The following is a 56,338-nucleotide window of genomic DNA, read 5'->3' on the forward strand; positions in this document are numbered from 1 at the left end:
TTGAATGAGAATGGCATTGGAGCTGACGTGAGTACAGAAGACATTTATCAGCAGCTCTTGAACAATAATCAGAACTTCGCTCTTTCTTACGCCCAATCTCTCAAGGTGCTAAAAGCAGCAACGGAAAAGAACAGGGAGCTGCACTATTTCTTTGATCTCCATCGCGATACAGCACCAAGAGATCGGACCACTGCTACAATCAAGGGCAAAAGCTACGCCAGAGTGATGTTTGTCATCGGAAAAATGAACAAGAATCATGAGAAAAATGAAGCGTTTGCGACCGAGCTGCACAAGCTGATGGAGAAAATGTACCCGGATCTCTCGCGTGGCGTGATGGAAAAAGGAGCAAAAACTGGTCATGCCGAGTATAACCAGTCCATATCTCCGGGAAGCCTGTTAATGGAAATAGGTGGAACGGAAAACACGTTGCAGGAAAGCCTGAACACGGCAGAAGCATTGGCAGATGTCTTCGCCGCGTATTATCTGCAAGCGGAAAAAGTGGGAAAACCGGTAGCGGAAGAGCCGGCGAAGAGGTGACGGGTATGAGTGTGACAGTAAGGCTGACAGGACTTCTGGTGGTTCTACTTATCGGCGTAGTTATCGGCTTGCAAACGGCTGAGCGTGGCATATCCAAAGTAAGCGGGATACCAGAAGAGGCGGCGCAGACCTTTTATATTAAAAAAGTAGAGCAGGGACAAATGGAGATTGCCGTCATGGGCAAGCAGGTGCAAACGGCTGACCCTAACAAAATGGTAAACTACGTCAGTCGGATGGGCTTGACTCTTGGCGGCAGTATCAAGGACGGCGCGAAAACGTTTGTCGATTGGATAGGCGGATTTTTTGAACCGTAGAGATTGTTTACGCGCAAAAAGATGGGATGTAAAAAGCCTCAGTGACAAAAGACCCGTTCCGACGGGTTTTTTGTGTGTGAGCCATTCCCTCTCCAAAAATTGGATAATATTGAACGGCGTAGGCATGGCTTGACCCCATTACGCTATGAAAGGCATTTTTCCTATGCAAAGCGTTAATGGAAACAAGCGAGAATATTGTCGGCAAAAATATAATTTTTTGAATTTATTGTGTTGCCAAAAAATTGAATAAATGTAATAATGTCTACTGATAGATCTTTTTTTACTTCATATTTCGGTGTGAGAGGTGAGCCACGTGTCACATCCTGTCCTTCAAATTGAAAACCTGCAGACACATTTTTTTACGGACCGCGGCCAAATTCCAGCCGTTGACGGTGTATCGATTACGGTAAACAAAGGGGAAGTAGTTGGTATTGTAGGGGAGTCCGGCTGTGGAAAAAGTGTTACCTCCCTCTCAGTAATGAAATTGGTGCCAAACCCTCCTGGGAAAATTGTCGGAGGGGCAATCAAGTTCAAAGGGGAAGACCTCGTTTCCGTAGATGAAAAGCGGATGCGAGCCATACGCGGTAACGAAATCGCGATGATTTTTCAGGAGCCGATGACTTCGCTCAATCCCGTTTTTACGATCGGCGATCAAATCGGTGAATCCGTCCGATTACATACGAAGGCTGGCAAAAAGGAAGCGAAGCAGCGAGCCATTGAAATGCTGAGAAAGGTTGGGATTCCAAGAGCAGAGGCAATCGTGGATGAATATCCTCATCAGCTCTCTGGAGGGATGCGTCAGCGTGTCATGATCGCCATGGCGATGGCCTGTAATCCTGAGCTGTTGATTGCGGACGAGCCTACAACTGCACTGGATGTGACGATTCAGGCGCAAATTCTTGACTTGATGCGACAGCTCAATCGGGAAGCGGATACCGCCATATTATTGATTACGCATGATCTTGGTGTCGTTGCGGAAATGTGCCACCGTGTTGTGGTTATGTATGCAGGTAATGTGATTGAAGAAGGTGACGTTCGGAGTATTTTGAAAAGTCCGAAACATCCGTACACAATCGGTCTGCTTCACTCGCTTCCGAGACTGGAAGAATCACAGGAACGCCTGTATTCCATTCCGGGAAATGTGCCTATTCCGGGCTCGCTTACCGTTGGTTGCCGATTTGCGCCCAGGTGTGAACAGGTGACAGACAAATGCCGCCAAGAGATGCCTGAGCTGAAGGTCGTCGGGGAAAATCATCGATCCCGATGCTGGCTGGGCGAATAACCCGAGAGGAGCATGCAGGTGACTGAAGAACTTCTTGTTGTCAAAAACTTAAAAAAATACTATCCCATCACAGGCGGTGTTCTTGGGGGAGAAGTAGGTTTGGTAAAGGCGGTTGACGATGTGTCGTTTACCGTACGGCGGGGAGAAACATTGGGGCTGGTTGGCGAAAGCGGTTGCGGAAAATCAACGACAGGACGCTCCTTGCTGAGATTGATCGAACCGACAGAAGGGGAGATTACCTTTGACGGTGTCAATGTCATGTCTCTCTCGGCGGATGATATGCGCAAAATGCGTCGAGACATGCAGATCGTTTTCCAAGATCCGTTCGCCTCTCTTAACCCTCGTCACAATGTTGAGAAAATTCTGGAAGAGCCACTTATCGTACATAATATCGGAACAGCCGCGGAGCGCAAAAAAAGGGTGCAGGAAATGCTAGAGGTCGTTGGGCTAAGCAGCTATCATGCCAGGCGCTATCCTCACCAATTCAGCGGAGGCCAGAGGCAGCGTATCGGAATTGCACGTGCCCTCATGTTAAATCCAAAGCTGATTGTGGCTGACGAACCAGTCTCAGCCCTAGATGTCTCGATCCAGTCACAGGTGCTGAACCTGATGCAGGATCTGCAGCGCGATTTGGGTCTTACCTACCTGTTCATCGCTCATGATTTGAGTGTAGTGCGTCACATTAGCGATCGTGTCGGTGTGATGTATTTAGGGCGAATCGTTGAGCTTAGCACAAGCGGCCAGCTCTACAGCAATCCGCTCCACCCTTATACACAGGCATTGCTGTCAGCCGTGCCCACTCCAGACCCGGACGCTGCAAGAGAGAGGGTCATCCTCCAAGGCGATGTTCCGAGTCCAGCCAATCCTCCAAGTGGATGTACCTTTCATACGCGTTGTCCGCATGTGACCGACGAATGCCGAAATGTTCGCCCTGTTTTCCAAGACGTGGGAGACGGACATTTTGTTGCCTGTCATTTATACAAGTCATAGCTTGCGTTCATCGTCGTTTGTGTAGAAGCGCTTTAAAGGGGGGATGCGCGAGAGATTCTACTCTATCTACCATATGGTACTTGCTGTCATTTTAGAAGAGGGGGTTATTTCATGAAGAAGAGAGTACTCTCCGGAGCTATGACCAGTCTGTTGGCATTGTCCATGCTGCTTGCTGGTTGCGGTGGAGCTCAAACAACAACACAGGCACCGGCAGAACAACCAAAGACAGAAGCGCCGGCAACGACGCCAGCTGCGGAACCGGCAAAAGCTGGTCCTAAGCAGCTGATCATTGGCCGCGGCGGCGATACGGTTGGACTTGACCCGATTGCACAGACGGATGGCGAATCCTTCAAGGTAACGGAAAACGTATTCGATACACTAGTTGGTTATGCCGAGGAAACGACTGAAGTCGTACCATCCCTTGCTGAGAAATGGGAAATCGCTCCAGACGGTTTGACGTATACCTTCCATTTGCGTAGCGGAGTCAAATTCCACGATGGAACGGATTTCAATGCGGAAGCAGTAAAATGGAACTTTGAGCGTTGGAGCGACAAGAGCCATCCACAACATAACAAGGAAGGCTTTGAGTACTACAACGATATGTTCGGCGGATACAAGGGCGACGAGACTCATGTAATCAAATCCGTTGAAGCTGTGGACGCACAAACCGTGAAATTTACGTTGAACCGTCCACTGGCACCATTTATCCAAAACCTGGGCATGTCTTGCTTCGCGATTGCTTCTCCAAAAGCAGTACAAGAAGCGGGTCCAGAGAAATTCAATGAAAAGCCAGTTGGAACTGGCCCATTCAAGTTCGTAGAGTGGAAGCGTAACGACACCATTACATTGGAAAAGAACCCCGATTACTGGAATGCTGGCTTCCCGAAACTGGATAAGCTCGTATTCAAAGTGATTCCTGAGAACACGGCTCGTTTGACAGCTCTTACTTCCGGCGAAATCGACATGATGGACGGTCTGAACCCGGATGATGCTCAAACCGTAAAAGACAACAGTGAGCTCCAACTGATTTTGCGTCCTTCCATGAACCTCGGCTTTGTCGGCTTCAACGTTGAGAAGAAGCCACTCGACAATCCAAAGGTACGTGAGGCACTTGCCTACGCGATTAACAAACCGGCAATCATCGAAGCATTCTTCGCAGGTCTGGGTCAACCAGCAGTGAACCCAATGCCGCCTTCTATTTGGGGTCACAACAACGAAATCAAAGATCGTGAATTCAGCATCGACAAGGCAAAACAATTGCTGAGTGATGCAGGCTTCCCTAATGGCTTCAAAATCAAGTTCTGGGCTATGCCTGTAGCTCGCCCATACATGCCAGACGGTGTGAAAATTGCCGAAGCGATCCAGCAAGACTTGAAAAAAATCGGCGTAGAAGCCGAAATCGTTACGATGGAATGGGCTACTTACCTTGAAAAAACCAAAAAAGGTGAGCAAGAAATGTTCATGCTTGGCTGGACTGGTGACAACGGAGACCCAGACAACTTCCTCGCAACCTTGCTCGATAAAAACAATATCGGCGGTAACAACCGTACACGCTGGGCAAACGAAGATGCGCACAAGCTGCTGATGGCTGCTCAATCTGCAACCACAAAAGAAGAGCGCGAAAAACTGTACTATCAAGTTCAGGAAATCATCTTCAAAGATGTGCCAATGGTACCTCTGGCTCACTCCACACCAGCTCTGGCTGCCAGAGCAAACATCATCGACTACAAGCCGCATCCAAAAGGATCGGAGAGCTTGGAAAAAGTTGATCTGAAGTAAAAGCTGAGAAGTAGGGCCAGCACATTTATAGGGTAAGAGGAGAAACACCCTCTTCTTACCCTTTCTTTTTCACCCCAGCACTTATTTTTTTGCAAGGAAAGCGAGGAGATGGCATTGCTATCTTACAGCATCCGAAGAGTTCTTATGCTCATCCCCGTTCTACTGGGCATGTCCATCGTCGTATTTTCCATCATCCGTGCTATTCCAGGCGATCCGGCCCTGACGATTTTGGGAGAAAAAGCAAGTCCCAAGGCTATTGAAGACTTACGAGAAGTACTAGGCTTGAACAATCCATGGTACATCCAATATTTTGACTATCTGAAGCAAATTATCACTGGCGATTTGGGAGTGTCACTGCACTCGGGTGCAAGTATTACACAGGAAATCGGTCCTTATTTGGCGGCAACCACAGAACTGACGATTGTCAGTATGTTATTCGCTGTAATAATTGGAGTGAATGCGGGGATATTGTCCGCTTGGAAACAAAACTCCTGGTTTGACTACTGTGCGATGTTGATCGCCTTGATCGGTGTATCCATGCCAATTTTCTGGCTGGGTCTGATGGAGCAATGGTTTTTTGCCCAAGAACTCAAATGGCTGCCATCAGTTGGTCGTGACAATTCGCGTAATCCCATAGAGGCAATTACGCAGTTTTATATACTGGATACGATAATCGCAGGGCAATGGGATCAGCTGTGGGAAGTAATCAAGCACTTGATTTTACCTGGAATTGCTCTTGGTACAATCCCGATGGCGATCATTGCGAGGATTACCCGTTCCAGCATGCTCGAAGTGATGCGTGCTGACTATGTACGTACGGCACGTGCAAAAGGCTTGGCCCAGTTTTGGGTGGTGTACAAGCATGCCTTGAAAAATGCCATGATTCCTGTGCTGACTGTGATCGGCTTGCAGACGGGCTTACTGCTTGGCGGGGCCGTGTTGACGGAAACGATCTTCGGATGGCCTGGCGTTGGACGATACATTTTTACGGCGATCGGGAATCGTGATTATCCCGTGATTCAATCTGGTATTCTCGTAATCGCTACCATCTTTGTTTTGATCAATCTGTTAGTGGACCTGTTGTATGCCTATGTAGATCCGCGCATCAAATACCGCTAAGGAGGTGGAGGAGACATGGCAGAAACTCAAGTACAGACCTTGCCTTTACAAGTAAAAGATGAACAAGTAATCTCTCCTTGGCGGGAAGCATGGAGAACGCTGCGAAAAAACAAATTAGCGATGGTTGGACTTGCGATCATCATCTTTTTCGTCGCAATTGCTCTATTTGCACCGATGATAGCTCCCTATCCGTACGATCAAGGCGAGCTGGTGATGAAAAACAAGCCACCTTCAGAAGAGCATTGGTTTGGTACCGACTACAATGGGCGTGATGTACTGAGCCGTGTTGTATACGGGGCGAGAATTTCGCTGTGGGTGGGAACCTTTTCGGTCATTGGATCAGTAGTAGCAGGGACGATCCTTGGGCTTTTGGCGGGTTATTATGGCAGATGGATCGACATGATCATTTCACGAGTTTTTGACATTATGCTGGCGTTCCCGAGTATTCTCTTGGCTATTGCGATCGTTGCCATCCTGGGCCCTTCCCTGCAAAATGCGCTGCTGGCCATTGCGATTATTAACATCCCAACTTTTGGGCGGTTAGTTCGATCGCGCGTACTCAGTTTGAAAGAAGAAGAGTTCGTAATGGCAGCACGTGCGATCGGGATGAAAGATTCGCGCATCCTAATGCAGCACATTTTGCCGAATAGCTTGGCTCCGATCATCGTTACCGGTACGATGGGGATTGCGACAGCGATTATTGAGGCGGCTGCGCTTGGATTTTTGGGCTTAGGTGCACAAGCTCCCGAACCGGAGTGGGGAAAAATGCTCTCTGATTCACGTCAATACATTCAAAAAGCACCATGGACCGTTATTTTTCCAGGTCTCTCGATTATGTTGACGGTGCTCGGTTTTAACCTGATCGGAGATGGCTTGCGCGATGCGCTCGACCCGCGAATGAAAAACTAAAGAGGAACGTAAAAAGACAGAAGAGCATCGGCTCTCCCGTCTTTTTTGCGTTTATTGCATGAAATCGCGACACAGCTGGTTAAAGGCAGGTGCGGCGCGAGTAATGACTTGATGTTGAACATGAGGGATGTACAGCAGCTCGGCCTGAGCCAGCTGCTTTTTTAACAGCAGAGCGTACGGCTGCATCTGTCTGTCTTCTTTGCCGTATACGAGTAAAGCGGGCATGTGTAGCTCGTCCAACCGATCCGTACAGCGATAGCGATGACCAGCTGCATAAAGAGAGGCAAGACTTCGGGCATCTGTTCGACTGGCATGCTCGACCCATTTGGCCTGCATAGCAGGATCAGTTACATGAGAGGATGCAATAGAGCGGGCAAGAAGTGGAATACCGTGTAGCCAGGACATCGTTTGTGCCATGAAAAACCGACCGTGCAAATAGAGATCCTTTACTTCAGAAAACGCACTGACCAAAATGACTCCTTTTACTTTCTCAGGATAACGGAGACAGTATTCCAAGGCGATAGATGCTCCCTGGGAATAGCCCAGAATGTAAGGTTGCGTAATATTCAGCTCCTGAATGAGCTGATGCAAATAGTCAGCAAGCTCGCCAATGGAAAAACGCCCTCCAAATAAAGAGCTCGATCCATGTCCGGGCAAGTCTGGCACGATGAGCTGGTAAGCATCAGAGAGAGCATCCTGATAGCTAAAATTCATAGAGCCGATGCAGGGGGCATGAATACATAAAACAGGGGTGCCTTTGCCTGAGAGAGTACATGTAAGCTGACCATTTTTTAGCTGTACCATAACTTGTTCCACAGATCATATTCACCTCTTTCATATGTTATCCATTACATGGCAAAATTTTTAAGAGAACTCTTCTTTTTTTTATGAGGAAATGTTATTCTCGCAATAGAATATTAGGCGAAAGCAGGGTGAAGTAAGGTGACAATGGTATACCAAGAGCGCATTTCAAAGCTGCATGATTTTTTGACGAAGCAAGAGCTGGACGCGGTGCTCATCACCTCTCCCAAGCATGTATATTATTTGACAGGCTTTTTTACAGATCCACATGAGCGCTTTTTGGGCTTGGTCATTCCTGCTCAGGGCGAGCCATCCTTGATCGTACCTGCACTTGATCGTCAGGCAGCGTCGGAGGCTTCATCCGTCCAAAACATCTACACACATACAGATACGCAAAATCCGTACGAAGTATTGAAACAAAAACTTCCAAGCGGTTTGACTAAGCTCGGAATCGAAAAAAGTCATATGACAGTCGAGCGATTTGAAGCGATGGGGCAAGTGGTCTCTGCTACTAGCTTTGTAGACGTGGAAGAGCCGCTTCGCGAAATGCGTTTGATCAAATCCTCTGACGAAGTGGCACGTCTGAAGCACGCTGTTGTGCTGATTGAAAAGGCATTGACAGAGACACTGAAAACCGTGAAGATCGGCATGACCGAAATGGAAATCGTAGCTGATCTGGAATACCAAATGAAGCGTGTAGGAGCAGAGGGTCCTTCCTTCTCCACGATGGTTTTGGCTGGGGAAAAATCTGCTTTGCCACATGGAAATCCAGGAACGCGTGAGGTTCAAGCAGGGGATCTGCTTCTGTTTGATATCGGCGTAGAAGCAGACGGGTACGTCTCTGATATTACCCGTACTTTCGCAGTTGGTGAAATTAGCGAACAGCTTCGCGAAATTTACGAAACAGTATTGGCAGCAAACGAAGCAGCGATTGCCGAAGTTCGTCCGGGCGTAACCTTTGCGCATATCGACAAAACCGCACGCAATGTCATCGCGGCAAAAGGCTATGGGGAGTACTTCATTCACCGTCTGGGACATGGACTAGGCATGGATGTCCATGAGTATCCTTCTGTACATGAGCAAAATGAGGAGGTACTTCGCCCAGGGATGGTTTTCACTATCGAGCCAGGAATTTATTTGCCAGGCGTAGGCGGCGTCCGTATCGAGGATGATGTGGTCGTAACCGAGACAGGGGTAGAAGTATTGTCGAGCTTCCCGAAAAAATTGACTGTAATCGGTTAAATTGCGCGAAATAAACAACTTCATAAGCATTTCATGGTGCTGACTGGGCGTATCTCAAACGTCCCCTCAGCTTAATAGGGAAGACCGGTGAAAAACCGGCGCGGTCCCGCCACTGTAACGAGGAGTACCTAGCCAAGACCCACTGTTCCGATAGAGAGGAATGGGAAGGAGGCTAGAGTGCGACGATTCGTAAGCCAGGAGACCTGCCATGAAATCATATACAATCGACCCACGAGGATGGGGCAGATGTGGAATTTAGGCATAAGTCTAGAACCAGGCACCAAAAAGCCAGATCTATTACTATGTCCACGTTTGTCATGCACCTCCCGATTGAAAACAGGGGGGTGCTTTTTTGTGCGGAAAAGGGGGCAGGAGAAAAGAATTGCAAAAGCAGTAACGTACGCGTATAGTGATAAAAGCGAATAAAACGTAATGATTACGATTTGCACAAATTGATCATCATCTCGAATCCATGAAGAGGGGTTATGTAAACATGAAAAGAGTTTTACAAGGATTTTGGATTGGGGCAGTAATGGCACTGGTACTCATTGTGTCGGCTTGCGGTTCTGCTGCAACAAGCACGACTGGGTCGCAAACGGGAACAGAGCAGGCTGCTAAAACGGAAACGACGATTGAGCAGCCTGTAGACAATAAGCCTGTCACGATCACGACAAACGGCATTGAAATGACCTATCCAGAAGCGCCAAAGCGTGCGGTCACCTTAAACCAACACGTGACGGAAATCATGCTTGCACTTGGCCTTGCAGATAAAATGGTAGGAACAGCATATTTGGACGATCAGATTTTGCCTGAGCTCAAGGAAGCGTACGACAAGGTACCAGTGTTGGCCGATAAATATCCGAACAAAGAAGTGCTGATGGCAGCAAACCCCGACTTTGTCTACTCAGGCTGGAAGAGTGGTTTTGGTGATAAAGGAGTAGGTTCTATGGAGGATTTGGACAAGGCAGGAATCAAATCGTACCTGCAAGAGTCATCCAATAAGCCAGGCCCAACTGTAGTAGATGTCTTTGCAGATATTCAAAACATCGGGAAGATTTTCCGAGTTGAGGATAAAGCCAATGAATTGATTGGAAAAATGAAGCAGGAAATGGATCAAACCGTGAGTAAAATCGGCTCTGTGGACAAGCCGCTGCAGGTTTTTGTGTATGACAGCGGGGAAGATAACCCCTTTACAGCAGCGAACAATTACATGACATCCCTAATTAAAATGGCAGGCGGTAAAAACGTATTTGATGATATTCAAAAGGGTTGGGCAGAAGTCAGCTGGGAAGAGGTTGTCAATCGCAAGCCTGACGTGATTGTAGTAGTGGACTACGGGGACAAAACGGTAGATCAGAAAAAGAACCTTTTGCTGACGAAGCGAGAGCTGGCAGATATTCCAGCCATTCAGAATAAGAGATTGATCGTCTTGCCACTTTCCGCAGCGTCAGAGGGTGTTCGCGCACCAATTGCACTGAAAATCCTAGCAGAAGGGCTCTACCCGGATAAATTTAAATAAAAAAGTCTACTAGAGGAGGGAATGACTCTGCATCGGATCAAAATGCCTCTCATTATCATCAGCCTGCTAGTCGGGCTGGTGCTTTCCATCACGATCGCTGTCACCTTGGGCTCTGTAGATATCAAGCCCGCGACGGTATGGAAAATTGCCTTGTCGCAAATTCCAGGAATGGGTCAGTGGATTCCCGTTGATTGGTCAAAGGGTGAGGAGACGATCATCTGGGATATTCGTTTTCCAAGAGTGCTGCTAGGGGCAATTGTAGGAGCAGGCCTTTCGGTAGTAGGTGTAGCTATTCAGTCTCTTGTACGAAACTCACTAGCAGACCCGTACATACTGGGAGTTTCTTCGGGTGCTTCGGTTGGTGCCACACTGGTTATTCTCTTCGGAGCCTTCAGCATGTTTGGGCAATTCGCCCTGTCACTTGGTGCCTTTGCAGGTGCGCTTTTGTCTATCCTGTTGATCTTTTCACTATCGCGGATTGGTGGACAAAACTCGACGGTACGTTTGCTTATGTCGGGGATCGCGATCTCGGCAATTTTGTCAGCAGTTACCAGCCTAATCATCTTTTCCGCGCCGAATGAGCATGGTATTCGGTCCGTTCTGTTCTGGATGAGTGGTAGCCTGGCGGGAGGAAAATGGGAATACCTCACAATTCCCACGTTAGTCGTGCTGATTTGCCTGTTTGTATTGATGGCGCAATATCGTTCGCTCAATGCGATGCTGATGGGGGAAGAGTCTGCAGGAACGCTCGGTGTCAATACAGTCCAATTCCGCAAGCAGCTCTTGATGATCACAGCTTTGCTGACTGGGGTGATCGTCGCGATCAGTGGAGCCATCGGATTCGTGGGGCTGATGATGCCGCATATCGTGCGAGTCGTTGTCGGGTCGGATCATCGCCGTGTCCTGCCTGTCAGTGCCCTATTTGGAGCGATCTTTCTGATTTGGGCTGACTCCATTGCGCGGCTAGCCTTTGCTCCAGAAGAGCTGCCGATTGGGATCATTACGGCTCTATGTGGCGGACCGTTTTTTATCTGGTTGATGCTGCGCAATTCATATTCCTTTGGAGGTAGCGGACGATGAAGCTGGTTGCGGATAACATATCAGTCAATCTGGAGAAGAAAACGATCTTGTCCAACGTGGGGCTTGAGGTCGCAGCTGGTGAGTTTGTCGGACTGATCGGGCCAAATGGCAGTGGGAAATCCACGCTGCTAAAAAGCATCTATCGTACAATGAAGCCTCAAGCAGGCTGGATTTCGCTGGACGGAGACGATGTGTATAAGCTGTCTGCCAAGGAAAATGCCCAGCGCATGGCTGTTGTCCGTCAGGAGTCCTCGATCGAATTTGATTTTACAGTGATGGAAATTGTCTTAATGGGGCGCGCACCTCACAAGCGGCTGTTTCAGCAGGACACAGAAGCAGACCACGACATTTGCGAGGAAGCGCTTGTGCGTGTAGGCATGGAAGCCTATGCAAATCGCAGCTTTTTTAGCTTGTCAGGGGGAGAAAAGCAGCGTGTACTGATTGCCCGTGCGCTCGTGCAGCAGGCCAAATTTCTCGTTCTGGACGAACCGACTAATCATTTGGATGTTCGCTATCAGCTGCAGGTAATGGATTTAGTAAAGGCGCTTGGGATCACAGTCTTGTCTGCTTTGCATGATCTTAATATCGCTGCGATGTACTGTGATCGTTTGTATGTGATTAAAAATGGGGAGATCTTTGCAAGTGGAACTCCTGAGCAAATTTTGAATCCGCCGTTAATCCGTGATGTATTCGGTGTGGAGACCGAAGTGACAACGCATCCGATTACGGGAAAAAAGCATGTGTACTTTTTTTCGGAAGCTTTTAGAATCAAGCAATCACCGCAGGAGGTGTCCAAAGCATTATGAGTGTGTATAGCTGCACGGTATGTAAGTTTCGCTATGATGAATGGCTGGGTGATACGAAAAATGGCGTCCCTCCTGGGGTGCCTTTTCCACATTTGGCGGGGTCTGTTTGCACGACCTGTGGTATGGAAGGTGAGGGGCGTCATCAGCCACTTTCTGAAACGAAGTACGCCGGGCTTGAGGCAACCTACTATGATCAGTTTGCGGGCAAGGCCGGGATTGCCTTTTATCGCGACTGGCTTCTTCAGGAAAACGAAAAAAGCCCAGTCTCGGTGCTAGAGCTCGGGGTAGGAACAGGACGAATTGCCATCGAGCTCGCTCGAAATGAGCTGCCAGCATGCGGAGTGGACTGGAGCCCGGAAATGCTTGAGCTGGCGGAGAAAAAGAAGCGGCGGATGTTGAAGAAAAAAGAAGACCTGCTGCAGCTGATTGAACAAGATATGTACGAGCTCAATTTGGGGCGGACGTTTTCCCACATTTTGCTGCCGGAGGGGATTTTTCAGCAAGCTATCTGTAGGGAAAAGCAGCGACAATTGCTTGGAATAATCAGGGAGCACACAACGGAGGATGGCATTGTAGCGATTGATTTGCTTTTGCCGCCATTGAAAGACAAATGGTCGCTTTTGCAGCGTAAATATGTATTTCCAGATCGAATGGTTTACCAGCGGGTAGAAGGAGAAACTTCTCTTGCCGAGCAGCAGTTTCGCTACACGCTCACCTATGAGACGTTTTTGGAACAAGTCGAACAGCCTCGTTATCGTGTTGAACGACAGCTGGCATTACTCTTGCCAGGAGAGCTTTCGCTTCTATTGGAATCAGAAGGCTTTCAGGTAATCAATAGCTTTGAAAATGTTCCACGCAGCCAACAAATAGATCGGGATTTGCCAACAGACGGCTATGACATGGATCGCTGGCAGTATGGAGGCTATCCTTTTGCTGAGCTGGCTGGCACATCAGGGACGGCGACACGCTGGACTATTTTTGCCCAAAAAATAAATCACTAGATCTTGTAACAAAATCATGTCTGCCGCATCTAACCAGTATAGAAAGCAAGTGAAGGAGGACGCTTCCTTTGGAGAAACTGCAGCCTACGCTAGATGCTGCATTCGAGCAAATCATGCGGGAATACGGGACGCGTGTGCTGCGGCTTGTTACTTTTCTAGTGAAGGATAAAAATCTGGCAGAAGATATCACCCAGGATGTATTCGTGAAGGTGTACCGGCATCTTCCGAGGTTTCGTCAACAGAGCAGTATCCATACGTGGGTGTATCGCATTGCGGTGAATGAATGCAAAGGTTTTTTACGCTCCTGGACATTCCGCAACCTCCTGTATAGCGCATGGATCAAAAAGGACGGAGAGGTGTCGACGGAGCACCTTGTGCTGGACCAAGTCGCACGAGATCAATTAGTCGCTCATGTTCTGGAGCTTTCCCCACCATATCGCAGGGTAATCGCCTTGCACTATTATGCCGATTTGTCGATTGCCGAAGTAGCCGAGGTTCTTTCGGTATCAGAAGGTACGGTCAGGACGAGGCTGACTCGGGCGCGACAGCAGCTCAAAAAGCGAATGGGAGAGGGGAGGGACTGGGAGTGGACGAGACCAAATGGCTCGAGCAGTTAAAGGAGCGGGCGAATCAAACGGAGATGCGGGACGTACAGTTTACATCCGCTATGGAAGAGAGAGTTCGCCAAAAAATCAGGAAAAAAGCAGGCTGGAGACCGCTTTTGGTACCTGCTGTAGCCGTTATCCTCTGTCTGATCATGTGGCAAGCCTTGCCCAAAGAGGTGGGAAATGACCAAGCTGCGAAGCCAGGGACAGTGATGAATCCCGTACCCAGCTTGCTGCCAGGCGGCGTATTGGAGACCCCGGTGCTGTGGAAGCCATCGACACCTACAAAGTCCACTTATCAAAACCAGTCCTTCACTTATTTGGGAGAGAAGCCTGTTCGGGTCATTACCGACGAAAAAGGCTTTTATGAAGGGCAGGCGCAGCGAGTCATCTGGTTGTTGGATGAGACCACAGCGTCTACGATAGAGATTGTTGCTTATAGCAGTGAAGGAAGTAGTGTACCAGTAGGCACCTTTCAAGTCATGGATCCACTATTTGATGCAAAGGGACATTTTCCAATGCTGGTTGCTCTACCTGATCCGGGTATTTGGAAGCTGCAGGCTTTATCAGAAGGAAAGCATTTGGGTCAAGTGTTCGTACAAGTGCAGGAGGGAATCTCACCTGCGAATCGAACCTTGGTGGAGCCACTCATCTACGAATTTCTCAATGCAGAGGGAAAAAAACTGGGATGGCTGGGCCTTGACAGAAAAGTAGAGGTGGAATTGCTAGGTGTGGACGCACCAAATGCCGAGAATAGAACGGTGTATGCCTGGGTAAAGATTCTTGGAGAAGCGCATTCCTCCTCTGGGATCAGCTCGCCCATGGTATTTTCAATTGCTTATAATGGGAACAAGTATCGCGTAACGGGTTTTCAGATTCCAGGTAATGGAAGTGAATATCAAAGCAGTATGAAAAAGCTGTTTCCCCCGAAAATATTGGAGAAACTTCGCAACAGATAGAAACGAATGATGGCTGATCAATGAAAAACGGACCTTTCGTAGAGGGTCCGTTTTTTGATGCACGAAGGCGAGTGATTTAGCCAAAAATTTGGGCGGCTATGCCAAAATAGGTTCCATTGCGATCGGGTAAGCGATTCGTATTTGCAACCATGACAGGAGGCTCAGAGACTTTCGTAAAACCATTCTGCAGCAAAAAGTCGAGGAAAGACTCTTGTCCATTCGGAACATCGATGCGAATCTTCCCTGTATGCCCTATGGTTAATTGGCAAAGTAGGCGTATTGCCGTGGTGGAATCTGGAGCCACGAGAGGACCGACGATGAGATTGACTGGACCTTGGACTGCCATGCCATATCCTACGGTTTTACCGCTAACGTCTTTGGCAACGAGACATGAAGCGGCTTGCTCCATCCGTGCTTGAACAAAGTGGGAGCGTCTGCTGCCTACAGCAAGTCGATCGAGCTCAATGACGTCCGCAACATCTGCGACCTCTATAGGGAGGACGGCAGGATAGCTTTCGTCCTGTCCGCAGGAGCCAGCAGAGGGAGAAAAACGATCGCTCAAGCATTTGTGAATCGACTCAGCTGTCGTAAATCCCAAGCTTTCATACAAAGGTTTCCCGGCTGGGGTAGAAACGAGCATGATGGTCGTGTCACTGGGGACAGATGACATGCAAGCCTGCATGAGCTCTCGTCCTAAACCATACCCTCTGCATGAGTCATGTACAATCACCATCCCGATCGTTGCCAGTTGTTCTTCATAGACGAGAATGGCTGAGCAGGAAATGAGCTGATCGGCTTCGTTTCTGTGTCCAAAAACGTTGCCAGTAGACAAAATGGTACGAAGCTCAGCCTCATCATAGTCCCATCCAACAGAGTCCGAGAGTGCGATCAGAGCAGGGATATCATTTTCCGTTAAAGCATGTAGCCGAAACGAGGTGCTATTCAAGTGAAACGAGCCTCCTTTAGTGCTTGGATGAGCAGGGCGCGGGTATTGGACAAACGAGTTTCTGCCCCATGAGCCTGTAGCGGTTCACCCCATGTAAAGCCATCCCCATCGAATCGGGGAATGACATGCATATGAAAATGGGCAAGCTCATTAAAGATGCCGCCATTTTGGCAAATGGTAATGCCTGCTGGCTTGTACACATTTTTGAGTGCTTCCGATAGCAGTGAAGCTGCTTTTGTTATCTGTTCCATCATGAGTGGATCTAGGTCTGTCCATTCCTCATAATGGTGTTTCGGTAGAATGAGCGTATGTCCTTCATTAAAAGGCTCGATATCTAGCAGGCAGGTGACCCACTCATTTTCAAAAACGATGTGAACAGGCTGGGCAGCATGGGCTAAACGACATCCTAGACAATGAGACTGCTTCTGAAAATCCTGCTCCATATCGAAACCTCCCTATGTCCTCACTCTAGCATAGGGAATAATTGGTGGCGAGAAAAAATCATGTCAAACGCCCAATTCTCTTTTGTTGCTCCGGTTTCCCCCGTTTGTTATAATTACCGTTAGTGTATTTTTTGCGAGACGCAATCTGAAACGTTTGTATGGATTCGCGTGGGAGGGAACGAACAACACATGGATCGCCGTGAAAGACAAAAAAGGATTCGAAATTTTTCCATCATCGCCCACATTGACCATGGCAAGTCAACGCTGGCAGACCGGATTTTGGAATTGACCGGAGCGCTGACTGCACGTGAGATGGAAGCCCAGTTTCTGGATACTATGGAGCTGGAAAAAGAGCGCGGGATTACAATTAAACTGAATGCCGTGCGTTTGAACTATAAAGCAGATGATGGAGAGGAGTATATTCTCCACCTCATCGACACCCCTGGTCACGTCGACTTTACGTATGAAGTATCACGCAGTTTGGCTGCCTGTGAAGGAGCTATTCTGGTTGTGGATGCGGCACAAGGGATCGAAGCACAAACGTTGGCCAACGTTTATTTGGCGCTGGACAGCAATCTGGAGATTATCCCGGTCATCAACAAGATCGATTTGCCGAGCGCAGAGCCTGAGCGCGTCAAGCAAGAGGTTGAGGATGTTATCGGACTGGATGCCAGTGATGCAGTACTGACCTCCGCGAAAGCAGGAATCGGAATCAAGGAAGTGCTGGAAGCGGTTGTACAAAAGGTTCCAGCACCAGAAGGCGATCCAGATGCACCGCTGCAAGCGCTTATTTTTGACTCGTATTTTGATGCTTACCGCGGCGTTATCGCTTCCATTCGTGTCATTAATGGAACGCTGAAAAAAGGCATGAAAATCAAAATGATGGCGACCGGCAAGTCGTTTGAAGTTACCGAAATCGGTACTTCGATGCCACGCCAAACACAAGTGGAAGAATTGACAGTTGGGGATGTAGGCTATGTAGCTGCCTCGATCAAAACAGTAGGGGATACGAGTGTCGGTGATACGATCACGGATGCAAGCCGTCCTGCTGCTGAACCGCTCCCGGGCTACCGCAAGATCAACCCGATGGTTTTCTGCGGATTGTATCCGATTGAGACCAATGAATACAATGATCTGCGTGAAGCGCTGGAAAAGCTGCAGCTAAACGATGCGTCCCTGCAGTTTGAGCCGGAAACCTCTCAAGCTTTGGGCTTCGGTTTCCGTTGTGGATTCCTCGGCCTTTTGCACATGGAGATCATCCAGGAACGGATCGAGCGCGAATTCAATATCAACCTGATTACAACAGCGCCAAGCGTTATTTACCGCATCACGCGGACGAACGGTGAAGTGTTTGAGATCGACAACCCGTCCAAAATGCCAGAAGCACAAAAGATCGAAACGATCGAGGAGCCGTATGTTCTCTCTACCATTATGGTGCCAAAAGAATATGTAGGTGACGTCATGCAGCTCTGTCAGGGCAAGCGTGGTGACTTCCTCGACATGCAGTATCTGGGAGAGAATCGTGTACAGCTGAAATACGACATGCCGCTCTCAGAGATTGTTTATGACTTTTTTGACCTGCTGAAATCGGGTACGCGAGGCTATGCTTCCTTTGACTACGAGCTGGCTGGTTACAAACCATCCAAGCTGGTAAAAATGGACATTCTCCTGAACAGCGAAATGGTGGATGCCCTGTCCTTTATCGTTCACAAGGATACCGCGTATGCGCGTGGTAAGGTCATTTGCGAAAAGCTGAAGGAACTGATTCCTCGCCAGCAATTTGAAGTGCCAATCCAAGCAACGATCGGGCAAAAGGTTGTCGCTCGCGAAACGATCAGCGCTCTGCGTAAAAACGTGCTTGCTAAATGTTACGGTGGGGATATCTCACGTAAACGCAAGCTGCTTGAAAAGCAAAAAGAAGGTAAGAAGCGCATGAAGTCCGTTGGTTCCGTAGAGGTACCACAAGAAGCATTTATGGCTGTATTGCGCATGGATGATAAGAAGTAATAAATCTAAACGAACGCTGCTCCCTCACCCGATTAGTAAAATGGTGGGGGAGTTTTTTCATTCGTTCATGAGCTCTCCGAAAAGCCAGTTGGTTTAGCGTTTGGAGTAAAAGTCATTTTCGCTTGCTCACTGGGACTACTAGGGGATTGTGCATTCACTACAGCTGCCATAGTAAGCATCAAAATAACGAAAGATTTCGTCATGATAAGCTGCTTTTTCAATAATATACACCTTAATGTGTAATCCCACCTATTGAGGAAGAAAGCGAGAAGGGAGTATTGTTCATCGAAAATACTGTCGTAGACTGACAATACGTCAGGAATCTAACAGGCAGGATGCTCCATGTCCGACCACTTTCCGCTCCAGGAACAACCTTTGTCCGAGAGAAAAAAATACCCCACCATAAAGGTGGGGTATAGCGGCACGTTAGCCACGTAGGTAATAGGTGATGGTCATTTTTACACCATGACTATCCGCAACATCAAATGTAACTGTAGTGCTGCCACTACTCACTTTAACTACAGACAAAATACCACTAACAATGGTTACTGTTGCTACTTCAGGATTGCTACTAGTCGGGTTTGAATAGGTTACTGCGCCTCCATATCCGTCTGTAAAGATTGCATTTAAATTAAGTCCCAATCCAGTTGGACTCATCTCGTGAGATGTACCATTTTCATAAGCATAATAAATGGTGATGTTTGCTTTTGGTTCGCTATTCTCGTCTTATCCCTATTTCTCTTTATGGTTTTATAACGAGCCTACACCGTGCGGGCGACTTTCATCGCACACGGCGTTCCATCAGCGGGTAATAAGATGAAGACTTACAATGGGCTTATTCAGAATATCAAATGGTTCTCACAAAATTCTCACAAACTTAGGGTTGTACACATCTCTCTAGCTGGAATTCAGAAAGCTATATTTATCCTACCGTAACACAAAAGCAACATGGCTTATTCGAGTTGTAGGGGCTCGCTGTTTTGCTAAATGGCAAACGGAATCTCCATTGCTTGCAGAGCATCTTTCAGATAGCTGACCTCTGACCAAGTCACTGCGTAGTAAAACGATTTTTCCATTTTGAATACGTCCTTTTTCAAGAAGTATAACGTGGGAAGATGGGACAAAAAAAGACCCACCCTTAGAACATTCACCAAGGGTGGGAGTTGCAAGCGTTACCCTAGCTATGGCTCACTCTTCAGGGATTCAATCCAATCAGCATGACAGGTATCGCATAATAGCTCATCGCGATCCTGCTTACCTTGGAAAAACGTGATTTGGCGGACGCTGTCGGTTTCATTTTCACAGTAATAACAGCGATATTTCCCCAATTCGTTCCCTCCTTGAAGATTTTTTCAAGAGTAACGATAGTTATCCTCTCCATCTAAGGTGTTATCTAACACACTAGGATTTTTTCAAATGATTCAAGCTGGAACGAAGGAGATGCAGGGAAAAGCCACTGATCAATGGTTTTTTGACTAGGGTTTGTTAGCTAAAATATACGGATCTCTTAAGATATATGTCCGTTACATAAGTAAGAATCGATTCATTTACTAAAAGGTAAGGATATTCCTTATATTTACAATATAGGGAGGTGTTTTACATGCCGATTATTAAACCCTTTATCACCTCAGTGAGATTTAATTCAACGATGGGAACCGGGACAGGCACTGGTGCAACATTTGCTATTGCAGCAACCGCTTTTAACAATGATGCAGGAACAGCAGCCACTGCATTTCCCAGCACGTTTGCTTATTACAATCTCTACATTAACGGAGTTCTACAACAAGGAAATACCTCGACAGTCACAACAACTACTATCACTATTCCAGACGGAGATGCTGAAAATGGAGGTACACCTGTAACTGTAGAATTTGTTGTCAACTAAAGAGAATCAAAAGAGTAAACCCCGAGCCGATAATTTATCCAGGGGTTTACTTGCTTACTATATCAATAATTCAATTCTTTTCACATGATAAGTATTTCTATGGTTATCTCCAAGAAAGGAGATTTAGAATGAGATACTATTTGGCCAAACAACAAAATAGGATGAATAACGTAAGTGCGAGAAGCCCGGGTTATCTTATAATCCCTCCGTTAGGTTGTCCAGACGTTTATCCGGGACAGCCATGTCCTACTTGTCCTCCTTGCCCCTGTACTCCTGGTTTACTACAAACGGAGATATTCCAATATACGGCAATTTCTGACGGCATGAAAAACGTATATACAAATAGCGATGCTGTTATTCAATTTAGTACGTCTGGTATACTCGATCCCAACTCTGTATCGATTGTTAACCTATTTATTAATGGGATTCTTCAGACATCCAATTTATATAAGCTACAACCAGGTGTATTGATTCTAAGTGATGTTCCGGTGCAGGGGGTTCCTCTCATTTTGCAGTTCATCAAAATAACCAGTTCATAACGAATCCCCATTTTCTCTTGCTTTATACAAGTCGAAAAGGGCAGCTTTATAAGCTGCCCCTAAACATAAAAAATTAATCACAATCACAACCGACAATAACTAAAAGGACGAAAAGAACTAAAACCAACGCAAAGTTATCACCAAAAAATCCACCCACACCCATTCGTATCACCCCTGAAATGAGATTGAGGAAAACCTCAAAACAAGGTATTCAGTAAAACCAGCAAGGTACGGGCGTTCGTTTACAAATGCAAAATTTGGGTTTACGGTTTCATTCAGGTGAGTGTTAAATTCGTTCTAAATTCATTAATCGGCAAACGATGGCTTGGATTTTTTCATAAATAAAATTCCGCTCATGCCAAGTTACGTCAATAGAATGGGCATTAGAAGCCAATTCCTCTCTCATTGACTCCAATACGATGATATCCGTAATTGAATCTAACTTGAGGTGAAAATCCTTCATCGCCATATCCCCTTTGATGAATTTACTAACAAGATATGTAGAGAGGGAAAGATGCGAATGGACTTATGACCGGCTAAACTTATTCAATCTCTATGTATTGTTACCAATGAAATAATTGAATCGATCCAAAGCCGCAACGTCCTCTTAGTCTCATCTTTTCCCATATAGGTAACTCCCTATCTATTAGGATTAAGTGACCATTAGAAAAGGTATAACCCTGCAGAAGCTTTTCCGCAGGGTTATCCATCGATGCAGCTGAAAGAAACCAGCCGAGTCATTTAAAAAGGTCTTCTAATCACTTTGATTCTCCGTGCTCCATTGCGAAGAAGCCTTTGAGCCTGTGCCCGGTTGATTCTTACAAGTACTGAAGTATCGGTCGAATTTTCAACGTCAAAGACTGAGAAAAACCGACCGTTAGCAAACAATACACCTTTAAATTCAACGTCCAATCCAGGTCTTGGTTGGGGACGTGTATTTTGAATAGTTGTTCGCATTACACCTGCATTAAGGAGTCTTCGTGCTTGCTCGCGGGTTAAACGGACCGCAAATACTGGGTCAACTTCAACACCGGGCACTTTTGCCTCGACCTCAACGATCAGGAAAAAACGGTTGCCGATCCTTGCAATACTATTTGCTCCAATAAAAATTGGCGGGTTCATTGCCATGTCTTACCACCTCCTTGTATCAAAATATGCTGGAGGTGTTAATTTGGACAAGGGCATCACCACAACTTTTGATTTTTGGTATATTGACCAGATGTATAACAGACTATGAGTCTTCTTTACTTATTGGAAGTATTGCTAAACAAAAAAAGCCCTATGTGGGCCCAAATACTCAAATGTTGATACCCTCTATTTCCGTATGTTTCTCCATAAAACAAAGCAAATAAACGCAAGCAAGATTACTAAACCAATCAGAGCAGCTGTAATGGTGATCCCCCCATGAATAACACTACTGCAAAAGGTTATAGTCCATCAGGTACTGGGTTTTATTACTTATTCCAGCAATCCCAATTCTTCGTAAACCTTGTTTGAAACAACGCCATTCTGTGGTAAATTGCGATCGCGTTGAAATTTTTTTAAAGCTGCTGTTGTGCTCCTACGAAATTTACCGTCGCATACGCCATTATAATATCCAGCACTTTTTAATCGGGACTGAATAAGCTGTACGTCTCCACCTACATCACCTTCTGCCAAAGCTCTTGGATTACGACCTGAATCTCCTAATACATGACCATAAATCGTTACTTTTGTTCCAAGTGGAATGATCTCGTATAACTCAAGAACGTCCTTGTTGAGCATTCGAATACATCCATGGCTTTTATGCTTGCCGATGGAATCTGGTCTGTTTGTCCCGTGTATGCCGTAAATTCCCCAAGGAACGTTTAAACCAAGCCACCTTGGTCCGAAAGATGTGCCCCAATCTTTTCCTTTATATACGACTTGGTATTCCCCAATTGGAGTTGGAGTGGAGGGATTTCCGACTGCAACAGTATAAGTCTTAATTTTTTGCCCTTGCTTTCGAACGATTAGTTGGTGTTTTTGAGGATAAACCTCAATGGAAATCGTTCCGTGGTCTACTACAATCGGTAAAGATGGTTCGGCATAAGCCGATTTCAGAGTGTATCCTCCAGTTATGATCATAACTAGTAAAGCGATTACTGCAGGTCGAAATAAAGGGGGAACATTATCTATCTTCATCAGCATTATTACCTTGTAGTTTAGTTTTGGTTATAGCGAATCCGTACAATCAGTTTTTAGTTTGGAGCCACTTATCAAATTTTATTCAGTAAGTGGAGAGGGAGGTAGTAACGGCATTATTTGCATTAATTGTTACTTAAAATAAAAAGCTTCATTATATAACAAGGGCGGATACAACTCCTTTTCATTGAATGATTCCAGCTACTGACTAGCCAACGCTTTGGGAGGGGAGAACTCTTGTTTGATGCGATATAATCAAATACAATAGGATGAAGGCTGTTAGATGCATGAGTAGGCCTGACCTTGTGTCAGGTTTTTTCCATTCTGTTATTCGATTAAAAAGGAGGGAAAGGGACATGATGCCTCAATCGGTTTACATCCACATTCCCTTTTGCACAAATAAATGCTACTACTGTGACTTTAACTCGTTCGTGACGAACAATCCTCAGCTTATCTGGGATTACCTCGAATCGCTGACGAGAGAGATGGAGCTGACCTTTAGCCAGCAGCCTGTCACGCAGGTTAAAACGATTTTTGTAGGTGGAGGGACTCCAACATTTTTGGACCATGAACAGATGAAAGCATTTCTGGCGAACGTACAGGATCAGCTCGGCAAGTACTGGACTTCGGATTTAGAATTTACGATGGAAGCCAACCCGGGTACAACCGATGTGGAAAAGCTCAGAATCATGCGGGAGATGGGGGTCAACAGACTCAGCTTTGGGGTGCAGTCGTTTGATAATGCGCTCTTGAAGCGTCTGGGGCGCATCCATGATCGCGATGATGTGTATCGCAGCATCGACAATGCCAAGAAAGTAGGCTTTGACAATTTCAGTATCGATTTAATGTTTGGCTTGCCTGACCAGACAGTAGAGATATTCCGCGAGACGCTGGACAAGGCATTTGAACTTGGCACGACCCATTTTTCTGCCTATAGCTTGAAGGTAGAGGAAAACACGCTGTTCCATACCCTCTATCAAAAAGACCAGCTTCCTTTGCCTTCCGAAGATGCTGAGCTTCTCATGTACATGGTTTTGATTGAAGAAATGGAGAAGCACGGCTACCAGCAGTACGAAATCAGCAATTTTGCCAAATCGGGCTTTGAAAGCAAACATAATAAAACATATTGGCTCAATGATGAATACTATGGCTTGGGGGCAGGTGCCCACGGCTACGTTGGTGGAGAAAGACATGTGAATGCTGGTCCGCTGGCCATCTATTTGCAAAAGTGCAAGGAAGGCTTGCCACGTGTTGATCAGTTCCCTGTTCCTCGTGAGGATGCGATGGAGGAGCAAATGATTTTAGGCTTGCGTCTACGTGAAGGAGTAGACCTTGAACGTTTTGCAAAACGCTTCGGTTCAACCGTAGAGGATATTTTTGGGCAGATTGTCAAAGAAGAGATTGCCAAAGGAATGCTGCAAGAACAAGACGGCTTCCTGAAACTGACAAAACAAGGACTGCCCCTTGGAAATGAGGTATTTGCCCGTTTCTTACGCTAATATTTGCATAAAACTGGCGAAAATTGTTCCATTTTGACCCTCTAACTCACTCAAGTCCGTTGACAAATCCTTCTACTATTGATACCTTAGTAAGTAGATTTAGCACTCGCTAGCATGGAGTGCTAACAAAGTACTTTGCTACGCAAAGTGCCACACCACAGGGAGGCGAGCGACATCCATGTTATCAGACCGTCAACAATTAATTCTTAATGCGATTGTCGATAATTACATTCATTCAGCCGAACCTGTTGGCTCCCGCACCATCTCGAAACGAGAGGACATCGGATTTTCTTCGGCAACGATACGTAATGAGATGTCCGATTTGGAAGAGCTGGGATACTTAGAGCAACCTCATACGTCGGCGGGACGAGTTCCTTCTACAAAAGGATATCGCTTTTACGTCGACAATCTGATTCAGCCGCATCTTTTGGATGACGGCGAATTGGGTAAACTGAAACAGTTGTTTGCCGAACGTATTCTCCATTCTGAACAAGTGGTAGAATATACCGCTCAAATTCTTTCTCAGTTAACCAATTACACAGCGGTTGTACTGGGGCCAGAAATCTTTGAGCATCGGTTAAAACATATACAAATCGTTCCTCTCAACGAACAGCAAGCAGTAGCGATTGTAGTGACACATACAGGACGCGTGGAAAACAAGCTGATAGATTTGCCAGAGGGAATTGGCTCTGGAGAAATAGAGCGTCTGGTCAACCTTTTGAACAGCAGACTTGCCGACGTGCCACTATGGCAGCTCAGGCAGCGTCTCTATCAGGAAATATCAGGGGAGATGCGACGCCACGCAGAACAGTATGAGGAAATGCTTCGTGTCCTCGATCAGTCGCTGACACAAGAAGAGGATCGAGTGTACCTTCGCGGTGCGACCAAAATCATGAATCAGCCTGAATTCCGGGATGTAGACAAGGTCAAGGACATTTTGGAGCTTTTGGAGCAAAACGATCAATTACTTCATTTGTTCGGGATGCCAGCGGATGGGCTTACGGTACGCATCGGTCAGGAAAACCAGCTAGACGCGATCAAGCAATGCAGTATTATCACGACATCCTATTCACTAGGTGGGAAGCCAGTAGGGATGGTGGGGATACTTGGGCCAACGCGGATGGAATACGGCAGAGTCATTACTGTGCTCAACTATCTGGCAGAAGGCTTATCGCGCATGCTGACCTCGCAGTTTGAGAAATAAATGGATGGAAAGGCTGCCGGTACAAGGTGCCGGAGGTGAGCCGCAGGAGGTATCGACTTGAGCGACGAAAAATTGACGAAAGATTTGTCTGCCGATGAGGAGCAAGCGACTGCAGCAAGTGAGCAGCAGGAAACGGTCAACGTAAACTGGGAGCAAGAAGCAGCCCAGTGGAAGGCACAGGCAGAGGAGCACCAAAACCGGATGCTTCGTGCTTTGGCCGACATGGATAACCTCAGAAGACGTGTGCGCAAGGAACAGGAAGATCTGGCTAAATACGCTTCCCAAAAAATCGTAGAAGAGCTCTTGCCGGTTCTCGATAACTTTGAGCGGGCACTTGCAGCTGACAAGGAATCGATGACTGTTGAATCACTGTTAACAGGGGTTGACATGGTTTACCGTCAGATGGTGCAGGCTTTCCAAAAAGAAGGCTTGAATGCGATTGAAGCAAAAGGACAGCCGTTTGATCCTCACTATCATCAAGCGGTCATGCAAACGCAAGATCCTGAATTCGACTCAGGTATTGTAGTGGGCGAGCTGCAAAAAGGGTACATTTTTAAAGACCGCGTCATTCGTCCGGCGATGGTTCAAGTAAACGAATAACCATATTTTCATATCTATAATTTGACAGTGAAGTGTTAGGAGGACATATTGTATGAGTCGCGTAATCGGAATTGACCTTGGAACAACCAACTCTTGTGTAGCCGTAATGGAAGGCGGAGAGCCTGTCGTTATTGCCAACGCAGAAGGTAACCGTACGACCCCATCCGTCGTTGCTTTTAAAAACGGTGAGCGAATTGTCGGGGAAGCAGCAAAGCGTCAAGCAATCACTAACCCGGATAATACCGTAATCTCCATCAAGCGCCACATGGGATCTACTCATAAGGAAACGCTGGAAGGAAATCAATACACGCCAGAGCAGCTTTCTGCAATGATTTTGCAAAAGCTGAAAGCTGACGCTGAGGCTTATCTGGGCCAACCAGTGACGCAGGCAGTGATTACGGTTCCGGCATACTTCAATGACAGCCAGCGCCAAGCAACTAAAGATGCTGGTAAAATCGCTGGTCTGGAAGTACTTCGTATCGTGAACGAACCAACCGCAGCAGCACTAGCATACGGTATGGAGAAAACAGAAGACCAAACTGTCCTCGTATTTGACTTGGGTGGTGGTACCTTCGACGTATCTATTCTTGAATTGTCCGAAGGCTTCTTCGAAGTAAAAGCAACCTCCGGTGACAACAAACTGGGTGGAGACGACTTTGACCAAGTTGTTATGGATTACCTCGTGAGCGAGTTCAAAAAAGAGCATGGCATCGACTTGTCCAAAGATCGCATGGCGCAACAACGTCTGAAAGATGCAGCAGAAAAAGCGAAAAAAGACCTCTCCGGCGTATTGACTACCACCATCTCTCTGCCGTTCATTACAGCAGATGCGACTGGTCCTAAACACTTGGAGATGAACCTGACTCGCGCGAAATTCGAAGAACTGACTGCTGAACTGGTTGAGCGTACAATGGGTCCAACTCGTCAAGCGCTGAAAGATGCTGGACTGACTCCAAGCGAGCTCAACCGCGTAATCCTGGTGGGTGGTTCCACTCGTATTCCAGCGGTACAAGAAGCAATCAAGAAATTCACAGGCAAAGAGCCACATAAAGGTGTTAACCCGGATGAAGTAGTAGCATTGGGTGCTGCTGTTCAAGCAGGCGTACTGACTGGTGATGTAAAAGACGTTGTGCTTCTCGACGTTACTCCACTCTCCCTCGGTATCGAAACATTGGGTGGCGTATTCACCAAGCTGATCGATCGCAACACGACGATCCCAACAAGCAAATCCCAAGTGTTCTCTACTGCAGCTGACAACCAAACATCCGTTGAAATTCACGTGCTGCAAGGTGAGCGTCAAATGGCGAATGACAACAAATCGCTCGGACGCTTTACATTGTCTGATATCCCACCAGCTCCACGCGGCATCCCGCAAATCGAAGTTTCCTTCGATCTTGATGCCAATGGTATCGTGAATGTACGTGCAAAAGACCTGGGTACAGGTAAAGAGCAGCGCATCACGATCACATCCAACTCTGGTCTGTCCGACGAAGAAATCGATCGTATGGTAAAAGAAGCAGAGCTGAATGCTGAAGCTGACAAACAGCGTAAAGAGCAAGTAGAAATTCGCAACGAAGCTGACCAACTCGTGTTCACTACTGAGAAAACACTGAAAGAAGTGGAAGGCAAAATCGATCAAGCAGAGATCGATCGTGCGAATGAAGCAAAAGACAAAGTGAAAAAGGCGCTGGAAGGCGGCGATCTCGAGGAAATCAAGTCTTCGAAGGACGCATTGTCCGAGATCATTCAACAAATTTCTGTGAAGCTGTATGAGCAAGCTGCTCAAGCACAGCAAAACGCGCAAGGCGGAGCAGATGGCCAAGAGCCGAAGAAGGACAATGTAGTGGATGCTGACTATGAAGTGGTAGACGACAAAAAATAAATTCGTTGGAAGCGGTGAGGGAGGGATCATCCCCTCCCTTGCTCTGTACGATGTGACCCATGGAAGTCAAAGTCACTTAACTGCTGACTTTGACTTTTTTTCAAGTCTGTCACATGCTATGATAACAGTTGACTGTCATGGGAGTGATATAGGAGATGAAACGCGATTTTTACGAGGTACTCGGAGTCTCGAAGGAAGCGGACGCTGAGGAAATTAAAAAAGCGTATCGCAAGCTTGCGCGCCAGTACCATCCGGATGTAAATAAAGCCGCTGATGCGGAAGAAAAGTTCAAAGAAGTAAAGGAAGCATATGACGTCCTTTCCGAGCCACAAAAGCGTGCTCAATACGACCGTTTTGGTCATCAAGACCCGAATCAGGGCTTTGGCGGCGGTGGTTTTGATGCCTCTGGAATGGGTGGCTTCGGTGACATTTTTGACATGTTCTTCGGTGGCGGTGGCAGAAGAGGGAATCCAAACGCGCCTCGCAAAGGTGCTGATTTGCAATTCGGTTTGAGCATAGATTTCACAGATGCTGTTTTTGGAAAAGAAACCGATGTGGAAATTCCAAAAGAAGCAGAGTGCGATACATGTCTCGGTTCTGGTGCAAAACCAGGAACGAGTGTGGACACTTGTAAGACATGTAACGGTACAGGTCAACAAGAGGTTGCAGCCAATACGCCGTTTGGCCGTATCGTAAATCGCCGCGTTTGTACGGCTTGTGAAGGAAAAGGGAAGGTTTACAAGGAAAAATGCCCTACCTGCCGTGGAAACGGACGCGTCAAAATACGCCGCAAAATTCACCTCAACATTCCAGCTGGTGTGGATGACGGTGCACAGCTGCGTGTGTCTGGCGAGGGCGAACCAGGAGCAAACGGTGGACCTCCGGGTGATCTGTATGTTGTATTGCGCGTGAAGAGCCATGAGTTTTTCGAGCGTGAAGGCAATGATATTTACTGTGAGGTTCCACTCACCTATGCACAGGCAGCACTTGGGGATGAGATCGAGGTGCCGACGGTCGATGGCCGTGTGAAGCTGAAGATCCCGGCTGGAACGCAGACAGAAACCTTCTTCCGCTTGCGTGGCAAAGGTGTACCTCACCTTCGTGGCAGTGGTCGCGGGGATCAGCACGTAAAAGTACGCTTGATTACACCAACCAAGCTCAGCGACAAACAAAAGGAGCTCCTGCGTGAGCTTGCTGAATTGTCCGGTGAAAAGCCAGGGCAGCATGGCGGGGAAGACGAAAGCTTTTTTGAGAAAATGAAACGGGCATTCCGCGGCGAATAAGTCGCGGATTTTGTCCGATTACTTGATGAAAAGCCCAAATGGGAGCTTATGTGGGGAGTGGTAGATTCGTGAAATGGTCAGAAGTAAGTATCCATACAACAGCGGAGGCTACGGAGGCGGTGTCCAACCTCTTGTATGAAATGGGGGCCAATGGCGTCGTGATCGAAGACCCAGAGGTGCTTTATCGCGAGTGGGATACACCGTTTGGTGAAATCTACCAGCTATCCCCTGATGATTTTCCGGCCGAGGGCGTATTCGTCAAAGCTTACTTGCCCGTAGACAGCAGTGAACTGCTTGATGTGGTAGAAGAGCTGAAGGAGCAATTGGCCCAGCTGACAGAGTACGGTCTGGACATTGGCAAAGCTACCATTGCTGTCAACGATGTTCACGAAGACGAATGGGCCCACGCCTGGAAAAAGTATTACAAGCCAGTGCATGTCTCGGATCGCATGACGATCAAGCCGGTCTGGGAAGAGTATGAGCCGAAAACGCCGGACGAAATCATTATCGAGATGGACCCGGGAATGGCTTTTGGTACCGGAACGCATCCAACGACGATCCTGTGCCTGCGTGCATTGGAAAAGTATTTGGCAAAAGGCGACCGTGTCTATGATGTAGGAACGGGAACAGCCATATTGAGTATTGCGGCAATCAAGCTGGGGGCAGAAAATGTTTTGGCGATGGACCTGGATGAGGTTGCGGTCCGTTCTGCGCAAGCTAATACAGAGCTAAACGGGGTACACGAGCACATCGTTGTGAGACAGAACAATCTTTTGGATGGCATCGAGGAGCAGGTTGAGGTAGTCATTGCCAACATTCTTGCGGAAGTGATCCTGCGCTTTACCGATGATGTTTTCCGGGTGCTGAAGCCTGGAGGGACCTTCATCGCTTCAGGGATCATTGAAGCACGTGCGGCTGACGTAAAAGCAGCACTGACAGCTTCTGGCCTTCAAATCGTGGAAACCATTTTCATCGATGACTGGGTAGCAATTGTAGCGAAAAAACAGTAGAATAGTGAGGTTGGCGAGATGCAACGATATTTTGCCGAGCCACATCTCTGTACCGAACAGGAGATTACCATTATCGGAGACGATGTTCATCATATCGTAAACGTAATGCGGGCTCGCGTCGGCGAAGAAATTCTTGTTTCGGATGGAGCAGGTAAAACGGTAAGAGCCAAGCTTGTCTCTCTTTCTCCAAAAGAAGTAAAGGCGGACGTGGTAGAGGTGCTCGCAGAAGAGCGCGAACTCCCGATTCGTGTAACGATTGGACAAGGGCTGCCAAAAGGCGAGAAGATGGAGTGGATCTTGCAAAAGGGGACGGAACTCGGGGCGTACTCTTTTTTTCCGTTTTCTTCTGAGCGTACCATTGTGAAGCTTGATGCAAAAAAAGAGGCAAAAAAGCTAGAGCGCTGGCGCAAAATTGTTAAAGAAGCAGCAGAACAGTCCCATCGGGCCGTTTTGCCAGAGCTGCTGTCACCTGTTTCTTTTCGAGAAGCACTACAAGCGGCAAAGAGCTACACAAAATGTGCCATCGCTTATGAAAAGGAAGGCAGCACGACTCTTCATCAGGTGCTGGAGGATATGTCTACAGATGATTCCTTGCTCGTCCTCGTTGGACCAGAGGGTGGATTTTCTGCGGACGAGGTAGCCCAAGCGGAGAAAATGGGGTTTCTGACTGTGTCACTCGGTCCACGCATTTTGCGCACCGAAACAGCCAGCCAGTACATTCTGGCCTGCGCATCCTACCAGTTTGAACGAAAAAGCACATTACTTCGCTAGGACCCGAGCAGGAACGAAAGGAGGAATCGCAATGTCTACCGTTGCTTTTCATACATTAGGTTGCAAAGTAAACAGCTATGAGACAGAAGCTATTTGGCAGCTGTTCAAAGCAGACGGCTATGAGAGAGTCGACTTTGAGCAGGATGAGGCAGATGTCTATGTCATTAACACTTGTACCGTTACCAATACAGGTGATAAAAAGAGTCGCCAAGTAATTCGTCGTGCCATTCGCCGAAATCCTGAGGCGATTGTCGCGGTTACAGGCTGCTACGCACAAACCTCACCAAGTGAGATTGCGCAAATTCCGGGAGTCGATATCGTAGTAGGTACGCAAGGCCGCGAAAAGCTGATCGAATATGTGGATCAAATTCGCCAGGAGCGGACACCGATCAATGCCGTTGGAAACATCATGAAAGCTCGTGAGTTTGAGGAGCTGGACGTTCCTAACTTTATGGACCGTACGCGTGCTTCCTTGAAAATCCAGGAAGGCTGCAACAACTTCTGCACATTTTGCATTATTCCGTGGGCGCGTGGCTTGATGCGCTCCCGCAAGCCGGAAAGTGTAATTGAGCAAGCACAGAAGCTGGTAGAGGCAGGCTATTTGGAGATCGTTCTGACAGGGATTCACACTGGCGGATACGGCGAAGACCTGGAAGATTACAACCTCGCCAAGCTTTTGGTAGACCTGCATCAAGTAGAGGGACTAAAGCGCATTCGTATTAGCTCGATCGAAGCCAGCCAGATTACGGATGAAGTGATTGAGGTTATCAACAACTCTGACCGCGTCGTCCGCCATCTGCACGTACCGCTTCAAGCCGGTGATGACGAGGTTTTGAAACGCATGCGCCGCAAGTACACAACGGCTGAATTCTACGAAAAAATGGTCAAGGTTCGTGAAGCGCTGCCAGGCGCAGCTATTACGACAGACGTGATCGTAGGCTTCCCAGGTGAAACAGAAGAGCAGTTTATGAACGGTTACGACTTTATCAAAAAAATCGGTTTCGCTGAGCTGCATGTATTCCCTTACTCTATGCGAACAGGAACACCAGCTGCTCGTATGACCGATCAAATCCCTGAAGAAGAAAAGCATCGTCGTGTAACCCAGTTGCTGGAGCTGAATCAAGAGTTAACCATGAACTACTCCAAGCAATTTGTTGGCGACGTATTGGAAGTCATTCCAGAACGTCCATTTAAGGATGCTCCAGAAAGCGGCCTTTTAATGGGCTATTCCGATAACTATCTCAACGTCATTTTCCAGGGTGATGAGAGCATGATCGGAAAAATCTGCAAGGTACGCCTTGACGAGCCAGGCTCCGAATACTGCAAAGGAACCTTCGTCCGTGTCGTTGAAAACGATATGCTGCCTTATTTGAAGGAGCGGGCTATATGAAGGAGATTTCAGCTGGAGGCGTAGTGTATCGCGAGCAAGATTCTGCGTACATGCTTTTGTTGATCGAAGACCGCTATGGCAAGGTAACGCTCGCAAAAGGCAAGCAAGAGCTCGGAGAGACGATTGAAGAGACTGCACTACGAGAAGTACTGGAAGAGACCGGTGTAGCTGGTCGCCTGGATAAAAAGCTGGATATGATTACGTATGAGTACCATCATCCAGTAACAGGCGAAACCGTGAACAAGGAAGTCCATTATTATTTGGTTGAAGCTTATAACACAGAAATTACCGTGCAGCTGGAAGAAATCAATGATGTGCATTGGCACACGGCTGCCGAGGCGTGGGAGCTTCAGCGCAGCCGGGGATACCGAAACAATGATAATGTTTTCCGCCTTGCCTTCCAACAATTAGGGATTGAGGTGTAATTCATGAAAATGAATAAATATATCGATCACACGCTTTTGAAGCCAGAAGCGACAAAAGCAATGATTGACAAGCTTTGCGCAGAAGCAAAAGAGCACGATTTCGCATCTGTTTGCGTGAACCCTTATTGGGTAAAGCGTTCTGCTGAGCTTTTGGCAGGGACAGATGTAAAAGTATGCACAGTTATTGGCTTCCCTCTGGGAGCATCTACAACGGAAGTAAAAGCGGCAGAAACACGTGATGCGATTAGAAACGGAGCGACAGAGGTAGATATGGTGCTCAACGTGGGTGCCTTGAAGTCCGGTGATTTGGAAACGGTGAAAGCTGACGTTGCGGCTGTGAAGCAAGCAGCTGGGGATGTTCTGCTCAAAGTGATTTTGGAAACAGGTCTTTTGACAGACGATGAAAAAGAAACAGCGTGCAAGCTCTGTGTGGAAGCAGGTGCTGACTACGTGAAAACGTCCACCGGTTTTGGTCCTGGTGGCGCAACAGTAGAAGATATTGCTCTCATGCGCAAGACGGTTGGCGCTGATGTAGGCGTAAAGGCTTCTGGCGGCGTACGTGATGGCGAAGCAGCCTTGGCGATGATCGAAGCAGGTGCGAGCCGGATCGGGACTAGCTCTGGTGTGTCTATAGTCACTGGTGCAAAAACGACAGGAAGCGGATACTAGTAGGGGAGAAAAGCCTGGCCAAGGATAGGCCGGGCTTTTTCCGTGATCAAGGCTTCATTTCGTTTGCTTCAAATATGCAATAGCTTAAGAGAGATAGGAGTTAGGGAAAAGGGGGAACAGCAATGAAGATCATTAGAGGGATCGTGATCTTGCTGGCCTTTTATGGAGCGGGAATCGCTGCGAGCAAATGGCTTCACATCCCTTTGCCAGGAAACCTGACGGGGATGCTGCTATTGACGCTAGGGCTTTGTATGGGCTGGATACGCATGGATTGGGTCGAACAAGCAAGCTCTTTTCTTGTACGACACATGATGCTCTTTTTTGTTCCGATCATTGTTGGTGTTGCCTCGTACATGAATTTGCTTTCCCAAGATCCATGGCCGCTTCTGATAGCGCTTGTTGCAGGTCCGATGCTTGTCATGCTAGTTACCGGTCGAGTGGTTCAGTGGTATTTAAAGCGACAAAGGCAAAAAGAGAAGCCGTCCGTACAACAGGAAGGGAGGGCGCTCGATGCTTAGTCAATTGTTTGCGATTTTAGTTACGCTCGCAGGCTACAGAGGCGCTACGTCGATCTCAGCACGCTTTCCCCGCCTGCAACCCCTGATTGTCGCGGTTGTCCTCGTATGGGTATTGTGGTGGGCTCTCAGTGGCGACTGGGAGGCGTTTTCTGCTGGAGGCCAATGGATCTCGTTTTGGCTCGGTCCTGCTACTGTAGCGTTGGCAGTCCCTTTAGCAAAACAAATCAGAGAGTTCGCGCATATTTGGCGGGGTGTTGTTCTCGGTATTTGTGTTGGCTGCGCAGTAGCGATTTTAACGGTTTATGTGATTCATTGGTGTTTTGGATCAGATGAAGTCCTTCTAAAAAGCATGCTCAGCAAGTCAGTGACTACACCCATCGCGCTGGAGCTTGCGCGCTCAGTAGGTGGAGTCCCCGCATTGGCAGCCTTTTTCACTGCACTGACAGGGATGATCGGGGTTCTCGTCGCCAGGCCAGTGCTCAAATGGGGCGGAATTACGGACGATTGGGCCATCGGGATTGCGGTCGGTACAAGTGCTCATGCGATCGGGACTGCCAGCTTGAACCGGATATCCCCTGTCCAGACGGCTGCCTCCAGTGTTGCAATGATTGTAGCCGGTGTTATCACTTCGCTCTATTTGATTCCATTTACGATGTAGTCCCGCTTATCTGCTGATTTTTCGTTTATCCGGGATGAGCCACTGGATAAAGCGTGCGATGTGCGCAGCAAAAGGCAAGGCGACAAGGGAGCAGACCAAATTAAATATCGTCTGGGAGTGGGCGATCTGCATCGAAGGATTGTCCGTTAAAAAAGCACTCACCAGGGCAAGCTGGGGAAGTATGGGTAAAAAGACGAGTGCTCCTGCGACATTGAATAACGTATGGCACCAGGCGACTTGTTTGGAGGCAATATTGGTTCCAATACTGGCGATGACAGCAGTAAAGCAAGTACCGACGTTGGCGCCAAGTACGATTGCGAGAGCAGTTTCCATCGATAATACATGATGTGTCAACAGCCCCATCGTAATCACGGTAGTTGCCGAACCACTATGAATCAGAGCGGTAAAGACAATCCCAGTGATGAGCCCGACCCATATGGAATGACTGCTTTCCATAAACAGGGAGCGAAATGTTTCGGATTGCTCCAAAGGCTTTGCCATGATCTTCATAGTGTCAATACCGAGGAAAATGAGTCCGAACCCGGCAACAACAAGCCCGATGCAACGGATGTTTCGGCGGGGCATTAACCATAGTGCGACACCTACGAGCAACATAGGAATGGCAAAGGACTCCAGCTTGAGCGCGATTAGCTCGGTGGTAACGGTCGTACCTAAATTCGTACCGAGTATAATTCCGACTGTCTGCGTAAATTGGATCAATCCCGCATTGGTCAGCCCGATAGTCAAAACAGTTACGGCGCTGGAGCTCTGCAAAACAAAGGTGGTCAAAAGTCCAATCCAAAAGCTGTGGACTGGTGTTCGGGTGAAGCGTGACATCCATTCTTCCATTTTCTTGCCTGCGAGATTTTGGAAGCCAGTCCGCATGGCATACATACCGAACAGAAAAAAGCTAAGCCCGAAGGTAAAAGGAGCGAGGATGGAAACGATCACTGCTATGGGTCCTCCTTCTTTACAGGGTCAAAAGAGATACTATAACGCTATGCCTGTACCAGGTCAGGCATGACAATTGCCTGACCAGGTCAGCGAGGAAACGCGTAGGAAAGCCAGATCAGAGGAGGAATAGCAGCATGGCAAAAGTATTGTTGAACCAACATCGTAAAAAGCGATTGGAAACAGGGCACCCATGGATCTTCAAATCAGAGGTGCTGGAAATTCAAGGTGACGTCGTACCAGGTGAAATTGTTGAGGTTGCCAATCATAAAGGGCATTTTCTTGCAAAGGGATATATCAACCCGGCTTCGCAAATGATTGTACGCATCCTCAGCTTCGACCAAAAAGAGACGATCGACTATGATTTTTTTCTGAATAAAATCAGACAAGCAGCCGAGTTTCGTACCCGTTTTGTGGATAACCCTAGAGCGTGCCGCGTCATCTACGGGGAAGCGGACTTTTTGCCAGGACTGATCGTCGATCGCTACGAAGATATTTTGGTTGTCCAGGTTCTTTCACTCGGAATGGAGCAGCGCATTTCTTGGATTCGTGATGCTTTGGTTGAGGTGTTTTCGCCAACGGGGATCTATTTGCGTAATGATGTACCAGTGCGAGAGCTCGAAGGCTTGACGCAAAGCAAAGAGGTGCTCTACGGCGAATGTCCGCGTGAGGTCATGATTGAGGAAAATGGACTCAAATATTTCGTGGATATCGTCGAGGGACAAAAAACAGGCTTTTTCTACGATCAGCGGGAAAACCGCGCCTCGATCGCACCGCTTATGAAGGGCTGGGGCGAAAAACACGGCATTACGCTCTCGAACGTAGAAGTCGAGGGAGAACAGAAGCTGCTTCCTGTCGACAAGCGTGGAAAAGTCGTCAAAAACCCGTTTTGGGACGGAGCAGAGGTACTGGAGTGCTTTACCCATACGGGTTCCTTCACGCTGAACGCGTGCAAGCACGGGGCCAAAAAAGTGACTGCATTGGACATTTCTGAGCATGCGATTGAAACTGCGAAACGCAATATTACACTCAACGGCTTTTTACATCGGGTCGATTTTGTCGTAGCTAATGCTTTTGATTACTTGCGTGAAAATGTAGAGGCAGGGAAAAACTGGGATGTTGTGATTCTGGACCCACCAGCCTTTGCGAAATCTCGCGGAGCAGTAAAAGGGGCGGTCCGTGGCTACAAGGATATTAACCTTCACGGCATGAAGCTGGTTCGACCAGGCGGGTTCCTCGTAACCGCATCTTGCTCCTATCATATGTCCCCTGAGCTGTTTCTGGATACAATTCAGGAGGCCGCTGTGGATGCGAAGAAAATTTTGCGTCTGATTGAATGGCGTGGGGCGGGCAAGGATCATCCCCAGATTAGCGGGGCTGATGAAGCACATTATCTCAAGTTTGCCATTTTTGAAGTACGGGATCGTCGCTAGTTGGATGATAAAAGAGAGCGCCTCATAAAGGGGCGCTCTTTTATCGTATAGGAATTGATAAGCGTGATGCTTATGAATTCCGGAGCGCATGACAAGGTGCCTCAGCGTCCGCATCCGGCATAACTTCGGTAAAACTTTCCGCTAAAACGCGATCGTTCCTCCTTGAGGAGGCCACGATAGAGGTTTTCTTATCATCCTGCTTTAGGTTTTTCAAAGATCAGTTCAAAATAATTGGCCATTCCGTCACCACCAGTGCTTGGGGCAAAAATTTGAACAAGCCGCCAGCCCTCTTCTGCATGCTGGTTCACGATCGCCTGATAATCTTCTTTTGGGCGTCTGCGAAAGGATGACAGCTCCACCCGCACAAATTTATATTCGTACATAAACGTACCCTCCCGAGGAAAATAGTCTCCCTTTCTTATACGGGAATTGTGTCGGAAGGGTTGCAAAACCGTCATTCTGCAAATTGCTTATCGTTCATGACACGATGCACCAGATCGAGCGATTGCTTAATGCCAAGCTCTTTTCCGAGAATAACTTGTCCTTCTGCCGGGGTAGCAGCCCGTACATGACTCAAGGCTTGTAGCTCGTGCGAAATCAAATGCTCAATAAGATATAGCTGTACCTGGCCAATTTCCCGCTCGCTTTTTCGATCTCGTTCGTTGTACTTTGCACGGTCTCGGCTTTCTTCCACGTATTTGTCTATATCGTTTTCCAAAAAACGGGAGGCAGTGCAAATGATTTCACGGTAGTCGTCCGTTTGCGAGGGAATGCTTCGGATCGTATGGCCAAGATGTGCTAGCAAGAACTTGTTCAGCACGATGCTGTTTCGTGTGTACTCGTTGTGCAAAAGGGAATACTCCCCCAAAAAAGACCCGCTTTCTTTGTCAAAGCTGTGCAAGAGTGTGTAAGAAGAGCAATACGAGCAAAACAGTAGATAGTCTCTCATGGACATTCCCCCAACCCAAGTGCTCCATGACAGGAAGTTTATTAGCCATGATATGTTAAAGGAAGTCGTTGGGTGATACTTGTGTCTCTTGTATTTGACGTTTGGTTTGTGTATGCTATATGACGTACTTTAGCCTGATAAAAGAGCATCTGATGGGCTTTTGCATAGCATAGGAGAGGAACCGAAACGGGATAGACGCTTTTGTGTGTCCGTGGAGAGGAAAGGAGCATGGCACAGATGGGAAACGAAAAGATTCGCCTGGGCATTATTTATGGAGGAAAATCCTCGGAACACGAGGTTTCATTGCGCACTGCCATGTCGATTATGAAGGCAGTGGATGCAGATAGATATGAAGTAACCCCGATATACGTTCAGCTGGATGGCTCCTGGGTAAAGGGAGAGGCAGTTTCAGGTCAGTTGCCTGAAAAGATTGAAGCGTTGCGCTTGTCTGCGGGTGAGCCTGCTGAGAATGGTGAGGAGCGCGGACAAAACGTGGTTGCGTCGAGCAGACCCGCTTCTCTTTTTGCCATTGGGCAGCAGGTAGATGTCATTTTTCCGGTTGTTCATGGACCAAATGGAGAGGATGGCACGATTCAGGGGATGCTGGAGCTTGCGAACCTGCCTTACGTGGGAACAGGTGTCATGGCCTCCGCGGTCGGTATGGACAAATGGATGATGAAAACGGTATTTGCCCAAGCCGGATTGCCACAAGTCAAATATGTGGGCTTGCTTCGCTCGCAATGGGAAAGAAATCAAGATGAAGTAATGGACAAAATCGAGCGAGAACTCGGCTATCCGTGCTTCGTGAAGCCAGCCAATATGGGCTCTAGTGTAGGGATCAGCAAAGCAAAAGATCGCAGCGAGCTGGCACATGCACTTGAGGTTGCAGCCAAGTTTGACCGTCGATTGATTATCGAGGAGTTCGTTGTTGCGCGAGAGCTGGAGATAGGTGTCCTCGGTAATGAAGACCTCGTTACCTCTGTCGTAGGTGAGGTCATAGCAGCAAAGGAATTTTATGACTATGAAGCGAAATACAAAGGCGCAGGAACAGAGCTGTCCATCCCTGCAATCATTCCAAACCGAGTAGCTGACCAAATTGCAGAGGTTGCCAAGACGGCTTTTCACGCATTGGATGGCTCAGGGCTTTCACGGGTTGACTTTTTCTGGGATGAGAAAAACGATCAGCTCTACATCAATGAAGTGAATACGATGCCAGGCTTTACACCGTTCAGCATGTATCCGATGCTGTTCCAGGCTGCTGGAGTGAGCTACAGTGAGCTGATTGACCGCTTGGTGCAACTGGCGCTTGAGCGTCACGCAGATAAACAACGCAACATCGTGGATGCAGAGGAATTGGATTAGTATACAAAGAACGCAAAAGAAAGAAGGATGCCCTGTGCTGGCATCCTTTTTTGCTATAGTAGTTTATATGTTTCCACTTGAGTGAACAGGAGTGATGTGGATGTTGACACATGTTTATATGGTACGCCATGCAGAATCCCCGTTTTCACCAGGTCAGGAGGAAATCCGCGGCTTATCCGAGAGAGGGTGGGAAGATGCGAAGCGAGTAGCTGAACGGTTAAAGCCTGAGCAAATCGATGTGTTCATCTCCAGTAATTACGCACGGGCACTGCAAACAATCGAGGAGGCAGCCCGCCAACAGAGCCAAGCTATCATCATGGAGCCCAGATTTCGCGAACGCGAGTTGGCCTCGTGGGACTACCGGTTTGCTGACTTCGAACAAGGGATTAAGCAGGTTTTTGACAATCCGAGCTTTGCCTATCCGGGTGGAGAATCCAATGAGGTGGCTCAGGAACGAGGTATAGCAGCACTAAAGGATGTGTTTCATCATCATCGTGGGAAAAAGATTGTCATCGGCACACACGGCAACATCATGACGATTATGATGAATCATTATGACAAGCAGTATGATTTTGCTTTCTGGAAAAAGACAACCATGCCCGATATATATAAGCTGAGCTTTGACGAGGATACGCTCGTGAGCGTCAAGCGCTTGTGGGAGTGATTTTCCAGACTATAAAAAGACGCCGTCTCCACCATATTGGAAGAGCGGCGTCTCGTGCTTATTACGCATGATCCTCTAAATCAGTCAGCATCGTCCATAGCTCCATGCCGCGAGAGGCCTTGAACAAAAAGGCGTGGCTGGCATCCCGGAGCGGAAGAAGTACGGTCAAAGCGTCTGCTTTTGTAAGGAAGTGCTGCTTGGGTCCTTTGTAGGCATCATGGATGCAGCGACTTTCATCACCGATGGTCACCAGCAGCGCGAAGCGATCAGCAAGATCATTGATGTTGGTCCCTACCTGTGCGTGCAAGGCTTTGCTATCTGGTCCCATTTCAAACATGTCACCGAGCACAAGAACCTTTTTTCGATCGGAGAACAGCTCTGCGAATGTACGAATCGCAGCTTCCATTGTCGTCGGACTGGCATTGTATGCATCGCTTATGTAAATCGAGCCGTGGCGTGAGTCGACCTGTTCAAAGCGCATCGCAGATAGCTTGATGGTCGCCAGTGCATCCACGATTTGCTGAGTGCTCATCCCCAAGCGTTTGCCGATCGCTACAGCCGGTAACGAGTTGAGCACACTATGCTTTCCATACAAAGGGATAAAAGCAGTGGTGCGTTCACCAGTAGGGAAGCATATATCAAACTGCGTGCCGGCTTCCACAGTTGTAATGTGCTCTGCCCATAAATCAGCTGGCTCTGTTATGGAGTAATACATGATCTCACCAGAATACAGATGAGCAACCATCTGCAAATATTCCGAGTCCTTGTTTAAAAGAACGAGTCCATCAGGAGCGGTATGCGGGAGCAGCTCTGCCTTGGCGAGAGCAATTTTTTCTCTGGTGCCAAAAAACTCGAGATGGGATTCACCAATATAAGTAATGACACTGATATTCGGTTTTGTGAGAGAAGCGATGAGGTCGATTTCTCCCGCATGATTCATTCCCAGCTCCAGCACAGCTGCTTCGTGCTGCTCCTCGATCTGCAAGAGGGACAAGGGGACCCCGAGATTGTTGTTTAGGTTTTTGTATGTCTTGTAGACAGGAGTCTGGCTTTCCAGAACGTGAGCTGCGATATCCTTAACAGTCGTTTTACCGATGCTCCCTGTAATTGCGATAAAAGGGAACGAAAAATCTTTACGATAGGCAGCAGCGAGCTTTTGAAAAGCACGCTCTGTGTCGTTAACCAGAATCAGACCAAAGTCCTTTGGTAGCTCGGCAGGAATTTTTTCCTGGTTGGAAATAATCGCAGCGGTTGCGCCTTGTTCAACGGCTTGCAAAAGAAAATCATGTCCATCACGAACACCGCCCGTTAACGCCACAAACAAAGACCCCGACGTCAGCTGTCTTGTATCAAAGTGAACGGATGACAAGACAAGATCCGGCGAACCAGTAAGTATCAGTCCCTCTGCTCGTTTCGCTGCCAAATCCAGTGCAATAGGTTTCATGTCCACGGACTCCTTTTTTCTTCGGTTTCGATTCAACCTCGAAGTCATGCTACCACGCACTTTGTACCGTCGCAAGACAAAAGTGGAGCGAGAAGGATTGCTTTTCATCGAGATTGTCCGCTATCATTGTACTATCTTTGCATACATAACAGGTCAGACTTGATATATCAATGGAAGGAGCATATTCATGGAAAAAAGCATTTTCACCAGAATCATGGAGGGTGAAATCCCTGCAAAAGTAGAATATGAAGACGAGCAGGTCATCGTCATTCACGATATCGCACCGAAAGCTCGTGTTCACTTGTTGATTATCCCGCGTAAGCCGATTGCGACGTTGATGGATGTGACGCCAGAAGATTTACCTTTGATAGGCCATATTCATCAGGTAGCCCAAACTCTCGCGAAAAAGCTTGAATTGCCGGGATTTCGCCTGATTAACAACTGTGGCAAAGAAGGCGGACAAGAAGTTTTTCATATTCATTATCACTTTTTGGCAGGCTTTACCGAATAAAAATGAACTAAAGGTTGACCTTCGTTGGGTCTGTATCCTATAATGAAGTGTGACAGTCTGTTCGTACGATCGACTCAGGCGTCCCACGGTTTTAGCGGAGGGAGGGAAGACAAATGGCAGAAATTCGAGTCAAGAAAAACGAGTCTTTGGATAGCGCACTTCGCCGCTTCAAGCGTGAAAGCGCAAAATCCGGGGTGATGGCAGAACTGCGTAAACGTCGTCACTTTGAGAAGCCAAGCATTAAGCGCAAGAAGAAATCCGAAGCAGCTCGTAAACGTAAGTTTTAATTGACGGAGGGCTCATCATGAGTGTAATGGAGCGACTCGATCAAGATATGAAGCAAGCAATGAAGGACAGAGCTGTTCTAAAACTCTCTGTTATTCGCATGGTGAAAGCCGCGTTAAAGAATGAAGAGATTAACAAAGGCAGACTTTTGTCTGAAGACGAAGTGCTGACCATCTTGACTCGTGAGTTAAAACAACGCCGTGAATCCCTCCATGAATTTGAGAAGGCAGGCCGCGTGGAACTTGCCTCGAAATCGCGCGAAGAGATCGACGTGCTCTCCGCCTACTTACCCGCTCAGCTTAGCGAAGATGAAATTCGTGATATCGTTCGGGAAGGTATCGCAGCGACAAATGCCTCCTCCAAAAAGGAGATGGGCAAAGTAATGGGTGCGATCATGCCGAAAGTGAAAGGCAGAGCAGACGGAAACCTCGTGCAAAAGATTGTATCTGAGGAACTACCATCGTAGACGAGTAACACCTCATATAGATACGAACAGAGAAACTCAACCCGATGAAGGTTGGGTTTCTCTTTTTTTCTGGAATTTTGTCGAGATGCTGTAAAAAAATGAAACAAATTTCCCCCACCTTCGTATACCCTATTAGGCATTCGTTGAATCTGATAGGAGGAAAGGAGGGAATAGCGATGAGTTCAACATGGCCAACCGTCCGCCGCGTACGTTTGCTGATCTCAATTCTGTGCCTGATGATGGGAATGACGATGTTTGTAACTGCCCCAGCCACAACTGCTCAGTCTTACCAAAAGGCAGTCTGGATTCCGGTCGATAATACGATCGAGCGCGGCTTGGAGAGCTTTTTGCGTCGAGCCTTTACAGATGCAGAAAAGATGCAGGCAGATCTCGTCATCTTGCATATCAATACACCGGGTGGTGAAGTTGGAGCTGCCGAAAATATAGGGCAGTTGATTCGGCAATCCCCGATGCATACGGTTGCTTACATCGACAATCAGGCATTCTCGGCAGGGACATATATCGCCCTAAATGCAAATGAGATCGTGATGACCCCGGGCAGTACCATAGGGGCAGCTACTCCGATTGATATGGCAGGAAATGCTGCAGATATCAAGTTTATCTCCGGCTGGAGTGAGCAAATGAAGGCTGCTGCCAAGCTCAATAATCGCAATCCAGATGTTGCGCGAGCGATGGTAGAGATAGAGAACGAATTCCCGGGACTCAAACCAAAAGGAACAGTGTTGTCTCTCGACGCTCACAGGGCAAAGGAATTAGGCTATGCAGATCAAGTTGTTACCGGTAAGGATCAACTATTGGCCCACTTAGGTGTTAATGCAGATTCACTCGAAACGATTGAACCGACAGGCGGGGAAAAGGTCGCGCGATGGGTTACGAGTCCAGTAGTCATGAGCTTGCTTTTGGTCGTTGGATTGGTCGGAATCGTAGTGGAGCTGTTCGCGCCTGGATTTGGAGTTGCAGGGACGATTTCGCTAGTGTCGTTTGGCCTGTATTTCTTCGGACATTATCTGGCTGGTTTTGCGAACTGGCTGCATATCGGACTGTTCGTTATTGGTATCTTACTAATGATTCTCGAAATTTTTCTCCCGGGTGGCATTGTCGGGGCAATCGGCTTTATCAGTATCGTTACCGGCTTGGTGATGGCAGCCTATGACACCAAGCAAGGGCTTGCTTCGCTTGGCGTAGCTGCACTGATTACAGCGATTGTGACATTCCTGCTCATAAAGCGATACGGCATCAAGGGCTTGTTTAGCAAGTTTATCTTAGGTGACGCGCAGCGCAACGAGGAAGGATATGTCGCACCACGTGATCAGCGTGAGCTCTTAGGAAAAACGGGTATTACGCTTACTCCACTGCGCCCTGCTGGTGTAGTAAAGGTGGAGGGCAATCGCGTAGATGCCGTATCTGTTGGAGGTTTTATTGCGGCAGGAACAACGGTTGCCGTCGTGCAGGTAGAAGGCACGCGCGTAGTCGTTGCGGAACAAGAACAAAAGGAGTGATTGATTGATGTTGGAAAGTGGCTTGATACCTCTCATATTTATGGTGGCAGTAGCTATTGTCGCCCTCTCGATTTTCTTCTCATTCGTTCCAGTGATGCTCTGGATTTCCGCGCTGGCATCAGGCGTGAACATCGGAATCATTACACTGGTTGCGATGCGTCTGCGTCGCGTCGTTCCATCCCGGATCGTCAACCCGCTGATTAAGGCTCGCAAAGCGGGACTTCAGCTTGATACGAACCAGCTTGAGAGTCACTACCTCGCTGGTGGTAACGTCGACCGGGTAGTAGATGCATTGGTTGCTGCTCAACGTGCAGACATTCCACTTGGCTTTGAACGTGCCGCAGCGATTGACCTCGCAGGTCGTGACGTGCTGCAAGCGGTTCAGATGAGTGTAAACCCAAAAGTAATTGAAACACCAGTCGTAGCGGCAATGGCGAAAGACGGAATTGAGCTGCGTACAAAAGCAAAAGTAACCGTGCGTGCAAACATCGACCGTTTAGTCGGTGGTGCGGGTGAAGAAACCATCATCGCACGTGTAGGGGAAGGGATTGTCTCTACGATTGGTTCGTCCAATAGCCATAAAGACGTCTTGGAAAATCCTGACTCCATTTCGAAAACAGTATTGAACAAAGGTCTGGATGCAGGAACAGCGTTCGAAATTCTTTCCATTGATATTGCAGACGTGGATGTAGGTAAAAACATTGGTGCGCAGCTGCAAACCGATCAAGCAGAAGCCGACAAACGAATCGCTCAAGCGAAAGCGGAAGAGCGTCGCGCGATGGCGGTTGCAACCGAACAAGAGATGAAAGCGCGCGTACAGGAAATGAAAGCGAAAGTTGTGGAGGCCGAAGCACAAGTACCGTTGGCATTGGCAGAGGCATTGACATCTGGAAAAATGGGTGTAATGGATTACTACAACATGCAAAATATCGCGGCGGATACCCAAATGCGTCAAACCTTCGGGCATACAGGTGACAAACAAGATCCTGTAGCACCAGACGACAAGGAATAAGGGTAGCCTTTATGGATGATCTCCTAGATCTTGTCTTTGACCTGATAGGTTGGATATTGCCGCTGATTGGCAAGTTCTGGTTTGTGATTTTAGCGTATTTGGGCTATAAGATGTTTGGTAAGACTGGCAAGAAAATGACACAGGGCAAGATGCCACGCACGCTCACGCCTGTGAATGATCCTACGAGCTTTGAGGTGACACGTCCGTCAGAGGATGCTGAAGAGCGTAAGCCTGTGCGTGCCTCCGCTAAGTATGAGCCGATTGAACCCGAATCCATGGAAGGCGTAGGGGTCGAGCAGGAATGGGCATTTACGGAGCCTACTCGGGCTTCTGCTGGGCCTTCTCTGCGAGTGGGAAGCGCTTCTGAACAGATGGTTTTATCTGAAGCCAAACGAACTGAGTCGAATCCACTTGATGTTGATCCTCGCGAAGGCATGAAGTGGGCGCTCATTTTCGGAGAGCCTCGTTCCAAAGCGCCGTATGTTTCCCCGGCTTCACGTAAAAAAAATGCATAACGTAGGAGAGAAACAGGTGGACTTTCGTTCATCTGTTTTTTCTTTTGTCGAAACTTAGCGAATCTCTTGTCTTGTTTCTGGTACAGCTGTTTACTATCCTGATAATATAGAAAATTCTACCAACAATGGGTGAAGGGTAGTGGACGTATATTGAATCAGCAACTATATGAACAAATGGGGCGTTTCCGTCAAAAGGTGATTCGTCTTGTCGTCCTCGAAAATAAATCGATTTATGAGACGGCGATTGCTTGCGGTTGTTCAGCAGACAAAGTGAGACGGGTCATGAAAAAATGGAAGGCACTTTCAAAATACAACAACTCAGCATCGACTGAGGTCATAGAGAAATGAGGATAACCCTTGCCGCTTATACGTAAGCGTCAGGGGTCTTTTTTTGGAGTAATGCCTTTTTAATCCGTCGCATACGCATAGGTAAGAATGGTTTTGCCAGCGAAGACGAATGTAAAAGATACCAGGCGCCATGCGCCGATAGAAGGGGGGCTTATCCATGAAGCGTTGGAGCCGCCGTCTGCGCCAACTGGCTGGAGGGGTGCTGGATCTGCCGCAAGATGTGGTCCTGGAAGTCCCGCGTATTACCATGATTGGTCATTTGCAAATGTACATAGAGAACCACCGGGGAGTCCTCCACTTTAGTGAAAAAGAGCTGCGCTTGCTGCTCACGAATGGGCAAATGATTGTCTCCGGTGAACAATTGGTCATCAGGGCGATCTTGCCGGAGGAAGTGCTCTTGGAAGGAAGAATTGGCGGAGTAAAATTTCTGGAAACCGGGCCTCAAGGCTCCTAAAACTGGGGAAGGTGGGAATCACACAAATGCGAAATGGTCTAAGAGAATGGGTGGACGGACATATTACGATCACAGTGCGCGGAAAACGATTTGAACGCTTGCTGAATATGGCTGTGCGTGACGGCATCCGGATTTGGAACATTCGCAGGGTTGGCTTGGAGGTGAGCCGCTGCGACATTCTAATACGGGATTATTTCCGTTTGCGTCCGCTATTAAAAGAGACAGGCTGTCGCAGCCATGTAGAGCGTCGGGATGGATTGCCCTTTTGGCTGCTTCGTTTGCGCAGACGTTCTGGACTGGCCATCGGTGCTGCTCTTTTTTTCATCGGATTGTACATGCTCTCTACGTTTGTGTGGAGTGTTGAAGTCAGTGGTACGAAAATGCTCGACCCTCAAAGGGTCATTCGAGCTGCGGCACAGATTGGGATTAAAGAAGGGGCTTGGAAGGTCAAACTAAAGGAACCACTACTTTTGCAAAAAGAGCTCATGAGCCTGCTGCCGGAAACGACCTGGATCGGAATTGAAATGAGTGGCACGAAGGTCAAGCTGCAGGTTGTGGAGAAAGATGAGCCAACCCTCCCCCTTCCTTCGGGACCCCGTCATCTCGTGGCAAAAAAACGGGCAGTCATACACAAGATCCTGCCAGAGGTAGGGCGCAGTCAAGTGACGAACAATCAGGTGGTCGAAAAGGGGCAGGTCCTGATCTCCGGAATTATCGGGAATGAGACACGTCAGCAGGCAGTGTCAGCGCGCGGGAAAGTACAGGGGGAAGTGTGGTATATTAGCAATACTTCTGTTCCGCTGAACCAGACACACTACCAGCTCACTGGCGAGAAGCTGCAGCAGCAATATTTGCTGGTCGGCCCCTATGCCGTTCAACTTTGGCCCTTTAAAAAGCAATCCTTTGCTCTTGCGGAAAGCTCTGAAGAACGTTTTGTTCCCTCTTACGCTGGCTTTATCTCACCACTCGGATGGAAGACGGTTACGCAGCTTGAAACAGAGCCGATTTCCAAACAAATGACGGTAGAGGAAGCGACTGAGCTAGCGAAAAAATTCGCCAGAGAGGATATCTTGCAAAAGGCAGGAGCAGATGCGTTCATTCAGGACGAAAAAGTTTTGCACGTCACATCAGAGAATGGTAAAGTTTACGTAAGCATTCATTTTTCCGTCATTGAAGATATTGCCGTTGAACAACCTCTAGTGGGACTACCCCAAGCACCAGCGAATAACGGCAATCCATGACGAATTGCTGATAACCGTTGCAAGGAGATGGAAGCCTGTTGCACGTACAAGATGAGGTAAGAATCCCGTTTTCAGACGCATCTGAGGCCTTGCTGTTGTTTGGACCGCATGACGCGTACTTGAAGCTGATTGAGGAAAAGTACTCCGCCAAAATCATGACCCGAGAAGGCGAACTGGTGATTAGTGGGGACAAACCAGAAGTAGACCTGCTCACCGAGCTCATTATGATTCTGCTCCAGTTGATTCGCAGAGGAATTGCTCTGTCTGAGCGTGATATTTCTTATGCGATCATGCTGATCGACCGGGGCGAAGCGGCAGCGCTTTTGGATGTGTATGACGAAGAGGTTGCCCGCACCCAGCGAGGCAAGCTGATTCGTGCAAAGACATTAGGGCAGCGACATTACCTGTCCGCGATCAAAAAGCACGATATCGTTTTTGGAATCGGGCCTGCGGGAACAGGGAAAACGTATTTGGCGGTCGTTACGGCAGTAGTCGCTCTGAAAAGCGGACGAGTCAAGCGGATCGTTCTCACCAGACCGGCGGTAGAAGCAGGGGAGAGCCTCGGTTTTTTACCAGGGGATTTGCAGGAAAAAGTAGATCCATACCTTCGTCCACTCTACGATGCCTTGTACGACATGCTTGGCAATGAACAGGTGGCCAAAATGATGGAGCGTGGCCTGATTGAGGTGGCTCCGCTTGCCTATATGCGCGGTCGCACACTCGAGGATTCCTTTGTCATTTTGGACGAAGCGCAAAATACCACTCCGGAGCAAATGAAGATGTTTTTGACTCGTCTTGGATTCGGCTCAAAAATGGTCATTACCGGAGATGTCACCCAGGTCGATTTGCCCAAAGGCAAGAAGTCTGGTTTGCGAGAAGCTGAGCGCATCTTAAACAAGATTACCGATGTTGCCTTCATCCATTTCCAAGAAGGGGACGTAGTGCGCCACAGCCTTGTACAAAAAATCATTTCTGCATATGCCAAAGAAGAAGCCAACCACGGGTATTGATAAATTGCAATGGAAAAAGGAGATCGTTCATCTGTGCTAGCTGTTGAAATTCTTCATGAAGAAATCGAACCGATCGATGAGGGCTTGCAAAGCTTGCTAGTACGTTGTCTAGAAGCGGCAGCGGTCCTGGAAGAGGTGAGCGGCGAAGTCGTGGTTACACTCGTTACAAACGAGCGTATTCACGAGCTGAATCGAGATTATCGTGGCGTAGATCGTCCGACTGACGTCTTGTCCTTTGCTATGAATGAGCCAGGAGAGGGAGAAATGGAGATTTTCTTCGACGAGAGCGAAGCGGAAGAGGTCCCGAACATGCTGGGGGATATTATTATTTCCTTGCCAAAGGCACATGAGCAAGCAGAGGACTACGGTCATTCGTTTGAACGCGAGCTTGGTTTTCTCGTCGTACACGGTTTTCTTCACCTTCTGGGTTACGACCATGGTACTCCGGAAGAAGAGAAAGAAATGTTTTCCCGTCAAGAAGCGGTTTTGGAGCAAATTGGCTTGACGAGGTAGGAGATTACATTGAAAGAATGGCGTCGTCTTGTGCGTAGCTTCTCTTACGCGCTGCGAGGAATCGTCTATACCGTGAAGACACAGCGAAACATGCAAATCCACGTAGCCGCTGCCACACTTGTGCTGGCGGCGGCTTGGTGGCTGCAGATTCCCCGCAGCGATGTTTTGCTGGTCTTTTTTTCTATCGGGCTGGTTTTTTCGTTGGAGCTGATGAATACAGCAGTGGAGGCTGCGGTTGATCTCGCATCCCCGGAGTGGCACGCCAAGGCCAAAATTGCCAAAGATGCCAGTGCCGGTGCTGTGTTAGTCGCTGCCATTTTGTCCGTTGGGATCGGGATCATGGTCTTCGGGCCACCCCTGCTGGATAAAATGACGGGCTGGTGGTAGCACCCACCGATGAACCTTTTGCAAACGCTCGCTATGATAGAGAATAACGATATGAGGAATGATGAGAATGGATAAACAAACATTGATGGCTAAGGCCATTGAAGCGCGAAAGCTGGCTTATGTGCCTTATTCCAACTTTCAGGTGGGGGCTGCCCTCTTGACCGACAGTGGTAAAGTATATTTGGGCGGCAATATCGAAAATGCTGCATATTCATTGTGTAATTGTGCAGAGCGTACCGCATTGTTCAAAGCATTTTCTGAAGGGGACAAGACCTACGCAGCGATCGCAGTTGCAGCAGATACGCCACAAGCCGTATCTCCATGCGGAGCGTGCAGACAAGTAATGGCTGAGCTATGTCCACCCGACATGCCGGTCATCTTAACGAACCTAAAGGGAGATGTATGGGAAACGACAGTATCAGCCCTGCTCCCAGGGGCTTTCACCAAGGAGGATTTACGTGGATAATCGCAAGACCAAGAAAGCATTTAAATCGGGCTTTGTTTCTATTGTAGGCAGACCGAATGTTGGAAAATCAACGCTGTTAAACCATATCGTCGGACATAAGATCGCCATCATGTCCAACAAGCCACAAACGACTCGCAACAAAATCACGGCTGTTCACACGTCCGAGGAAGGACAAATCATTTTCATTGATACGCCAGGTATTCACAAGCCTCAATCCAAATTGGGTAACTACATGGTTTCTGTGGCAGAAAATACGTTGAACGAAGTGGATCTGGTACTGTTTGTCGTAGATGCAACAGAGAAGCGTGGCGCTGGTGACGAGTACATCATCGAGCGATTGAAGCAAGTAAAAACGCCGGTATTTTTAGTTATCAACAAGATTGACAAGGTGCATCCAGAGGCGCTGCTGCCGATTATTGACGATTACCGCAAATTGTATGATTTCAAGCAGATCGTGCCAATTTCCGCTTTGGAGGGCAACAACACGGGCTCCCTTACCGAAGCCATCATGGGTGAGATGGAAGAAGGGCCGATGTATTATCCGGCAGATCAGGTAACCGATCATCCGGAGCGTTTTGTCGTGGCAGAATTAGTCAGGGAAAAAGTGCTGCACTTGACTCGTGAAGAAGTTCCTCACTCAATCGCTGTTGTTGTGGAAGAGATGAAACGTGGAGAAAACGGGAAGACTCTCTACATTTACGCAGCGATCTATGTAGAAAGGGATTCGCAGCGCGGTATTTTGATCGGAGAAAAAGGCCAGATGCTTAAAGAGATCGGGCGCCGCGCACGCAAAGACATTGAGCGTCTCATGGGCGACCAGGTCTTCCTAGAGCTGTGGATCAAAGTGAAAAAAGACTGGCGCAATCAAGAGCGAATGCTTCGCAACTTTGGTTTCTACAACGAAGAATAAGGTTTTTATAACCGTTAAAATTTCCAAGGGATAGAATAACGGGCACAGGTGATTCTAAGAAGGAAGTGGATAGACCCGATGTAGGAAAGGATGATGCTCCATGCTTCGTGACTTTTCTTGGAGAGTTTTCGCTTCAACCGGTGACATCCATGCGTACCTTCTCTACCGGGATCACCCCCAAGCGGATGGGATCACTGAAGAGACCTCGCTTGAGTTTGCCCAGGAGGAATTGGGTGACACGCAGGCATGCTTGTAAAGTGGGAAGGAATTGTCATCCGCAGTGTGGACTACGGTGAGTCCAGCAAAGTGGTGACATTGTTTACCCGGGAGAACGGCAAACTAGGCTTGATGGCCCGTGGTGCTAAAAAGACAAAGAGCCGTCTTGCTGCCGTCTCCCAGTTGTTTTCACATGGCTACTACTTATGCAAGGCGGGACCCGGTACGGGGATGCCTGATCTCTCTCAGGGAGATATCGTGAACTCGTTCCGGGAATTGCGGCAAAGCTTGAATACGACAGCTTATGCCGCATACATAGCAGAACTACTGGATCGCTTGACGCATGAGCGTGAGCCCAATCCTTTTTTATTTCAGCTGTTGCTGCAAACCTTTCGTCATCTGGACGAAGGGCGGGACCCGGAGATTCTTTGCCGAATTTTCGAGACCAAGATGCTGATGGTAGCCGGGATTTCTCCGCAGCTATCTGCATGTGTAAACTGTGGTGCGCAGCGCGAGCCCTATGCGATCAGTGTGACGCAGGGCGGATTGCTGTGCCCCGTTTGTTTGCCTTCTGATCCGTATGCACGCGCGGTTACCCCTTCGACCTGGAAGCTGCTCAGGCTATTCCAGGTATTTGATTTGGAGCGTCTCGGTGATATCGAGGTGAAGCCAGCCACGCGCAATCAGCTCAAGCATGTGATACGAAGCTTCATGGATGAGCATCTGGACATCCGGCTGAAAAGTCGCTCATTTTTGGAGCAGCTGGAGAGAATGGAAAGAATGGCGCAGCCCGACCAAAGTGATTAATTGACATCCGAATTTCTTTTCGATATGATAAATACCAACTTGATATGAAAAGTATGCTATGAAGGAAAAGAGTAGTCAGTCGATGGCTGTAAGAAGCGAATCAGGGACAGTGAAAGCCTGGTCACCAAGCTGATGAAGGGCGTTCTGGAGCAATTGGAATGGTTTGAAGGTGGGCGAACATCTGATTCGCCAAGTAGGGTGGAACCGCGAGAATCCTCTCGTCCCTACACTGTCGCTACGAGGCAGTGTAGAGGGCGGGAGTTTTTTTATTTTGTGAGGAGGAAAAAAGCATGAAAATGACATTTCAAGACATCATTTTGACGCTGCAAAACTTTTGGGCAAAGCAAAATTGCCTGATTGTCCAGCCGTACGACGTAGAAAAAGGAGCGGGTACATTAAACCCGATGACATTCCTGCGCTCCATCGGACCTGAGCCGTGGAATGTGGCGTACGTAGAGCCTTCCCGTCGCCCGGCAGATGGTCGTTACGGGGAGAACCCAAACCGTTTGTATCAGCATCACCAGTTCCAGGTCATCATGAAGCCATCGCCTGACAATATCCAGGAGCTGTACCTCGAAAGCTTGCGCCAGCTGGGTATCGAGCCATTGGAGCACGATATTCGCTTCGTTGAGGACAACTGGGAGCATCCGGGACTCGGTGCATGGGGTCTTGGCTGGGAAGTGTGGCTGGACGGTATGGAAATTACGCAGTTCACTTACTTCCAGCAAGTCGGCGGACTGGAGTGCAAGCCAGTAGCAGTAGAGCTGACATACGGCTTGGAGCGTTTGGCTTCGTACATTCAGGAAAAAGAAAATGTGTTCGATCTGGAATGGGTTAATGGTTTTACTTACGGGGACGTGTTCCTGCAACCAGAATACGAGCACTCCAAATACACGTTTGAACTGTCTGATGTAGACATGCTGTTTTCGCTCTACAACACATATGAGGCGGAAGCGAAGCGCCTGATGAAGGAGCGCCTCGTGTACCCGGCCTATGACTATGTACTGAAATGCTCCCATACCTTTAATCTGCTCGATGCGCGTGGTGCAATCAGCGTGACTGAGCGTACCGGATACATTGCCCGTGTTCGCAACCTATCCCGTGAAGTGGCGCAAACCTATTATGCAGAGCGTGAGCGTCTTGGTTTCCCGCTTTTGCAAAAGGAAAATGTACAAGCGGATGGTCAAGTGGTAAGTGCGAAGGGAGAGGATACGAATGAGTAAGCGAGATTTACTTATTGAGGTTGGATTGGAAGAAATGCCTGCGCGCTTTGTAGCGCAGACTGCTGCTCAATTCAAAGAAAAAGTGGAAAAATGGCTAGCTGCTGAACGCATCCCATTTGATCAGATTACTGCATTGGAAACACCTCGCCGTTTCGCTGTTCTCATCAATGGCTTGGCTGAAAAGCAGCCTGACCGAAACGAGGAAGCCAAAGGCCCTGCTCGAAAAATTGCTCAGGATGAAGCAGGAAACTGGTCCAAAGCTGCACTGGGCTTCGCCCGCAGCAACAATGTAGAGGCAGATCAGCTCTACTATAAAGAAGTAAATGGAATTGAATACGTTCATGCGCGCAAATCTGAAGCGGGCAAGGCGACAACCGATTTACTTCCACAGCTGGGCGATGTCATCACCAGCATGAACTTTCCTAAAAACATGCGTTGGGGAGCAAGAGACTTAAAGTACGTGCGCCCGATTCGTTGGCTGGTAGCGCTGTTTGGTGAAGAGCTGGTTTCACTCGAGGTGGCAGGAGTGAAAAGCGGTCGCGTCTCCCGTGGACACCGTTTCTTGGGTACCGAAGTGGAAATTAGCAAGCCAGCCGAATACGTGAGCAAGCTTGCTGAGCAGCATGTATTGGTAAATCCGGAGGAGCGCCGTGCGATCATCGTGGAACAGATCAAACGGATGGAGCAAGAAAAGGGCTGGAACATTCCGATGGACGAAGGTCTGCTTGATGAAGTCGTCCATCTCGTCGAGTATCCAACTGCACTCTACGGTACATTCGAAGAGGAGTTCCTTACCATTCCCCGTGAAGTGTTGGTAACCTCCATGCGTGAGCATCAGCGCTACTTCCCAGTGGAAAATGCAAATGGCCAACTGCTGAATCATTTTGTTACCGTGCGAAATGGTGACAGCAGAGCATTGGAAAACGTAGCAAAAGGGAACGAGAAAGTACTGCGTGCTCGCCTTTCAGACGCTCGCTTCTTCTACGTCGAGGATCAGAAGCTGACGATTGACAGCTGCCTCAAGCGTTTGGAAACGATTGTTTTCCACGAGGAATTGGGAACGATTGGAGATAAAGTGCGTCGCGTCCGCAAAACGGCAGAACAAATTGGCGCAAAGCTGGGAGTAAGCCAGGAGGAAGCGAAGCAGGTAGACCGGATCGCGGAAATCTCCAAATTTGACCTGGTCACGAATATGGTTGGTGAGTTCCCTGAGCTGCAAGGAATTATGGGTGAGGATTACGCTCGTAAAGCTGGCGAGAGTGATCTGGTCGCGAGTGGCGTATTTGAGCATTACTTGCCGCGCTTCGCCGGAGACAAGATGCCAGTGTCAGCACAAGGTGCGATCGTCAGTATGGCTGACAAGCTGGACACGATTGTCGGCTGCTTCTCGATCGGTATCGTGCCGACAGGTTCACAGGACCCATATGGACTGCGCCGTATGGCAGCAGCGATTGTATCCATTCTGGTGGAGCGGGATTGGCAGCTCTCCTTGGATCAGCTGTGGGACGCAGCGTTAGAAACGTACGCAGCACAAGGCGTCACGAAGCGCCCTGTAGAAGAAGTGAAAAAGGATCTTGTTGATTTCTTCGCTCTGCGTCTGAAAAACGTTTTGCAAGAAAACCATGTTCGCTATGACGTCATCGATGCAGTACTGTCTGCTGATCTGACGCAGGTTCCAGATCTCTTGGCAAAAGCGAAAGCATTGATGGCAGCGGTCGAGGACGAGGAATTCAAGCTGATCGTCGAACAATTCAATCGCGTGAACAACCTCGCACAAAAAGCTGAAGCGGATCAAGTCGATGAAGCGCTGTTTGCAGAAGAAGTAGAGCGCGCCCTGTATCAGTCGTACTTGTCCGTTTCACAGGAAGTGAGTGTCTTAGCCGATCAGGAGAAGGTGCTGGGGACCCTGTCTACCTTGCGTGAGCCGATCAAGGCGTTCTTCGATCAAGTAATGGTCATGGCCGAGGATCAAGCTGTCCGTGCCAACAGATTGGGACTTTTGCTTCGTCTATCCCGTCTCATTTTTGGATACGCTGACTTTGCAAAGATTGTTTTTGCGTAACCAAATAGGTGGTGCCTCCGTCAAAAAAAGGTCGGAGGCACCTTTTTTCCACGCGAAAGAAGGAATATCCAGTCGAATAGAGTAATACTAGGAAGAGGTAAAGATAGAACCGGGGTGATTGGTCATCGAGCTTACCAAACGACAAGAGCAGATCTTACAGATAGTGAAGGATGACGGACCGATAACCGGGGAGCATATCGCAGAAAGGCTGCATTTGACTCGCGCCACACTGCGCCCCGATCTCTCCATCCTCACCATGTCAGGATATTTAGAAGCCAGACCTCGGGTCGGGTATTTTTATGCCGGGAGACCAGCGAGCTCGGTTATTAGTGAACGGCTTCACAAGCTTATCGTCAACGACTACAAGGCGGTACCGATTGTAGTCGCCGAATCCGCTTCTGCCTACGACGCGATCGTTACACTCTTCTTGGAGGATGTCGGCACGTTGTTCGTCGTTAATCAAAAAGGCTACTTGGCTGGCGTGATATCACGAAAGGACCTTTTGCGTGCCTCATTAGGCAACAAAACGCTTGAGGACGTGCCGGTTGGTATCATCATGTCTCGGATGCCGAATATCATTACTTGCTCTCCCGAGGAAACCTTGTATGCGGCAGCAAAAAAGCTGATTGATTTTCAGATTGACTCTTTGCCTGTAGTTCGGCCAAGCGAAGAAGATCCCAAGTTTATGGAGCTGACTGGGAGAGTCACCAAGACGACGATAGCCAAAGCGTTTGTAGAATTGGGCAGCGAACCG

General features: G+C 48.1%; 65 protein-coding genes and 1 riboswitch (2 of these 66 cut by a window edge). Of the genes, 51 read left to right on the forward strand and 14 right to left on the reverse strand.

The genetic code is table 11. The features are described 5' to 3' along the window. The 7 genes from spoIIP to C3B52_RS24855 form a co-directional block, all read left to right on the forward strand. A protein-coding gene (spoIIP, locus tag C3B52_RS24825; RefSeq protein ID WP_103109072.1) for a stage II sporulation protein P crosses the window boundary here: on the forward strand, positions 1-537 show its 3' end. 642 nt of this gene lie to the left of the window's left edge; the window shows 537 of its 1,179 coding nt (coding positions 643-1,179); its start codon lies off the left edge, out of view; it ends in the stop codon at positions 535-537. A gap of 5 nt (positions 538-542) precedes the next feature. Further along, the gene (locus C3B52_RS24830; RefSeq protein ID WP_103109073.1) at positions 543-851 is read left to right on the forward strand and encodes a DUF3679 domain-containing protein; all 309 of its coding nucleotides are present in this window, start codon (positions 543-545) and stop codon (positions 849-851) included. 313 nt (positions 852-1,164) lie between these two features. Continuing rightward, a complete protein-coding gene (locus C3B52_RS24835; protein ID WP_103109074.1) occupies positions 1,165-2,133 on the forward strand; it encodes an ABC transporter ATP-binding protein in 969 nt (322 codons plus the stop codon). A gap of 18 nt (positions 2,134-2,151) precedes the next feature. Further along, positions 2,152-3,123, forward strand: coding sequence for an ABC transporter ATP-binding protein (locus tag C3B52_RS24840; protein ID WP_103109075.1), 972 nt, complete (start codon positions 2,152-2,154; stop codon positions 3,121-3,123). Positions 3,124-3,234: 111 nt separating this feature from the next. Next, positions 3,235-4,902 (forward strand): ABC transporter substrate-binding protein, encoded by a 1,668-nt coding sequence (locus tag C3B52_RS24845; protein WP_103109076.1) that lies wholly within the window; start codon positions 3,235-3,237, stop codon positions 4,900-4,902. Positions 4,903-5,010: 108 nt separating this feature from the next. Continuing rightward, positions 5,011-6,021, forward strand: coding sequence for an ABC transporter permease (locus C3B52_RS24850; protein WP_103109077.1), 1,011 nt, complete (start codon positions 5,011-5,013; stop codon positions 6,019-6,021). Positions 6,022-6,036: 15 nt separating this feature from the next. Then, positions 6,037-6,930, forward strand: coding sequence for an ABC transporter permease (locus C3B52_RS24855; protein ID WP_103109078.1), 894 nt, complete (start codon positions 6,037-6,039; stop codon positions 6,928-6,930). A gap of 51 nt (positions 6,931-6,981) precedes the next feature. Here C3B52_RS24855 and C3B52_RS24860 read toward each other — a convergent pair whose 3' ends face one another. Next, entirely contained in the window at positions 6,982-7,746 is a 765-nt protein-coding gene (locus tag C3B52_RS24860; protein WP_103109079.1) for an alpha/beta fold hydrolase, read from the reverse strand. A gap of 132 nt (positions 7,747-7,878) precedes the next feature. Here C3B52_RS24860 and C3B52_RS24865 point away from each other — a divergent pair, with 132 nt between their 5' ends. From C3B52_RS24865 to C3B52_RS24895, 7 genes are all read left to right on the forward strand, one after another. Further along, positions 7,879-8,973, forward strand: a complete 1,095-nt coding sequence (locus tag C3B52_RS24865; RefSeq protein WP_103109080.1) for a M24 family metallopeptidase — start codon at positions 7,879-7,881, stop codon at positions 8,971-8,973. 17 nt (positions 8,974-8,990) lie between these two features. Further along, positions 8,991-9,198, forward strand: a riboswitch (cobalamin riboswitch). Between the two features lie 268 nt (positions 9,199-9,466). Further along, complete coding sequence (locus C3B52_RS24870; protein ID WP_103109081.1) at positions 9,467-10,492, forward strand: ABC transporter substrate-binding protein; 1,026 nt, start codon at positions 9,467-9,469, stop codon at positions 10,490-10,492. A gap of 42 nt (positions 10,493-10,534) precedes the next feature. Continuing rightward, positions 10,535-11,572, forward strand: coding sequence for a FecCD family ABC transporter permease (locus C3B52_RS24875; RefSeq protein WP_103109139.1), 1,038 nt, complete (start codon positions 10,535-10,537; stop codon positions 11,570-11,572). Continuing rightward, positions 11,569-12,378 carry a heme ABC transporter ATP-binding protein gene (locus C3B52_RS24880; protein WP_103109082.1) on the forward strand — a complete coding sequence of 270 codons (810 nt, stop codon included), beginning with the start codon at positions 11,569-11,571 and terminating at the stop codon, positions 12,376-12,378. Before C3B52_RS24875 ends, C3B52_RS24880 begins: the two co-directional genes overlap by 4 nt. Further along, positions 12,375-13,379, forward strand: a complete 1,005-nt coding sequence (locus C3B52_RS24885; RefSeq protein ID WP_103109083.1) for a methyltransferase domain-containing protein — start codon at positions 12,375-12,377, stop codon at positions 13,377-13,379. The genes C3B52_RS24880 and C3B52_RS24885 overlap by 4 nt, the downstream gene beginning before the upstream one ends. 68 nt (positions 13,380-13,447) lie before the next feature. Beyond that, entirely contained in the window at positions 13,448-13,996 is a 549-nt protein-coding gene (locus C3B52_RS24890; RefSeq protein ID WP_103109084.1) for a sigma-70 family RNA polymerase sigma factor, read from the forward strand. After that, positions 13,966-14,943 carry a hypothetical protein gene (locus C3B52_RS24895; protein ID WP_103109085.1) on the forward strand — a complete coding sequence of 326 codons (978 nt, stop codon included), beginning with the start codon at positions 13,966-13,968 and terminating at the stop codon, positions 14,941-14,943. Before C3B52_RS24890 ends, C3B52_RS24895 begins: the two co-directional genes overlap by 31 nt. Before the next feature lie 76 nt (positions 14,944-15,019). On the opposite strand, the gene C3B52_RS24900 is transcribed toward C3B52_RS24895, so the two are convergent. Both C3B52_RS24900 and C3B52_RS24905 read right to left on the reverse strand, forming a co-directional pair. Continuing rightward, positions 15,020-15,889, reverse strand: a complete 870-nt coding sequence (locus C3B52_RS24900; protein ID WP_103109086.1) for a GNAT family N-acetyltransferase — start codon at positions 15,887-15,889, stop codon at positions 15,020-15,022. Beyond that, on the reverse strand, positions 15,886-16,332 hold the full coding sequence (locus C3B52_RS24905; RefSeq protein WP_103109087.1) for an HIT family protein: 447 nt from the start codon (positions 16,330-16,332) through the stop codon (positions 15,886-15,888). Before C3B52_RS24905 ends, C3B52_RS24900 begins: the two co-directional genes overlap by 4 nt. 189 nt (positions 16,333-16,521) lie before the next feature. Between C3B52_RS24905 and lepA the strand changes: the two genes are divergently transcribed. Further along, a complete protein-coding gene (lepA, locus tag C3B52_RS24910) occupies positions 16,522-18,339 on the forward strand; it encodes a translation elongation factor 4 (RefSeq protein WP_103109088.1) in 1,818 nt (605 codons plus the stop codon). A gap of 65 nt (positions 18,340-18,404) precedes the next feature. Here the strand turns inward: lepA and C3B52_RS36740 are convergent, their stop codons facing one another. The 3 genes from C3B52_RS36740 to C3B52_RS36750 form a co-directional block, all read right to left on the reverse strand. Continuing rightward, positions 18,405-18,542 carry a hypothetical protein gene (locus tag C3B52_RS36740; protein ID WP_164684913.1) on the reverse strand — a complete coding sequence of 46 codons (138 nt, stop codon included), beginning with the start codon at positions 18,540-18,542 and terminating at the stop codon, positions 18,405-18,407. Positions 18,543-18,765: 223 nt separating this feature from the next. After that, positions 18,766-18,996 (reverse strand): hypothetical protein, encoded by a 231-nt coding sequence (locus C3B52_RS36745; protein WP_164684914.1) that lies wholly within the window; start codon positions 18,994-18,996, stop codon positions 18,766-18,768. 538 nt (positions 18,997-19,534) lie between these two features. Then, positions 19,535-19,720, reverse strand: coding sequence for a hypothetical protein (locus tag C3B52_RS36750; protein WP_164684915.1), 186 nt, complete (start codon positions 19,718-19,720; stop codon positions 19,535-19,537). A gap of 219 nt (positions 19,721-19,939) precedes the next feature. On the opposite strand from C3B52_RS36750, the gene C3B52_RS24915 reads away from it, so the two are divergent. Both C3B52_RS24915 and C3B52_RS37875 read left to right on the forward strand, forming a co-directional pair. Continuing rightward, entirely contained in the window at positions 19,940-20,224 is a 285-nt protein-coding gene (locus C3B52_RS24915; RefSeq protein ID WP_103109089.1) for a DUF4183 domain-containing protein, read from the forward strand. A gap of 161 nt (positions 20,225-20,385) precedes the next feature. Further along, complete coding sequence (locus C3B52_RS37875; protein ID WP_103109140.1) at positions 20,386-20,763, forward strand: DUF4183 domain-containing protein; 378 nt, start codon at positions 20,386-20,388, stop codon at positions 20,761-20,763. 73 nt (positions 20,764-20,836) lie between these two features. Here C3B52_RS37875 and C3B52_RS24925 read toward each other — a convergent pair whose 3' ends face one another. The 4 genes from C3B52_RS24925 to C3B52_RS24935 form a co-directional block, all read right to left on the reverse strand. Further along, positions 20,837-20,926: a YjcZ family sporulation protein gene (locus tag C3B52_RS24925; RefSeq protein WP_103109090.1), complete on the reverse strand. Its 90-nt coding sequence runs from the start codon at positions 20,924-20,926 to the stop codon at positions 20,837-20,839. Positions 20,927-21,049: 123 nt separating this feature from the next. Continuing rightward, positions 21,050-21,226 carry a hypothetical protein gene (locus C3B52_RS36755; protein WP_164684916.1) on the reverse strand — a complete coding sequence of 59 codons (177 nt, stop codon included), beginning with the start codon at positions 21,224-21,226 and terminating at the stop codon, positions 21,050-21,052. A 278-nt stretch (positions 21,227-21,504) separates the two neighbouring features. Then, positions 21,505-21,891 (reverse strand): hypothetical protein, encoded by a 387-nt coding sequence (locus C3B52_RS24930; RefSeq protein WP_103109091.1) that lies wholly within the window; start codon positions 21,889-21,891, stop codon positions 21,505-21,507. A gap of 330 nt (positions 21,892-22,221) precedes the next feature. Continuing rightward, on the reverse strand, positions 22,222-22,869 hold the full coding sequence (locus tag C3B52_RS24935) for a L,D-transpeptidase family protein (RefSeq protein WP_235615855.1): 648 nt from the start codon (positions 22,867-22,869) through the stop codon (positions 22,222-22,224). Between the two features lie 413 nt (positions 22,870-23,282). Between C3B52_RS24935 and hemW the strand changes: the two genes are divergently transcribed. The 12 genes from hemW (at position 23,283) to C3B52_RS24995 (ending at position 34,835) form a co-directional block, all read left to right on the forward strand. Further along, the gene (hemW, locus tag C3B52_RS24940) at positions 23,283-24,425 is read left to right on the forward strand and encodes a radical SAM family heme chaperone HemW (RefSeq protein ID WP_103109093.1); all 1,143 of its coding nucleotides are present in this window, start codon (positions 23,283-23,285) and stop codon (positions 24,423-24,425) included. Between the two features lie 178 nt (positions 24,426-24,603). After that, positions 24,604-25,629, forward strand: a complete 1,026-nt coding sequence (hrcA, locus tag C3B52_RS24945) for a heat-inducible transcriptional repressor HrcA (RefSeq protein ID WP_103109094.1) — start codon at positions 24,604-24,606, stop codon at positions 25,627-25,629. 57 nt (positions 25,630-25,686) lie between these two features. Beyond that, positions 25,687-26,229, forward strand: a complete 543-nt coding sequence (grpE, locus tag C3B52_RS24950) for a nucleotide exchange factor GrpE (RefSeq protein WP_103109095.1) — start codon at positions 25,687-25,689, stop codon at positions 26,227-26,229. 52 nt (positions 26,230-26,281) lie between these two features. After that, positions 26,282-28,111, forward strand: coding sequence for a molecular chaperone DnaK (gene dnaK / locus C3B52_RS24955; protein ID WP_103109096.1), 1,830 nt, complete (start codon positions 26,282-26,284; stop codon positions 28,109-28,111). 155 nt (positions 28,112-28,266) lie between these two features. After that, positions 28,267-29,394 (forward strand): molecular chaperone DnaJ, encoded by a 1,128-nt coding sequence (dnaJ, locus tag C3B52_RS24960; protein ID WP_103109097.1) that lies wholly within the window; start codon positions 28,267-28,269, stop codon positions 29,392-29,394. 68 nt (positions 29,395-29,462) lie between these two features. Then, positions 29,463-30,404, forward strand: a complete 942-nt coding sequence (gene prmA, locus C3B52_RS24965) for a 50S ribosomal protein L11 methyltransferase (RefSeq protein ID WP_103109098.1) — start codon at positions 29,463-29,465, stop codon at positions 30,402-30,404. A gap of 18 nt (positions 30,405-30,422) precedes the next feature. Then, positions 30,423-31,175, forward strand: a complete 753-nt coding sequence (locus tag C3B52_RS24970; RefSeq protein ID WP_103109099.1) for a 16S rRNA (uracil(1498)-N(3))-methyltransferase — start codon at positions 30,423-30,425, stop codon at positions 31,173-31,175. A 31-nt stretch (positions 31,176-31,206) separates the two neighbouring features. Beyond that, positions 31,207-32,565, forward strand: coding sequence for a tRNA (N(6)-L-threonylcarbamoyladenosine(37)-C(2))-methylthiotransferase MtaB (mtaB, locus tag C3B52_RS24975; RefSeq protein WP_103109100.1), 1,359 nt, complete (start codon positions 31,207-31,209; stop codon positions 32,563-32,565). Beyond that, positions 32,562-32,990: an NUDIX hydrolase gene (locus C3B52_RS24980; protein ID WP_103109101.1), complete on the forward strand. Its 429-nt coding sequence runs from the start codon at positions 32,562-32,564 to the stop codon at positions 32,988-32,990. Before mtaB ends, C3B52_RS24980 begins: the two co-directional genes overlap by 4 nt. 3 nt (positions 32,991-32,993) lie before the next feature. Continuing rightward, positions 32,994-33,659 (forward strand): deoxyribose-phosphate aldolase, encoded by a 666-nt coding sequence (gene deoC / locus C3B52_RS24985; RefSeq protein WP_103109102.1) that lies wholly within the window; start codon positions 32,994-32,996, stop codon positions 33,657-33,659. Positions 33,660-33,781: 122 nt separating this feature from the next. Then, positions 33,782-34,177: a CidA/LrgA family protein gene (locus tag C3B52_RS24990; RefSeq protein WP_103109103.1), complete on the forward strand. Its 396-nt coding sequence runs from the start codon at positions 33,782-33,784 to the stop codon at positions 34,175-34,177. Beyond that, positions 34,170-34,835 (forward strand): LrgB family protein, encoded by a 666-nt coding sequence (locus tag C3B52_RS24995; RefSeq protein ID WP_103109104.1) that lies wholly within the window; start codon positions 34,170-34,172, stop codon positions 34,833-34,835. The genes C3B52_RS24990 and C3B52_RS24995 overlap by 8 nt, the downstream gene beginning before the upstream one ends. Positions 34,836-34,841: 6 nt before the next feature. Here the strand turns inward: C3B52_RS24995 and C3B52_RS25000 are convergent, their stop codons facing one another. After that, positions 34,842-35,786 carry a Na/Pi cotransporter family protein gene (locus C3B52_RS25000; protein ID WP_103109105.1) on the reverse strand — a complete coding sequence of 315 codons (945 nt, stop codon included), beginning with the start codon at positions 35,784-35,786 and terminating at the stop codon, positions 34,842-34,844. Between the two features lie 137 nt (positions 35,787-35,923). Here C3B52_RS25000 and C3B52_RS25005 point away from each other — a divergent pair, with 137 nt between their 5' ends. Continuing rightward, a complete protein-coding gene (locus C3B52_RS25005; RefSeq protein ID WP_103109106.1) occupies positions 35,924-37,219 on the forward strand; it encodes a class I SAM-dependent rRNA methyltransferase in 1,296 nt (431 codons plus the stop codon). Positions 37,220-37,410: 191 nt separating this feature from the next. Here the strand turns inward: C3B52_RS25005 and C3B52_RS25010 are convergent, their stop codons facing one another. Further along, positions 37,411-37,602, reverse strand: a complete 192-nt coding sequence (locus tag C3B52_RS25010) for a DUF4177 domain-containing protein (RefSeq protein WP_103109107.1) — start codon at positions 37,600-37,602, stop codon at positions 37,411-37,413. 71 nt (positions 37,603-37,673) lie between these two features. Continuing rightward, a complete protein-coding gene (locus C3B52_RS25015) occupies positions 37,674-38,168 on the reverse strand; it encodes a hypothetical protein (protein WP_103109108.1) in 495 nt (164 codons plus the stop codon). 237 nt (positions 38,169-38,405) lie between these two features. Here C3B52_RS25015 and C3B52_RS25020 point away from each other — a divergent pair, with 237 nt between their 5' ends. After that, on the forward strand, positions 38,406-39,530 hold the full coding sequence (locus tag C3B52_RS25020; protein ID WP_103109141.1) for a D-alanine--D-alanine ligase: 1,125 nt from the start codon (positions 38,406-38,408) through the stop codon (positions 39,528-39,530). A 100-nt stretch (positions 39,531-39,630) separates the two neighbouring features. Further along, positions 39,631-40,194 carry a histidine phosphatase family protein gene (locus tag C3B52_RS25025; RefSeq protein ID WP_103109109.1) on the forward strand — a complete coding sequence of 188 codons (564 nt, stop codon included), beginning with the start codon at positions 39,631-39,633 and terminating at the stop codon, positions 40,192-40,194. Positions 40,195-40,255: 61 nt separating this feature from the next. Here C3B52_RS25025 and C3B52_RS25030 read toward each other — a convergent pair whose 3' ends face one another. Further along, a complete protein-coding gene (locus C3B52_RS25030; protein WP_103109110.1) occupies positions 40,256-41,638 on the reverse strand; it encodes a UDP-N-acetylmuramoyl-tripeptide--D-alanyl-D-alanine ligase in 1,383 nt (460 codons plus the stop codon). Positions 41,639-41,825: 187 nt separating this feature from the next. On the opposite strand from C3B52_RS25030, the gene C3B52_RS25035 reads away from it, so the two are divergent. From C3B52_RS25035 to C3B52_RS25125, 19 genes are all read left to right on the forward strand, one after another. Then, positions 41,826-42,149, forward strand: a complete 324-nt coding sequence (locus C3B52_RS25035; RefSeq protein WP_103109111.1) for a histidine triad nucleotide-binding protein — start codon at positions 41,826-41,828, stop codon at positions 42,147-42,149. 113 nt (positions 42,150-42,262) lie between these two features. Further along, the gene (rpsU, locus tag C3B52_RS25040) at positions 42,263-42,436 is read left to right on the forward strand and encodes a 30S ribosomal protein S21 (RefSeq protein WP_007727630.1); all 174 of its coding nucleotides are present in this window, start codon (positions 42,263-42,265) and stop codon (positions 42,434-42,436) included. A gap of 17 nt (positions 42,437-42,453) precedes the next feature. Further along, the gene (locus C3B52_RS25045) at positions 42,454-42,900 is read left to right on the forward strand and encodes a GatB/YqeY domain-containing protein (RefSeq protein ID WP_049738098.1); all 447 of its coding nucleotides are present in this window, start codon (positions 42,454-42,456) and stop codon (positions 42,898-42,900) included. A gap of 176 nt (positions 42,901-43,076) precedes the next feature. Next, on the forward strand, positions 43,077-44,420 hold the full coding sequence (locus C3B52_RS25050) for an NfeD family protein (protein WP_103109112.1): 1,344 nt from the start codon (positions 43,077-43,079) through the stop codon (positions 44,418-44,420). 7 nt (positions 44,421-44,427) lie between these two features. Further along, complete coding sequence (gene floA / locus C3B52_RS25055; protein ID WP_103109113.1) at positions 44,428-45,432, forward strand: flotillin-like protein FloA; 1,005 nt, start codon at positions 44,428-44,430, stop codon at positions 45,430-45,432. An 11-nt stretch (positions 45,433-45,443) separates the two neighbouring features. Next, the gene (locus tag C3B52_RS25060) at positions 45,444-45,947 is read left to right on the forward strand and encodes a hypothetical protein (RefSeq protein ID WP_103109114.1); all 504 of its coding nucleotides are present in this window, start codon (positions 45,444-45,446) and stop codon (positions 45,945-45,947) included. A gap of 150 nt (positions 45,948-46,097) precedes the next feature. After that, the gene (locus C3B52_RS25065; RefSeq protein WP_103109115.1) at positions 46,098-46,295 is read left to right on the forward strand and encodes a hypothetical protein; all 198 of its coding nucleotides are present in this window, start codon (positions 46,098-46,100) and stop codon (positions 46,293-46,295) included. Between the two features lie 157 nt (positions 46,296-46,452). Next, positions 46,453-46,749 carry a sporulation protein YqfC gene (yqfC, locus tag C3B52_RS25070; protein ID WP_049738103.1) on the forward strand — a complete coding sequence of 99 codons (297 nt, stop codon included), beginning with the start codon at positions 46,453-46,455 and terminating at the stop codon, positions 46,747-46,749. Between the two features lie 26 nt (positions 46,750-46,775). Further along, positions 46,776-47,990 carry a sporulation protein YqfD gene (gene yqfD / locus C3B52_RS25075; RefSeq protein WP_103109116.1) on the forward strand — a complete coding sequence of 405 codons (1,215 nt, stop codon included), beginning with the start codon at positions 46,776-46,778 and terminating at the stop codon, positions 47,988-47,990. A gap of 38 nt (positions 47,991-48,028) precedes the next feature. Next, the gene (locus C3B52_RS25080; RefSeq protein ID WP_103109117.1) at positions 48,029-49,000 is read left to right on the forward strand and encodes a PhoH family protein; all 972 of its coding nucleotides are present in this window, start codon (positions 48,029-48,031) and stop codon (positions 48,998-49,000) included. 9 nt (positions 49,001-49,009) lie between these two features. After that, a complete protein-coding gene (gene ybeY, locus C3B52_RS25085) occupies positions 49,010-49,513 on the forward strand; it encodes an rRNA maturation RNase YbeY (protein WP_201264939.1) in 504 nt (167 codons plus the stop codon). Positions 49,514-49,522: 9 nt separating this feature from the next. Further along, complete coding sequence (locus C3B52_RS25090; RefSeq protein WP_103109119.1) at positions 49,523-49,900, forward strand: diacylglycerol kinase family protein; 378 nt, start codon at positions 49,523-49,525, stop codon at positions 49,898-49,900. Between the two features lie 67 nt (positions 49,901-49,967). After that, complete coding sequence (gene cdd, locus C3B52_RS25095) at positions 49,968-50,366, forward strand: cytidine deaminase (protein ID WP_103109120.1); 399 nt, start codon at positions 49,968-49,970, stop codon at positions 50,364-50,366. Continuing rightward, positions 50,359-51,276: a GTPase Era gene (era, locus tag C3B52_RS25100; protein WP_103109121.1), complete on the forward strand. Its 918-nt coding sequence runs from the start codon at positions 50,359-50,361 to the stop codon at positions 51,274-51,276. Before cdd ends, era begins: the two co-directional genes overlap by 8 nt. A 100-nt stretch (positions 51,277-51,376) precedes the next feature. Next, positions 51,377-51,532, forward strand: a complete 156-nt coding sequence (locus tag C3B52_RS25105) for a YqzL family protein (RefSeq protein ID WP_103109122.1) — start codon at positions 51,377-51,379, stop codon at positions 51,530-51,532. Beyond that, positions 51,523-52,299 carry a DNA repair protein RecO gene (recO, locus tag C3B52_RS25110; protein WP_103109123.1) on the forward strand — a complete coding sequence of 259 codons (777 nt, stop codon included), beginning with the start codon at positions 51,523-51,525 and terminating at the stop codon, positions 52,297-52,299. The genes C3B52_RS25105 and recO overlap by 10 nt, the downstream gene beginning before the upstream one ends. Before the next feature lie 290 nt (positions 52,300-52,589). Continuing rightward, a complete protein-coding gene (glyQ, locus tag C3B52_RS25115) occupies positions 52,590-53,522 on the forward strand; it encodes a glycine--tRNA ligase subunit alpha (RefSeq protein WP_103109124.1) in 933 nt (310 codons plus the stop codon). After that, a complete protein-coding gene (glyS, locus tag C3B52_RS25120) occupies positions 53,515-55,584 on the forward strand; it encodes a glycine--tRNA ligase subunit beta (RefSeq protein WP_103109125.1) in 2,070 nt (689 codons plus the stop codon). Before glyQ ends, glyS begins: the two co-directional genes overlap by 8 nt. A gap of 118 nt (positions 55,585-55,702) precedes the next feature. Next, a protein-coding gene (locus C3B52_RS25125; RefSeq protein WP_103109126.1) for a helix-turn-helix transcriptional regulator crosses the window boundary here: on the forward strand, positions 55,703-56,338 show its 5' portion. Its footprint extends 9 nt past the window's final position; 636 of the gene's 645 nt are visible here — the first part of the coding sequence; its start codon is at positions 55,703-55,705; its stop codon lies off the right edge, out of view.

Origin of the sequence: Brevibacillus reuszeri (genome assembly GCF_002897295.1) — a bacterium.
Taxonomy (GTDB): domain Bacteria; phylum Bacillota; class Bacilli; order Brevibacillales; family Brevibacillaceae; genus Brevibacillus; species Brevibacillus reuszeri_A.

Bases quoted from the DNA above. Each gene is read 5' to 3' on its own strand.
- C3B52_RS24830 (WP_103109073.1), top strand. From the start codon at position 543: ATGAGTGTGACAGTAAGGCTGACAGGACTTCTGGTGGTTCTACTTATC.
- C3B52_RS24845 (WP_103109076.1), top strand. From the start codon at position 3,235: ATGAAGAAGAGAGTACTCTCCGGAGCTATGACCAGTCTGTTGGCATTG.
- C3B52_RS24850 (WP_103109077.1), top strand. From the start codon at position 5,011: ATGGCATTGCTATCTTACAGCATCCGAAGAGTTCTTATGCTCATCCCC.
- C3B52_RS24855 (WP_103109078.1), top strand. From the start codon at position 6,037: ATGGCAGAAACTCAAGTACAGACCTTGCCTTTACAAGTAAAAGATGAA.
- C3B52_RS24865 (WP_103109080.1), top strand. From the start codon at position 7,879: ATGGTATACCAAGAGCGCATTTCAAAGCTGCATGATTTTTTGACGAAG.
- C3B52_RS24870 (WP_103109081.1), top strand. From the start codon at position 9,467: ATGAAAAGAGTTTTACAAGGATTTTGGATTGGGGCAGTAATGGCACTG.
- C3B52_RS24875 (WP_103109139.1), top strand. From the start codon at position 10,535: ATGCCTCTCATTATCATCAGCCTGCTAGTCGGGCTGGTGCTTTCCATC.
- C3B52_RS24880 (WP_103109082.1), top strand. From the start codon at position 11,569: ATGAAGCTGGTTGCGGATAACATATCAGTCAATCTGGAGAAGAAAACG.
- C3B52_RS24885 (WP_103109083.1), top strand. From the start codon at position 12,375: ATGAGTGTGTATAGCTGCACGGTATGTAAGTTTCGCTATGATGAATGG.
- C3B52_RS24905 (WP_103109087.1), bottom strand. From the start codon at position 16,332: ATGGAGCAGGATTTTCAGAAGCAGTCTCATTGTCTAGGATGTCGTTTA.
- lepA (WP_103109088.1), top strand. From the start codon at position 16,522: ATGGATCGCCGTGAAAGACAAAAAAGGATTCGAAATTTTTCCATCATC.
- C3B52_RS36740 (WP_164684913.1), bottom strand. From the start codon at position 18,542: ATGACGAAATCTTTCGTTATTTTGATGCTTACTATGGCAGCTGTAGTG.
- C3B52_RS36745 (WP_164684914.1), bottom strand. From the start codon at position 18,996: ATGAGTCCAACTGGATTGGGACTTAATTTAAATGCAATCTTTACAGAC.
- C3B52_RS36750 (WP_164684915.1), bottom strand. From the start codon at position 19,720: ATGGAGAGGATAACTATCGTTACTCTTGAAAAAATCTTCAAGGAGGGA.
- C3B52_RS24915 (WP_103109089.1), top strand. From the start codon at position 19,940: ATGCCGATTATTAAACCCTTTATCACCTCAGTGAGATTTAATTCAACG.
- C3B52_RS37875 (WP_103109140.1), top strand. From the start codon at position 20,386: ATGAATAACGTAAGTGCGAGAAGCCCGGGTTATCTTATAATCCCTCCG.
- C3B52_RS24925 (WP_103109090.1), bottom strand. From the start codon at position 20,926: ATGGGTGTGGGTGGATTTTTTGGTGATAACTTTGCGTTGGTTTTAGTT.
- C3B52_RS36755 (WP_164684916.1), bottom strand. From the start codon at position 21,226: ATGAAGGATTTTCACCTCAAGTTAGATTCAATTACGGATATCATCGTA.
- C3B52_RS24930 (WP_103109091.1), bottom strand. From the start codon at position 21,891: ATGGCAATGAACCCGCCAATTTTTATTGGAGCAAATAGTATTGCAAGG.
- C3B52_RS24935 (WP_235615855.1), bottom strand. From the start codon at position 22,869: ATGATCATAACTGGAGGATACACTCTGAAATCGGCTTATGCCGAACCA.
- hemW (WP_103109093.1), top strand. From the start codon at position 23,283: ATGATGCCTCAATCGGTTTACATCCACATTCCCTTTTGCACAAATAAA.
- hrcA (WP_103109094.1), top strand. From the start codon at position 24,604: ATGTTATCAGACCGTCAACAATTAATTCTTAATGCGATTGTCGATAAT.
- dnaK (WP_103109096.1), top strand. From the start codon at position 26,282: ATGAGTCGCGTAATCGGAATTGACCTTGGAACAACCAACTCTTGTGTA.
- dnaJ (WP_103109097.1), top strand. From the start codon at position 28,267: ATGAAACGCGATTTTTACGAGGTACTCGGAGTCTCGAAGGAAGCGGAC.
- C3B52_RS24970 (WP_103109099.1), top strand. From the start codon at position 30,423: ATGCAACGATATTTTGCCGAGCCACATCTCTGTACCGAACAGGAGATT.
- mtaB (WP_103109100.1), top strand. From the start codon at position 31,207: ATGTCTACCGTTGCTTTTCATACATTAGGTTGCAAAGTAAACAGCTAT.
- C3B52_RS24980 (WP_103109101.1), top strand. From the start codon at position 32,562: ATGAAGGAGATTTCAGCTGGAGGCGTAGTGTATCGCGAGCAAGATTCT.
- deoC (WP_103109102.1), top strand. From the start codon at position 32,994: ATGAAAATGAATAAATATATCGATCACACGCTTTTGAAGCCAGAAGCG.
- C3B52_RS24990 (WP_103109103.1), top strand. From the start codon at position 33,782: ATGAAGATCATTAGAGGGATCGTGATCTTGCTGGCCTTTTATGGAGCG.
- C3B52_RS24995 (WP_103109104.1), top strand. From the start codon at position 34,170: ATGCTTAGTCAATTGTTTGCGATTTTAGTTACGCTCGCAGGCTACAGA.
- C3B52_RS25005 (WP_103109106.1), top strand. From the start codon at position 35,924: ATGGCAAAAGTATTGTTGAACCAACATCGTAAAAAGCGATTGGAAACA.
- C3B52_RS25010 (WP_103109107.1), bottom strand. From the start codon at position 37,602: ATGTACGAATATAAATTTGTGCGGGTGGAGCTGTCATCCTTTCGCAGA.
- C3B52_RS25015 (WP_103109108.1), bottom strand. From the start codon at position 38,168: ATGAGAGACTATCTACTGTTTTGCTCGTATTGCTCTTCTTACACACTC.
- C3B52_RS25020 (WP_103109141.1), top strand. From the start codon at position 38,406: ATGGGAAACGAAAAGATTCGCCTGGGCATTATTTATGGAGGAAAATCC.
- C3B52_RS25025 (WP_103109109.1), top strand. From the start codon at position 39,631: ATGTTGACACATGTTTATATGGTACGCCATGCAGAATCCCCGTTTTCA.
- C3B52_RS25030 (WP_103109110.1), bottom strand. From the start codon at position 41,638: ATGAAACCTATTGCACTGGATTTGGCAGCGAAACGAGCAGAGGGACTG.
- C3B52_RS25035 (WP_103109111.1), top strand. From the start codon at position 41,826: ATGGAAAAAAGCATTTTCACCAGAATCATGGAGGGTGAAATCCCTGCA.
- rpsU (WP_007727630.1), top strand. From the start codon at position 42,263: ATGGCAGAAATTCGAGTCAAGAAAAACGAGTCTTTGGATAGCGCACTT.
- C3B52_RS25045 (WP_049738098.1), top strand. From the start codon at position 42,454: ATGAGTGTAATGGAGCGACTCGATCAAGATATGAAGCAAGCAATGAAG.
- C3B52_RS25050 (WP_103109112.1), top strand. From the start codon at position 43,077: ATGAGTTCAACATGGCCAACCGTCCGCCGCGTACGTTTGCTGATCTCA.
- floA (WP_103109113.1), top strand. From the start codon at position 44,428: ATGTTGGAAAGTGGCTTGATACCTCTCATATTTATGGTGGCAGTAGCT.
- C3B52_RS25060 (WP_103109114.1), top strand. From the start codon at position 45,444: ATGGATGATCTCCTAGATCTTGTCTTTGACCTGATAGGTTGGATATTG.
- yqfC (WP_049738103.1), top strand. From the start codon at position 46,453: ATGAAGCGTTGGAGCCGCCGTCTGCGCCAACTGGCTGGAGGGGTGCTG.
- yqfD (WP_103109116.1), top strand. From the start codon at position 46,776: ATGCGAAATGGTCTAAGAGAATGGGTGGACGGACATATTACGATCACA.
- ybeY (WP_201264939.1), top strand. From the start codon at position 49,010: ATGGAAAAAGGAGATCGTTCATCTGTGCTAGCTGTTGAAATTCTTCAT.
- cdd (WP_103109120.1), top strand. From the start codon at position 49,968: ATGGATAAACAAACATTGATGGCTAAGGCCATTGAAGCGCGAAAGCTG.
- C3B52_RS25105 (WP_103109122.1), top strand. From the start codon at position 51,377: ATGCTTCGTGACTTTTCTTGGAGAGTTTTCGCTTCAACCGGTGACATC.
- recO (WP_103109123.1), top strand. From the start codon at position 51,523: ATGCTTGTAAAGTGGGAAGGAATTGTCATCCGCAGTGTGGACTACGGT.
- glyQ (WP_103109124.1), top strand. From the start codon at position 52,590: ATGAAAATGACATTTCAAGACATCATTTTGACGCTGCAAAACTTTTGG.
- glyS (WP_103109125.1), top strand. From the start codon at position 53,515: ATGAGTAAGCGAGATTTACTTATTGAGGTTGGATTGGAAGAAATGCCT.